The organism is Nonomuraea monospora (genome assembly GCF_039531895.1).
Taxonomy (GTDB): Bacteria; Actinomycetota; Actinomycetes; order Streptosporangiales; family Streptosporangiaceae; genus Nonomuraea; species Nonomuraea monospora.
On the sequence record NZ_BAAAQX010000009.1, the window covers coordinates 277111 to 334781 of the forward strand.

Annotated in this window: 45 protein-coding genes (2 of these 45 only partly in view); 25 read left to right on the forward strand and 20 right to left on the reverse strand. The window is 73.0% G+C overall.

The annotated features are described in order from the left end of the window. From lysS to xylA, 6 genes are all read right to left on the reverse strand, one after another. A protein-coding gene (lysS, locus tag ABD331_RS20525; protein WP_344477031.1) for a lysine--tRNA ligase crosses the window boundary here: on the reverse strand, positions 1–405 show its 5' end (the start). The gene continues 1218 nt to the left of window position 1, outside the view; only the first 405 of its 1623 coding nucleotides appear in the window; the start codon lies at positions 403–405; the stop codon falls past the left edge of the window. Positions 406–478: 73 nt separating this feature from the next. Then, on the reverse strand, positions 479–733 hold the full coding sequence (locus tag ABD331_RS20530; protein ID WP_344477033.1) for a hypothetical protein: 255 nt from the start codon (positions 731–733) through the stop codon (positions 479–481). Between the two features lie 22 nt (positions 734–755). Then, positions 756–2105, reverse strand: a complete 1350-nt coding sequence (locus tag ABD331_RS20535; RefSeq protein WP_344477035.1) for a S8 family serine peptidase — start codon at positions 2103–2105, stop codon at positions 756–758. Positions 2106–2292: 187 nt separating this feature from the next. Then, the gene (locus ABD331_RS20540) at positions 2293–3396 is read right to left on the reverse strand and encodes a Gfo/Idh/MocA family protein (protein ID WP_344477037.1); all 1104 of its coding nucleotides are present in this window, start codon (positions 3394–3396) and stop codon (positions 2293–2295) included. After that, the gene (locus ABD331_RS20545) at positions 3393–4136 is read right to left on the reverse strand and encodes a sugar phosphate isomerase/epimerase family protein (RefSeq protein WP_344477039.1); all 744 of its coding nucleotides are present in this window, start codon (positions 4134–4136) and stop codon (positions 3393–3395) included. The genes ABD331_RS20540 and ABD331_RS20545 overlap by 4 nt, the downstream gene beginning before the upstream one ends. Further along, positions 4133–5284 carry a xylose isomerase gene (gene xylA, locus ABD331_RS20550; protein ID WP_344477041.1) on the reverse strand — a complete coding sequence of 384 codons (1152 nt, stop codon included), beginning with the start codon at positions 5282–5284 and terminating at the stop codon, positions 4133–4135. Before xylA ends, ABD331_RS20545 begins: the two co-directional genes overlap by 4 nt. Positions 5285–5372: 88 nt before the next feature. On the opposite strand from xylA, the gene ABD331_RS20555 reads away from it, so the two are divergent. Beyond that, positions 5373–6485: an ROK family protein gene (locus ABD331_RS20555; RefSeq protein WP_344477042.1), complete on the forward strand. Its 1113-nt coding sequence runs from the start codon at positions 5373–5375 to the stop codon at positions 6483–6485. A 21-nt stretch (positions 6486–6506) separates the two neighbouring features. Continuing rightward, entirely contained in the window at positions 6507–6944 is a 438-nt protein-coding gene (locus ABD331_RS20560) for a GNAT family N-acetyltransferase (protein WP_344477045.1), read from the forward strand. 68 nt (positions 6945–7012) lie between these two features. Here the strand turns inward: ABD331_RS20560 and ABD331_RS20565 are convergent, their stop codons facing one another. The 3 genes from ABD331_RS20565 to ABD331_RS20575 all read right to left on the reverse strand — a co-directional run bounded on the left by ABD331_RS20565 (position 7013) and on the right by ABD331_RS20575 (position 11772). Then, entirely contained in the window at positions 7013–10003 is a 2991-nt protein-coding gene (locus tag ABD331_RS20565; RefSeq protein ID WP_344477047.1) for a GH92 family glycosyl hydrolase, read from the reverse strand. A gap of 92 nt (positions 10004–10095) precedes the next feature. Continuing rightward, positions 10096–10692, reverse strand: a complete 597-nt coding sequence (locus ABD331_RS20570; RefSeq protein ID WP_344477049.1) for a hypothetical protein — start codon at positions 10690–10692, stop codon at positions 10096–10098. A 171-nt stretch (positions 10693–10863) separates the two neighbouring features. Then, a complete protein-coding gene (locus tag ABD331_RS20575) occupies positions 10864–11772 on the reverse strand; it encodes an MBL fold metallo-hydrolase (protein WP_344477050.1) in 909 nt (302 codons plus the stop codon). A gap of 170 nt (positions 11773–11942) precedes the next feature. Here ABD331_RS20575 and ABD331_RS20580 point away from each other — a divergent pair, with 170 nt between their 5' ends. The 5 genes from ABD331_RS20580 to ABD331_RS20600 all read left to right on the forward strand — a co-directional run bounded on the left by ABD331_RS20580 (position 11943) and on the right by ABD331_RS20600 (position 21177). Then, complete coding sequence (locus tag ABD331_RS20580; RefSeq protein WP_344477052.1) at positions 11943–16187, forward strand: ATP-binding protein; 4245 nt, start codon at positions 11943–11945, stop codon at positions 16185–16187. Between the two features lie 10 nt (positions 16188–16197). Further along, positions 16198–16554: a hypothetical protein gene (locus ABD331_RS20585; protein ID WP_344477054.1), complete on the forward strand. Its 357-nt coding sequence runs from the start codon at positions 16198–16200 to the stop codon at positions 16552–16554. 49 nt (positions 16555–16603) lie between these two features. Next, positions 16604–17077 carry a SigE family RNA polymerase sigma factor gene (locus tag ABD331_RS20590; protein ID WP_344477056.1) on the forward strand — a complete coding sequence of 158 codons (474 nt, stop codon included), beginning with the start codon at positions 16604–16606 and terminating at the stop codon, positions 17075–17077. A gap of 115 nt (positions 17078–17192) precedes the next feature. Then, complete coding sequence (locus tag ABD331_RS20595; protein WP_344477058.1) at positions 17193–18230, forward strand: hypothetical protein; 1038 nt, start codon at positions 17193–17195, stop codon at positions 18228–18230. Positions 18231–18303: 73 nt separating this feature from the next. Beyond that, a complete protein-coding gene (locus ABD331_RS20600) occupies positions 18304–21177 on the forward strand; it encodes a DUF7507 domain-containing protein (protein WP_344477060.1) in 2874 nt (957 codons plus the stop codon). A 93-nt stretch (positions 21178–21270) separates the two neighbouring features. Here the strand turns inward: ABD331_RS20600 and ABD331_RS20605 are convergent, their stop codons facing one another. After that, complete coding sequence (locus tag ABD331_RS20605; protein ID WP_344477062.1) at positions 21271–21888, reverse strand: GntR family transcriptional regulator; 618 nt, start codon at positions 21886–21888, stop codon at positions 21271–21273. Between the two features lie 54 nt (positions 21889–21942). Between ABD331_RS20605 and aceE the strand changes: the two genes are divergently transcribed. Then, the gene (gene aceE / locus ABD331_RS20610) at positions 21943–24402 is read left to right on the forward strand and encodes a pyruvate dehydrogenase (acetyl-transferring), homodimeric type (protein WP_344477064.1); all 2460 of its coding nucleotides are present in this window, start codon (positions 21943–21945) and stop codon (positions 24400–24402) included. Here aceE and ABD331_RS20615 read toward each other — a convergent pair whose 3' ends face one another. Continuing rightward, the gene (locus tag ABD331_RS20615; protein ID WP_344477066.1) at positions 24403–24840 is read right to left on the reverse strand and encodes a VOC family protein; all 438 of its coding nucleotides are present in this window, start codon (positions 24838–24840) and stop codon (positions 24403–24405) included. A gap of 1 nt (position 24841) precedes the next feature. After that, a complete protein-coding gene (locus tag ABD331_RS20620; protein WP_344477068.1) occupies positions 24842–25405 on the reverse strand; it encodes a DinB family protein in 564 nt (187 codons plus the stop codon). A gap of 62 nt (positions 25406–25467) precedes the next feature. Here ABD331_RS20620 and ABD331_RS20625 point away from each other — a divergent pair, with 62 nt between their 5' ends. Continuing rightward, the gene (locus ABD331_RS20625; protein WP_344477070.1) at positions 25468–26475 is read left to right on the forward strand and encodes a helix-turn-helix transcriptional regulator; all 1008 of its coding nucleotides are present in this window, start codon (positions 25468–25470) and stop codon (positions 26473–26475) included. Positions 26476–26551: 76 nt separating this feature from the next. Continuing rightward, the gene (locus ABD331_RS20630; RefSeq protein ID WP_344477072.1) at positions 26552–28201 is read left to right on the forward strand and encodes a RecQ family ATP-dependent DNA helicase; all 1650 of its coding nucleotides are present in this window, start codon (positions 26552–26554) and stop codon (positions 28199–28201) included. A 7-nt stretch (positions 28202–28208) separates the two neighbouring features. Here ABD331_RS20630 and ABD331_RS20635 read toward each other — a convergent pair whose 3' ends face one another. The 3 genes from ABD331_RS20635 to ABD331_RS20645 form a co-directional block, all read right to left on the reverse strand. After that, positions 28209–28655, reverse strand: a complete 447-nt coding sequence (locus ABD331_RS20635) for an iron chaperone (protein ID WP_344477074.1) — start codon at positions 28653–28655, stop codon at positions 28209–28211. Positions 28656–28744: 89 nt separating this feature from the next. Next, positions 28745–29485, reverse strand: coding sequence for a hypothetical protein (locus tag ABD331_RS20640; RefSeq protein ID WP_344477076.1), 741 nt, complete (start codon positions 29483–29485; stop codon positions 28745–28747). Continuing rightward, positions 29472–29984, reverse strand: coding sequence for a SigE family RNA polymerase sigma factor (locus tag ABD331_RS20645; protein WP_344477078.1), 513 nt, complete (start codon positions 29982–29984; stop codon positions 29472–29474). The genes ABD331_RS20640 and ABD331_RS20645 overlap by 14 nt, the downstream gene beginning before the upstream one ends. Before the next feature lie 130 nt (positions 29985–30114). Between ABD331_RS20645 and ABD331_RS20650 the strand changes: the two genes are divergently transcribed. The 3 genes from ABD331_RS20650 (at position 30115) to ABD331_RS20660 (ending at position 34424) form a co-directional block, all read left to right on the forward strand. Continuing rightward, on the forward strand, positions 30115–30990 hold the full coding sequence (locus ABD331_RS20650) for a hypothetical protein (protein ID WP_344477080.1): 876 nt from the start codon (positions 30115–30117) through the stop codon (positions 30988–30990). Between the two features lie 70 nt (positions 30991–31060). Further along, positions 31061–32116, forward strand: a complete 1056-nt coding sequence (locus tag ABD331_RS20655; RefSeq protein ID WP_344477082.1) for a serine hydrolase domain-containing protein — start codon at positions 31061–31063, stop codon at positions 32114–32116. A gap of 166 nt (positions 32117–32282) precedes the next feature. Next, positions 32283–34424: a protein kinase domain-containing protein gene (locus tag ABD331_RS20660; protein WP_344477084.1), complete on the forward strand. Its 2142-nt coding sequence runs from the start codon at positions 32283–32285 to the stop codon at positions 34422–34424. 101 nt (positions 34425–34525) lie between these two features. Here ABD331_RS20660 and ABD331_RS20665 read toward each other — a convergent pair whose 3' ends face one another. Next, positions 34526–36895 carry a DUF6242 domain-containing protein gene (locus ABD331_RS20665; RefSeq protein ID WP_344477086.1) on the reverse strand — a complete coding sequence of 790 codons (2370 nt, stop codon included), beginning with the start codon at positions 36893–36895 and terminating at the stop codon, positions 34526–34528. 553 nt (positions 36896–37448) lie between these two features. Here ABD331_RS20665 and ABD331_RS20670 point away from each other — a divergent pair. The 8 genes from ABD331_RS20670 to ABD331_RS20705 all read left to right on the forward strand — a co-directional run bounded on the left by ABD331_RS20670 (position 37449) and on the right by ABD331_RS20705 (position 47896). Continuing rightward, entirely contained in the window at positions 37449–38348 is a 900-nt protein-coding gene (locus tag ABD331_RS20670; protein WP_344477088.1) for a glycoside hydrolase family 16 protein, read from the forward strand. Between the two features lie 157 nt (positions 38349–38505). Then, a complete protein-coding gene (locus tag ABD331_RS20675) occupies positions 38506–38970 on the forward strand; it encodes a hypothetical protein (protein WP_344477090.1) in 465 nt (154 codons plus the stop codon). Between the two features lie 4 nt (positions 38971–38974). Further along, the gene (locus ABD331_RS20680; RefSeq protein WP_344477092.1) at positions 38975–40177 is read left to right on the forward strand and encodes a glycosyltransferase; all 1203 of its coding nucleotides are present in this window, start codon (positions 38975–38977) and stop codon (positions 40175–40177) included. Next, positions 40174–41295 carry a glycosyltransferase family 4 protein gene (locus ABD331_RS20685; protein ID WP_344477094.1) on the forward strand — a complete coding sequence of 374 codons (1122 nt, stop codon included), beginning with the start codon at positions 40174–40176 and terminating at the stop codon, positions 41293–41295. Before ABD331_RS20680 ends, ABD331_RS20685 begins: the two co-directional genes overlap by 4 nt. Further along, positions 41285–42328, forward strand: coding sequence for a glycosyltransferase (locus ABD331_RS20690; RefSeq protein WP_344477096.1), 1044 nt, complete (start codon positions 41285–41287; stop codon positions 42326–42328). The genes ABD331_RS20685 and ABD331_RS20690 overlap by 11 nt, the downstream gene beginning before the upstream one ends. After that, a complete protein-coding gene (locus ABD331_RS20695; protein ID WP_344477098.1) occupies positions 42325–44601 on the forward strand; it encodes a hypothetical protein in 2277 nt (758 codons plus the stop codon). Before ABD331_RS20690 ends, ABD331_RS20695 begins: the two co-directional genes overlap by 4 nt. Continuing rightward, positions 44598–45494 (forward strand): glycosyltransferase family 2 protein, encoded by an 897-nt coding sequence (locus ABD331_RS20700; RefSeq protein WP_344477100.1) that lies wholly within the window; start codon positions 44598–44600, stop codon positions 45492–45494. The genes ABD331_RS20695 and ABD331_RS20700 overlap by 4 nt, the downstream gene beginning before the upstream one ends. Further along, positions 45491–47896, forward strand: coding sequence for a glycosyltransferase (locus ABD331_RS20705; protein ID WP_344477102.1), 2406 nt, complete (start codon positions 45491–45493; stop codon positions 47894–47896). The genes ABD331_RS20700 and ABD331_RS20705 overlap by 4 nt, the downstream gene beginning before the upstream one ends. Here the strand turns inward: ABD331_RS20705 and ABD331_RS20710 are convergent. Further along, positions 47823–48749, reverse strand: coding sequence for a glycoside hydrolase family 16 protein (locus ABD331_RS20710; RefSeq protein WP_344477104.1), 927 nt, complete (start codon positions 48747–48749; stop codon positions 47823–47825). The two genes, ABD331_RS20705 and ABD331_RS20710, sit on opposite strands and share 74 nt — an antisense overlap. A 169-nt stretch (positions 48750–48918) precedes the next feature. On the opposite strand from ABD331_RS20710, the gene ABD331_RS20715 reads away from it, so the two are divergent. Continuing rightward, complete coding sequence (locus ABD331_RS20715) at positions 48919–50364, forward strand: MFS transporter (RefSeq protein WP_344477106.1); 1446 nt, start codon at positions 48919–48921, stop codon at positions 50362–50364. A gap of 271 nt (positions 50365–50635) precedes the next feature. Then, positions 50636–53659: an AfsR/SARP family transcriptional regulator gene (locus ABD331_RS20720; RefSeq protein WP_344477108.1), complete on the forward strand. Its 3024-nt coding sequence runs from the start codon at positions 50636–50638 to the stop codon at positions 53657–53659. Positions 53660–53677: 18 nt separating this feature from the next. Here the strand turns inward: ABD331_RS20720 and ABD331_RS20725 are convergent, their stop codons facing one another. Then, positions 53678–54298 (reverse strand): DedA family protein, encoded by a 621-nt coding sequence (locus ABD331_RS20725; protein ID WP_344477110.1) that lies wholly within the window; start codon positions 54296–54298, stop codon positions 53678–53680. A 206-nt stretch (positions 54299–54504) separates the two neighbouring features. Here ABD331_RS20725 and ABD331_RS20730 point away from each other — a divergent pair, with 206 nt between their 5' ends. Continuing rightward, entirely contained in the window at positions 54505–55746 is a 1242-nt protein-coding gene (locus tag ABD331_RS20730; RefSeq protein ID WP_344477112.1) for a glycosyltransferase, read from the forward strand. A gap of 9 nt (positions 55747–55755) precedes the next feature. Here ABD331_RS20730 and ABD331_RS20735 read toward each other — a convergent pair whose 3' ends face one another. After that, positions 55756–56784, reverse strand: coding sequence for a class I SAM-dependent methyltransferase (locus tag ABD331_RS20735; RefSeq protein ID WP_344477114.1), 1029 nt, complete (start codon positions 56782–56784; stop codon positions 55756–55758). A gap of 62 nt (positions 56785–56846) precedes the next feature. Next, positions 56847–57197, reverse strand: a complete 351-nt coding sequence (locus ABD331_RS20740; RefSeq protein WP_344477116.1) for a TcmI family type II polyketide cyclase — start codon at positions 57195–57197, stop codon at positions 56847–56849. A gap of 199 nt (positions 57198–57396) precedes the next feature. Between ABD331_RS20740 and ABD331_RS20745 the strand changes: the two genes are divergently transcribed. Continuing rightward, a protein-coding gene (locus tag ABD331_RS20745) for a peptide MFS transporter (protein WP_344477118.1) crosses the window boundary here: on the forward strand, positions 57397–57671 show its 5' end (the start). 1225 nt of this gene lie beyond the right edge of the window; 275 of the gene's 1500 nt are visible here — the first part of the coding sequence; it begins with the start codon at positions 57397–57399; the stop codon falls past the right edge of the window.

The following is a 57671-nucleotide window of genomic DNA, read 5'->3' on the forward strand; positions in this document are numbered from 1 at the left end:
GCTGATGGCGTGGTACTCCACGCCCAGCTCCGCCAGCGCGGTGGTCAGGGGGGCCTTGAAGTGCTCGGCCCAGTTGGCGTACGGGCTGCCGGGCGGGGCGGGCACCGAGGTCAGTGGCTTGCCGATGTGCTCGGCCCACGACGGGTCGATGCCCGCGGGAACCCTGCGGAAGCGGTCGTAGTCGTCCCACGACAGCAGGTGCACGCAGTCCAGGCCGCGGCGCCTGATCTCGTCGGCCACCAGGTGAGGTGTCATCACCTCGCGCAGGTTGCCGAGGTGGATCGGGCCCGACGGGCTCAGCCCGGAGGCGCAGACGATCGTTTTGCCCGAGGCACGTCGCTCCGCCTCGGAGATCACCTCGTCCGCGAACCTGGAGACCCAGTCGGTCTCGGCACTGTCAGCCATCGCGCCATTCTTGCGGGTCCGCACGATTCAAGCCAACGCGTCACCGATCCTGCCCGTGTGGCGAGCGGGCGCGTCACCGATCCTCGGGCCGGTGCGGCTCGACGCGGGGGTCGGAGAAGACGTCCGCGACGCCGACGGGGAGCCGCCCGGCGGCGAGGTCGCGGATCAGCCGCTGGGCCGCCTCCTCGGTGACGCGCAGGATCCGCAGCCCCGGCACGACCGCCACCAGGCCGTAGCCCGCGTCCGCGTCCTCCTCGGACAGGCCGAGCAGCCGCAACGCGTCGGCGAGGGTGGCTTCTGGCGGCAGTCGCACCTGGACCATGGCCATGTCAGTCGGCGTCAGTCGGGCGTCAGGCGGCGCGGTTGCGGTTCTGCCTGCCGAGCGCGGCCAGGATGGCGGGCGGGTCGATGACGCCGAAGCCGTAGTCGTGGTCGAAGCCGACGGTGCTGCGGTCGTCGGCGGTGCGGTGCAGCAGCGTACGGAGCTGGGCGGGCGACAGCTCGGCCGCTGAGCGGTGCGTGCGCACGGCGGCCACCACCCCGGCGGCCACGGGGCAGGCCGCGGACGTGCCCGTGTCGGCGGCGCCGACCGCCTCGGACCCGGCGAAGTGGGTGTACGCGCACAGGTCGGGCTTGCGCTCCGACAACCGCCCAGGCCCCTGCGAGGAGTAGCCGACGCGCTCGCCGCGCGTGTCGACGCCGCCGACGGACAGCACCTGCGGGTGCGAGTTGGCGCCCGCGATCGACCGCTCGGAGAAGCCGCAGCGGCCGTCGGGGCACTCGCGCCCGCAGTTGCCCGCGGAGAACAGGATGTCGGCGCCCGCCTCCTCCAGGCTGCCGACGATCACGTTGAACGGGTGCGCCGGGTTGTCGGAGTAGTTGCCGGGGTGGCCGGGCGGGAAGTCCATGTCGGGCGAGAACAGGCCCCAGCTGTTGCTGATCACCAGCGACCTGGAGTCGGCGGGCATGGCCCGCAGCACGCCGCCCAGGTGGGAGTAGGCGGCCACCGCGTCCGACAGCAGGCCGTCGGCGGTCGGGCCCGGCTGGCGGCTGAGCAGGACCGGGATGTCGAGCAGGGTCGCCTTGGGCGCGGCGATCAGGGTGTCGAAGGCGCACATCGAGCCGTGGCTCACCGGGTAGCGGCCCGGGGCCTTGTCGACCCCGGGCGGGCTCCAGCTCCGGTCGGCGTCGATGGTCACGTCGTGACCGATGCGGGCGGCGACGTGGTCGGCGTTGATGCCGGTGTCGACGACGGCGATGGTCACGCCCTCGCCGTCGTGGCCGGCTGACCACAGGTCGTAGGTGTGCAGCAGCCGCCTGACCTCCTCCCAGTCGCCCACCGGCCCGCTGTCGCCGCAGGTGGGATGGGACTGGATCACCGGATCGGCGAACACGCCGGCGACCTCGCGCACCGAGGAGGACAGCAGCGAGGTGCGCGTGCTCAGCTCGGCGTCGGAGATCTCGCCGCGGACGAGCACGGAGGCGTCCTCCGGCGCCATCGAGAACTGCACCCGCTGGTGCAGGGAGAGCGGGCCGCCGGAGGCGGAGACGGGCCTGGGCACGGCCACGGGGGTGAACGCCCGGTCGAGGAGGACTCCGGGGAGCTCGGCGACGACGTCGGAGACCACGCTGCGGACACCGGGGTCGATCACGGACGCGACGACGTCAGGGGCCGGGCGGAGCTGGATCAGGACGCGCATGGGATCCCCTTCGGAGTGCTGTTACGAGACGATTACTCACCGTAACAGTGCCCAGTCCGAAAGGTGATGACTCCTTTGTGTAAGGATGAAGTAACTTTGCGTGGGCGGCGGGGGTCCCGCCGCCCACGGCGTCAGGACGGGGGCCCGCCGCCCTCGGCGTCAGGACAGGGGCCCGCCGCCCACGGCGTCAGGACAGGGTCGCCGCGTGCGGGTCCCAGCCCTTGGGCAGCGGCTCGGGCGCCGCCACGGTGGAGGCGACGGGCGCGAACCGCGCCCGCTCGCCCGACTCGGTGATCGCCGACATCAGTTCGAGCACGTGGTACGCGAGCGCGCCCGACGCGCGGTGCGGCGTGCCCGCGCGGATCGACCTGGCCATGTCCAGGACGCCGATGCCGCGCCCCGCCGTGGTGCCCGTCACCGGCAGCTCCCGCCAGTCGAGGTCACTCGGCCCGCGGACGAGCAGCGGCCCCTCGAACGTGTTGGGGTCCGGCAGCGACAGGGCGCCCTCGGTGCCGATGATCTCGATCAGGCGGCGGTTGACGGCCGAGTCGAAGCTGAAGGTGGCCGACGCCGTCGCCGAGCCGGGGAAGTCCAGCAGGGCGTTGACGTGGGTGGGCACCTCCACGGGGAACAGGGTGCCCGCCTTGGGCCCCGAGCCGATGACGCGCTGCTCGCGGGCCTTGCGCGTGCCGGCCGCCACCCGGCTGACGGGGCCGAGCATGGACACCAGCGCGGTCAGGTAGTAGGGGCCCAGGTCGAACAGCGGGCCGCCGCCCCGCGCGTACAGGAACTCCGGGCTGGGATGCCAGGACTCCGGGCCGAGGCTCTGTGTGGCGGCCGTGACGGCGATCGGCTCGCCGATGGCGCCCGAGCGCAGGGCGTGCACGGCGGACTGCAGCCCGGCGCCGAGGAAGGTGTCGGGGGCGCCGCCCACCCGCAGCCCGCGCTGCTCGGCCTCGGCCATCACCTTGGCGGCCTCGTCCAGGTCCATGGCCAGGGGCTTCTCCCCGTACACGTGCTTGCCGGCGCGCAGCGACTCCAGCGCGACGGCCGCGTGCGCGGCCGGGATCGTCAGGTTGACGACGAGCTCCACCTCCGCCAGGGAGAGCACGGCGCCGAGGGTGCCGGACACCCGCACGTCGTGCTCCCTGGCCACGGCGGCGGCCCGGTCGGTGTCGAGGTCCGCGACGGCGACCACGCGCACGTCGGGGAAGGCGTTGAGGTTGCGGAGGTATTGGCCGCTGATGACTCCGGCGCCGACGATGGCGACGCCGACCGGGCCGTTGCTCAAGAGCCCTCCAAGGAGGTGAGGTAGGCGTGGCTGTCCGCGAGGGCGGCGAAGACGTCGGTGGCGCACTCGTCCAGCTCGACGATGCGCCACGCGCCGGGGGCGGCGGCGAGGATCTGCGGCACCGGCATCACGCCCGCGCCCACCGCGACGTGCGGCTCGCCCTTGACCCCCGGGCCGTCCTTGACGTGCAGCGCGTCGATCCGCTCCGACAGGCGGCCGAGCAGGGCGGGCACGTCGGCGCCGCCCACGGCCGCCCAGTAGGTGTCGATCTCCAGGAACACCTGCGGGGCGAGCAGGTCGGCCAGCACCTCGATGGCGTGCCGGCCGTCCACCTTGGGCTCGATCTCCCACCAGTGGTTGTGGTAGCCGATCCGCATGCCGTACGGGGCGGCCTGCTCGCCCAGGGTGTTGAGCAGGTCGGCCGTGCGCGCGAGGCCGTCGCGGGTGGTGAACTCCTCCTCGGCGATGCCGCCCGGGATGATCACCTTGTCGGTGCCGACCGTGGCGATCGCGTCGAAGACCCGCGCGGGCTCCTGGCTGAGCAGCGCGTACGCGTGCGTGCCCGACACGGTCAGCCCGAGGTCGTCGGCCACCCGGCGGAAGCCCTCCGGGTCGGCCGTGGGGTCGTAGGGCTCGACGGCCCGGTATCCGATCTGCGCGATCCTGGTCAGCACGGCGTCGCGGTCGGCGGCCAGTTCGTCCCTGACGGTGTAGAGCTGGACACTGATCGGTCGGGTCATCCGCGTACCCCCATGAGGTGCTCGAGCGCGAGCTGGTTGAGCCGGGTGAAGTGGAAGCCGCGGGCGGCGGCGGCCTCGACGTCGAAGTCGTCCTTGGCCAGGTCCTGCCAGGTCTCGCCGGCGGCGAGCGTGGGCTGGGCCAGCTCGTCCACGCGGGAGGCGCGCAGGGCCTCCTGCACCTCGGGGTCGGCGCGGAAGACGCGCGACTTCTCCTTGAGAATCAGGTACGTGCGCATGTTCGCCGCGGCGGAGTCCCACACGTCCTGGGGGTCGTCGGTGCGCAGCGGCTTGTAGTCGAAGACGAGCGGGCCGTCGTAGCCGTGCGTCTCCAGCAGGTCCACCAGGAAGAACGCGCTCTTCAGGTCGCCGTGGCCGAAGATCAGGTCCTGGTCGTACTTCGGGCCGTGCTGGCCGTTGAGGTCGATGTGGTAGAGCTTGCCGTGCCACAGGGCCTGGGCGATGCCGTGTACGAAGTTGAGCCCGGCCATCTGCTCGTGGCCGACCTCGGGGTTGACGCCCACCATCTCGGGGTGCTCCAGCTCGTTGATCAGGGCCAGGGCGTGGCCGATCGTGGGCAGGAGGATGTCGCCGCGGGGCTCGTTCGGCTTGGGCTCGATGGCGAAGCGGATGTCGTAGCCCTTGTCGATGACGTACTGGCAGATCAGGTCGAGGCCCTCCTTGTAGCGGCCCATCGCTGCCTTGACGTCCTTGGCGGCGTCGGACTCGGAGCCCTCGCGCCCGCCCCAGCACACGTACGTCGTGGCGCCCAGCGAGGCGGCCAGGTCGAGGTTGCGCATGACCTTGCGCAGCGCGTAGCGGCGCACGTCGCGGTCGTTGCTGGTGAAGGCGCCGTCCTTGAACACCGGGTGGGTGAACAGGTTCGTGGTGGCGGCGGGGACCTTCATGCCGGTCTCGTCCAGGGCCTTCTTGAAGGCGGCGATGGCCTTGTCGCGGTCGGGCTCGACGGCGAGCAGGTCGTCGTCGTGGAAGCTGACGCCGTGGGCGCCCAGCTCGGCCAGGCGGTGGACGGTCTCGACCGGGTCGAGCGCGGGGCGGGAGGCGTCGCCGAACGGGTCGCGGGCCTGCCAGCCCACGGTCCACAGGCCGAAGGTGAAGCGGTCATCAGGAGTCGGGGTGAAAGCGGTCATTTCCATCCTTCGCGGGCTTTAGTCCATAATCTGTATTAATCCTGAGGAGGTGGGCATGGTGTCGTCAAGAGGGGTCCGGCATGATTCCATGCGCGCCCGTAACCTGGCCGTAGTCCTGGCGACCATTCACCGGTCAGGACCTCACACCCGCGCGGCGCTGGCTGAGAGCACCGGGCTCACCAAGACCACCGTATCCAGCCTGGTCGCGGACCTGCTGGAGGCGGGCGTGGTGACCGAGAGCGGCGCGGTGCGGGGCGGCGAACGGGGGCGGCCCGGCGTGGCGGTCAGCCTGAGCGGCCACCGGGTGGCCGCGCTCGGGCTGGAGATCAACATCGACTACCTGGCGGCGTGCGTGGTCGACGTCACCAGGGACGTGCGGCTGCGGCGCGTCAGGCCCGCCGACAACCGCAACTCCGATCCCGCGCGCATCCTGGCCGAGCTGCGCGACCTGGTCAAGGAGGTCACCGCCGAGGCCGAGGCCGGCGGGCTGCGGGTGATCGGCGCGGCGCTGGCCGTGCCCGGCACGGTCGAGGGCGGGGTGCTGCGCAGCGCGCCGCACCTGGGCTGGCGGGACGTCCGGGTCGAGGACCTGGTGGACCTGCCGTTCGTCGTCGACAACGAGGCCAACCTGGCGGCGCTCGGCGAGCTGTGGTTCGGCTCGCGGGAGCCCGACTTCCTCTACGTCTCCGGCGAGATCGGCATCGGCGCCGGTCTGGTGGTCGGGGGCATGGTGTTCAGGGGCACGTTCGGGCTGGCCGGCGAGCTGGGGCACGTGGTCGTGGTGCCGGACGGGCCCACCTGCCGGTGCGGCGGGCGGGGCTGCCTGGAGGTCTACGCGGGCCAGGACGCGCTGCTCGGCGACGCGGCCTCCGTCGGCGAACTGGTCGTACGGCTGGAAGCGGGCGACGTCCGGGCGCGGGAGGCGTGCGAGCGGGCCGGGCACGCGCTCGGCGTGGCGCTCACCTCCGCCGTGCACCTGCTCGACCCCGGGCGGATCGTGCTCGGCGGGGTCTACGCGCCGCTGTTCCGCTGGCTGGAGGGGCCGGTGTCGGAGGGGATGCGGGCCAGGCTGGGGCAGATGCGGGGGACGCCGCCCGCACTGGTGGTCTCGGGGACGGGGGGCGACGCGGCCGTGCTCGGGGCGGCTGGGTCGATCATTCAGAAGATCCTGGCGGAGCCCGCCCAGATGCTCGGGCTGTAGGGCTTTTCGTACCATGTCGGGGTGAAGATCGAGGAGCGGGCCGTCGCGGACCGCGAGCTGGCCGCCCTGCTCGACGCGGCCTTCGCGGAGCTGGTCGCCCGGTACGGGGCCGAGGGGCGCTCCCAGGTGAAGGAGGGGGCCAGGTACCTGGTGGCCTCCGTGGACGGGCGGGCCGTCGGGTGCGGGGCCGTGCAGCCGGTGGACGACGTCACCGGGGAGCTCAAGCGCATGTACGTGGTGCCGGAGCAGCGTGGGCGGGGGATCGCCACCTCGCTGCTCTCCGCCCTTGAGGAGCTGGCCAGGAGCCTCGGGTACGAGCGGCTGCGGCTGGCCACCGGGTTGCGGCAGCCCGAGGCCATCGCGTTGTACGAGCGGTGCGCGTACACGCTCACCGAGCCGTACGGGCGGTACGTGGACGCGCCCCTGACCCGCTGCTACGCCAAGGCGCTGGCACGCTAGGCGTCTCGCGATGGGCGCCGAGGCCCGCCCATTGACGCGGGTGGGCCTCGGCGCCTTCGGGTGCCGGTTTACGTCCTGGTGCTGAGGGCGAGGATCTTGATGTTGGCGGCGGCCGGGCTGGTGAACGAGACCGCCTCGCGGGCCGCGTCCACCGGCACCGACACGCGCCAGATGCTCACCTTGCGCCCGTCGGCGGTGCCGTTGACGTTGTAGCGGGTGTCCGCCGTGACGGCCGCCTCCTCGCCGAAGCGCGGGGCAGCCGCCGCCCAGTCGGTCACCTTGAGCGGCGCCGTGGACGTCGTCCCGTCCGCGTAGGCGATCGTCAGCTCGGTCTGCTGGTCGCCGTTGACGGCCGTGACCAGCAGGTCGAGCGCCTGGTAGCGGCCCGGCGTGAGGTAGGTGCGCTGGCCGCGCAGGCTGTGGAAGTTGCCCGCCGTGCCCTTGGTGTCGGGGATCAGGTAGCCCTCGTACGGGCCGGGGGCGGGGAGCTGCTCGGCGGGGAAGCTCCAGCCCTTGCCGTCCAGGTTGCCCTGCGCCTTGGCGTCGGCGGTGGCCACGCCGTCCACGTCGTACTGGAGCCGCTGCGCGCAGGCCGCGCCGACCGGCTCGCACGCGGCGGGCAGGTTCGGGATCGGGGTCTGCGCGGCCGGCACGTGGTCCACGGGCAGGTCGGCGGCGGCGGTGGCCCACTGCTGGTTCGCGGTGGCGCCGACGTTGACGGCGACCTCGCCGCCCTGGTTGAGCAGCGACTCGGGCAGCCAGGACTTCGTGTACGCGCGGCCGTTGACCTTCACGTCCTGGACGTAGATCGCGTCGGGCGCGGCCTGCGGGGCCGTCACCGTGATCGTGCGGCCGTTGCCGCGTTTGATCCACGCCTTCTGGAACATGGGGCTGGACAGCAGCATCTCGGCGCGGCTGGGCGTCTGCGGGTACATGCCGAGCGCGGCGAAGACGTACCAGGCGGACATGGTGCCGAGGTCGTCGTTGCCCGGCAGGCCGCTGGGGCCGGTCCTGTAGACCAGCGACGCCATCGCGCGCACCGTCTCCTGGGTCTTCCACGGCTGGCCGAGCGCGTTGTAGAGCCACGGGACGTGGATGCCGGGCTCGTTCGTGGGGTCGTAGCGGAAGCCGTCGCCGCCGGTCGCCCACGAGCCGTCCGGACGGTGGAAGAACGTGTCGAGCCGCTTGGCCGCCTGCTCCTTGCCGCCCATGGCGGCGGCCAGGCCCGACACGTCGTGCTGGACCATCCAGGTGTAGGTGGCGCTGGTGCCCTGCGCGAAACCGGCGTCCGAGGTCGGCGAGAACGGCCACAGCCAGCTTCCGTCGGCCTTGCGCGCCTGCTGGTAGCCGCCCTCCGCGCCGGCGGACGGGTTGAACGTGTTGCGCCACCAGCTCGCGCGCGGCAGCAGCTCGTCGCGCTCCCGCTCGCGGCCGATGCGGCCGGCCCAGTCGGCCAGCGCGAAGTCCGCCGTGGCGTCCTCCAGGGTCTCGGCGGCGCCGCCCCAGCAGTGGCAGGTGTCCTGCGGGGCGTAGTGCAGGCGCAGGTACTCGGCCAGGTTCGGACGCTGGCCCTCGCACTGGCCTGGGCAGCCCTTGTCGGACAGCCCGGACTCGTGCGGCACGGTGGCCTGCTCGTAGAGCGAGTCGAACGCGCCCCGCACGTCGAAGTTGCGCACCCCGAGCGCGTGGAAGCCCGCCAGGGCAGGGGCCGACGGGTCGCCTGTCATGACGTGGGTGGGGCCGTTGACGTGCACCCAGCGGTCCCAGACGCCGCCGTTCTGCCGCGCCAGGTTGTACAGCGACTGGGCGTAGTCGCCGGCGACCTGCGGTTCGAGCAGGGCCAGGAGCTGGGTGTGGGCGCGGTACTGGTCCCAGCCGGAGAAGTTGCCGTACTGGACGCGCTGCCCCCTGGCCAGCCGGTGCACCTTCTGGTCGCTGCCCAGGTAGGTGCCCGCCACGTCGCTGGTGACGTTCGGCTGGAGGTAGGAGTGGTACATCGCGGTGTAGAACGTGGTGAGCTGGTCGGCCGGGCCGCCCGCCACCTCGATCGAGCGCAGGCTGTCGTTCCAGGCGCGGCGGGCCCTGTCCGCCACGGACGCCACGTCGTCGCGGCGGGAGATCTCCTTGGCGAGGTTCTGCCTGGCCGCGTCGAGGCTGGTGTAGGAGATGCCGACCTTCATGCGCACGTCGGCGTCGGAGGTGGTGTCGAAGCTGACGTACCCGCCTGAGCCCTTGCCCGCGCGGTCGGCGCCGGTGGCGTAACCCTCGCCGCCGGAGGCCGTGGTGGTGTCCTCGCGCAGCTCGCCGTTCACCCACGTGCCGGTGCCCGAGAAGGCGCGGTCGAAGGTGGCGGCGAAGTGCAGCCGGTAGTAGGTCTTGCGGTTGTTCACGCCGCCGTTGGCGCGCCGGCCGCAGAACGCGCCGGTCAGTACGGAGCCGGTGACCGTGCGGGTGGCGGGGTCGATGGTGATCTCGGCGTCCTCGCTGCCGTTCAGCGAGTTCGACACGCGGAAGAGCAGGTTGGCCTGCTTGTCCTGCGGGAAGGTGAACTCGCCGACGCCCGCGCGGGTGGTGACCGACAGGTCGGTCTTGACCCCGGAGTCGAGCGTGACCGTGTAGCGGCCGGGCTTCGCGCTCTCGTTGTCGTGGCTGAAGGTGCTCGCGTAGAGCGCGTCGGTGGTGTCCGTGGTGGGGGACGAGGTGACCTCGCCGGCGAACGGCATGATCGGGACGTCCCCGGCGGCGCCCGGATGGCAGCCCGCGCCGTTGACGTGCGTGAGCGCGAAGCCGCGTACGCGCGGGGTGTTGTAGGAGTAGCCGTTGGCGCCGGCGGCGTTGGTCTGGTCGCCGGCCGTGTTGGTGGGGCTCCAGGAGATCATCCCGAACGGGACGACGGCCCCCGGATAGGTGTTGCCGCCTCCGGCCGAGCCGATCAGCGGATCGACGTGGGCGGCGGGGTCAGGGGTGCGAACGGGTGCGGCTGATGCCGGGACGGCGACGACGGTGCCGACTAATGCGCCGGTGATCGCCGCGGCAAGCCACGAACGTGGAGAGAACACCTCAGGATCACACTGCTTTCCCTTAACCGGACAATGAACGCATCAGTACGCAGAGAAAAATCTCCGGCGGGATGTCGGGAATGTCGTCCTGATCAGGGCCAGAAGTCGGTGGAGCGGCGGCCGGCCGCGACGATGGCGGCGCCGTCGAGCTCGACGATGGTCAGCCCGATGCCGCCCATGGGCCACTCGACGGCCAGCTCGAACGGCTCGGGCGGCGGCAGCGGCCACAACCACAGCCGGGTCCCGCCCAGCATGGAGCCCGTCTCGCCGCCGCCCTGGTGCATCGCCTGGAGCAGCGGCGCGGACGGCTCGCCGCTCCTGTCGTCGATGCTGGTCAGCTTCCTGCCGTCACTGAACCGCACGCCCCACCGCAGCAGCCGGTCGGGCAGCGGCTCGCCGGCGCGCAGCGTGAACCGGGGCGTGGCGTACATCGCCATCATGTGCAGCTCCAGGAAGTCGCCGCCGTGGAGGTCGCCCTGCCTGAAGGCGATCTCCACCTGGAACGAGCAGCCAGCCCGGTAGGCGCGTACGAACGCCAGGTTGAGCACCACGTTGTCGCTGCGGGCCAGCAGCCGCTCCATGGGCAGCAGCGTGCCCATCTCGTTGACGGGCGGGCCGAGCCAGGCGGGGAGCTCGATGTCGGCTAATCGGGGGTTGATCTCTTCAGTCCGTACTGACTCGAAGAACATGCCCTCATGCTAGGTCCGGCGTTCGACGGCGGCACGGAGCGCGGTGAGGCCGGCGTCGGTCAGGCCGTGCGGGTCGAGCCCGCTGACGGTGCGCGAGGGGCTGAGCGTGGCGTTCTCTCAGACCGTGGCCCTTTCTCAGACCGTGGCCTTTTCTCAGACCGTGGCCTTTTCTCAGATCGTGGTTCGCAGCGGGCCCCCGTTGTAGGCGATCGCGTCCGCTGCGGCTGCCACCATGTCCACCTCGCCCTCCGTCGCGGCCCTGTGCAAATTCAGCACCAGCCGCTCCGGATCACCCCACTCGGCGAACTCACCCAGGTCGGCCTGCCGCGCCGCCGCCAGCGGGCTGAGCCCCCTCGCCGCCTGCTTCTGCACGAACCGGAAGTACCGCTCCTGCTCGGCCAGCACGTACGGCAGCGCGCGAGCGTCCACCAGCGGCCCGTGACCCGGCACGACCAGCTCGGGCGCGAACGCCGCCAGCCAGTCCAGCGCCCGCAGCGACCCCTCCAGGGAGCCGCTGACCGCCAGCGGCGTGACGCCGTTGAAGAGCAGGTCCCCCGCGAACAGCACCCGCTCCTCCGGCAGCCACGCCACGACGTCCCCCGCCGAGTGCGCCACGAAGCCGGGATGGCGCAGCTCCACGCGGCGATCACCCGTGTGCACCGCCACCTCCGACCTGAACACCACCGAAGGCGGCCGGCGCGACACGTTCCCCCAGTCGGGCACCGGCTCCCAGAACGGCGGAGCCCCGTCGATGATGATGTCCGCGAGGATGCCCTCGCGGGTGTTCTCGTGCCCGACGACCACCGTGTCCGCCGGCAGCAGGCTGTTGCCGTGCGTGTGGTCGCCGTGCTCGTGCGTGTTCACGGCCACCCGGATGGGCGCGCCGTGCGTACGGGTGGCGAGCTGCATCAGGAAGCGGCGGGTACGCCGCTCGCTGGCACAGGTGTCGATCACCACCGTGCCGCCGGAGCCGGTGACCGCGCCCGCGTTGTTGACCCACCAGGTCCAGTCCGGCTGGATCCAGGCGTGGACCCCCGGGGCGATCTCCTGCAGCACCGCGTCGTCGATCCCACTCATCATGCGTCCGGTCCTTTCTGGAGGGTGCCTCCCGATCATGCGGAGGCGGGGTTCAGTTCCGGTCGAGCCCCGGTAGATCGGCTCTGTGCGGAAATGCCTGGAAGTCGCGGAGCGGTGGAGGCACTATGCCTACGGGGGCCGTGGCTCGTTCGCTCGCGCGAGGGGAGACACGCATGGAGCTCCGCATACTCGGCCCGCTCGAGGCGCTGGCGGACGGCACGACGCTCGACCTCGGCGCCGCCAAGCAACAGGTCATCCTCGGCGTGCTGCTGCTGCACCCCAACCAGGTGGTGTCTGCCGGGCGGCTCGTGGACGAGGTGTGGGGCGAGTCGCCGCCGTCCAGCGCGCCGAAGATCGTCCAGGGGTACGTGTCCGGGCTGCGGCGCATCCTGGGCGTGGACGCCATCGCCACCCGAGGAGGCGGCTACCTGGCCGTGGTGCCCCCGGGCACGCTCGACGCCGACCGCTTCGAACGGCTCGCCCGCGAAGGCAGGGCCGCCGATCCCGGGCGGGCGGCCGGGCTCTTCCGGCAGGCGCTGTCGCTGTGGCGGGGGGAGGCGCTGGCGGGGCTGGCGTTCCGGTCGTCGGCGGCCGGAGAGGTCGAGCGGCTGACCGAGCAGCGGATCGGGGTCGTCGAGGAGCTGATGGAGGCCGAGCTGGCGCTGGGGGGCGGGGCCGCGCTCGTGCCCGGGTTGCGGGAGCTCGTGGTCGCCCAGCCGTATCGGGAGCGGCCCCGGGCGCAGCTCATGCTCGCCCTCTACCGGTCGGGACGGCAGGCCGAGGCGCTGGCCGTCTACCGGGACACCCGGCGGTTGCTGGCGGAGGAGCTGGGGGTGGAGCCGGGGCCCGAACTGCGGAGGATGGAGCGGCTGGTGCTGGCCCAGGCCGAAGAACTCACCCCCGGCCACCCAACCGGCCCACCGGGGGCGACGGGACGGTCGGCGGCCGGGCGGGCAGGCGCCCCTGGGCGTGCGGGCGCCTCGGACGCGGCTGCCGGACGGCCGGGCGCCCTCCCGGATGCCGCTGCCGGATGGCCGGGCGTGCTGCCGGATGCCGCTGCGGGGCGGTTGGTGGCTGGGGCGGAGGGCGCCGCTGGGCGCGCGGGCGCTTCGGACGCCGCTCCCGGATGGTCGGACGCTCTGTCGGAGGGCGCTGCGGGGCGGCCAGTGACCGGAGTGGGGGTCGGGTACGAGCGTGCGGTCGGGCCTGGGGTTGTTTCACGGGAAACCAGTGCGCCGGACGCCACCAGGCGGCTCGTCACCGTCCTGGCCGCCACCCCCGCCAGCACCGCCGCCCTGGACCCCGAGCTGCTCCACCACGTGCTCGACACACACGCCCGCACCTGCGCCGACGTCGTCACCAGGCACGGCGGCAGCGTGCAGAGACCGCCGGGCCGGCCGATGGCGGGCGTGTTCGGGCTGCGCGAGGTGCGCGAGGACGACGCGCCGCGCGCCGTACGGGCCGCCGTCGAGCTGCGTGACGCGTTGCGCGCCTGGCAGGCGGAGGTGCTGCGCGACCACGGCGTCACCTTGCCCGTGCGGCTCGGCGTCGAGTCCGGCGAGGCGTACGTGCCGGACGGCGCCCCGGCCACCGGGCACGTGTTCGACGCCGCCAGCCTGCTCCAGCAAGCCGCCCCCGACGGCGGCATCCTGCTGGGCGAGCGCACCCGCAGCCTGGTTCGGACGATGGCCACGACGGAGCCGCACGACGCGGTAGCCGGGACGCCAGCGTGGCTGCTGTGCGGGCTGCGGGGAGATCCGCCGTCGTTGCGGGAGTCGCCGGTGCCGTTCGTGGGGCGGCATCAGGAGTTGCACCAGCTCAGGCAGGCGTTGCACGAGGTGGTGGCGGGGCGGGTCTGCCGGCTGGTGACGGTGCTCGGGCCGCCCGGCATCGGCAAGTCGCGGCTGACGGCTCGCCTGCTGGAGGAGGACACGGTTCCGGTGTCGGTGGCGATCGTGCGGTGCGCCTCGGACGGGACCGGGTCGGAACTGCCGCAACTCGTCCGGCAGGTGCTGGCCAGCGGCCGGGACGAACGGGCGAGCGGCCAGGAGGAGCGGGCGCCTGCGGAAGGCGATGGCAATCGCGCGCCTGCCACGGACGGCGAGGGCCATCGCGTACCTGCCATGCAAGGCGAGGACGAACGCGCGCCCGCCGCGGGCGGCGAGACGGAGCGGACGGAGAGGGACGACGAGGGCGATCGCGCGCCTACCTCGGAGGGCGAGGACAAGCGCGCGGGTGGCGAGACGGAGCGGGCGGAGGGGGAGCGGGCGTCGGGAGGTGGGGAGGAGGAGCGGGTTCGGCGGATTCTGAGCTCGGCCGGGCAGCCCTCGCAGGCCGACGAGACGTTCTGGGCCGTGCGCAGGCTGCTGGAGCGCGCCGCCGCCGAAAACCCGCTGATCGTCGTGATCGACGACGCCCAGAACGCGTCCCCCGAGCTGCTGGACCTGCTCGACTACCTGGTCGCCTGCTCCACGGGCGTGCCCATGCTGCTGCTGTGCCTGTCCCGCGAACGGCGTACCGCGTGGCCGGATTGTGTGGTGCTGGGGCCGCTGGCGGAGCCGGAGGCGTACAAGCTGGCGGAGAACGCGGCGGCGGGCGCGCTGGATCAGCACGCGCTCGGCGCGGTCGTGCGGGTGGCGGAGGGCAACCCGTTCTTCCTGGAGCAGCTCGTCGCGGCCAGGGAGGAGACGGGCACGGCCGCGCTGCCGATGACCGTGCAGGCGGTGCTCGCCGCCCGCATCGACCACCTCGACCCGGCCGAGCGGACCGTGCTCCAGTACGCCTCCGTGGAGGGCGCCACCTTCCACTGGGGCGCGGTCACGGCACTGGTGCGGAACCGGGCCGCAGGGGACGGGGCCGTGATGGACAGGACCGCGGGGGACAGGACCGCAAGGGACAGGGGTGCAGGGGACGGTGGGGCGGCGCTCGTGTCGCTGGTGCGCAAGAACCTGGTCAGGGCCGACACCCCCGAGTTCGCCGACGAGGACGCCTTCCGCTTCTCGCACGCCCTCATCGGCGAGGTCGCCTACGACAGCCTGCCCAAACGAACCCGCGCCGACCTGCACGAACGGGTGGCGGGCTGGCTGGCGGGCAAGCCCGGGGCGCAGCCGGCCGCGATCGGGCACCACCTGGAGGCGTGCGTGCGCCTGCGCCAAGAGCTGGGCCTGTCCGGCGAGCGGGAGCGGGTGCTGGCCCGCGAGGCCGCCGCGCACCTGGCCGCCGCCGCGCCGGCCGCGTTGCTGCGCGGGGACGTGACGGCGGGCGCCCGGCTGTGGCGGCGGGCGGTCGCGCTCGTGCCGCGCGACGATCCAGGACGTGCCGCGCTGCTGCCCAGGCTGGGGGCGGCGTTGTACGAGGCGGGCCGGTTCGAGGAGGCGCACGAGGTGCTGGCCGAGGCGATCTCGCTCGGTGAGCCCCGGGTGGCGGCGCTGGCCGAGGTGGAGCGGGAGCGGGTGCGCCTCCAGGCGGGCACCGGCTGGTCGCTGGCCGACGCGCGGCGGGTGTCCGACCGGGCGCTGGCCGCCTTGCGCGGCGACGACCGCGGCCTGTGCAGGGCGTGGTGCCTGCGGGCGTCCATCGACTGGACGGAGGGGCGGGCCGCGGCGGCGGACGAGTCGTGGCGGCACGCGGAACGGCACGCCGCGCGCGCGGGCGACGACCGTGAGCTGTACGAGATCCTCGGCTGGCGGGCGTCGGCGGCGGCGTTCGGCCCCATGCCGGTGGCCACGGCGCTGGACCTGTGCGAGCGCAGCCGGGCCAGGGTCGCGGCCAGCCCGGCGGCGATGGCCGTGATCCTGCATCCGGTCGGCCTGCTGCTGGCCATGCGGGGCGAGTTCGGCCGGGCCCGCGAGAGCCTGCGCGAGGCCGACGAGATCCTGGGCGAGCTGGGCCGGCTGCAGTCGGCCGTCTCGCACCACGAGGCCATGATCGAGCTGCTGGCGGGCCGCCCGGCGGAGGCCGAGTCGCTGCTGCGGGCCGGCTACGAGCGCCTGTCGGAGATGGGTGAGCGGACGCTGCTCGCGACCACGGCGGCGATGCTGGCCCGCGCGCTGCACCAGCGCGGCAAGGACGCGGAGGCCGAGCAGGCCTGCCAGGTCAGCGCCCGCAACGCCGGCGAAGAGGACCTGCCGACGCAGGTCATGTGGCGCGGCGTCCAGGCCCGTGTCCTGGCCGCCAGGGGCGCCGCCGGGGCGGTGGAGATGGCCCGCGAGTCCGTACGGCTGGCCCAGCGCACCGACCTGTCGCCGATCATCGCGGACGCCCTGTTCGATCTCGCAGTGGTCCTGTACGCCTCGGGCGCGCACGAGCAGGCTTGTACCGAGGCCCGCAGAAGCAGGGCACTGCACGAGCGCAAGGGGAACGCCGTGTCGGCGGAGCACGTGCGTGCCTGGCTCGCGGCACGATCACCAAGCGAATGAGAGCCATCACATGTCTCTGTCCCAGATAGTCAAGGTCCTGGTCTCGGAGGACGAGGTGACGGTCGTCGGCAAGCACACGCCGTCGCCGGAGCACGAGGGCAGCCCGGTGCACTACTACTACGTGGTCAGCAAGGACGGCGCGGCGCTGACCCGCGGCGACGTCGACGCGGTCTTCCCACGCAGTACGCCCCCCGACCCGGCCCCCGAGACCTCCTGGATCGCGCCGGCCAAGCCCCGCCCGCAGGAGCTCAAGGAGGGCATGACCGTGCTCGCCACCGCCCTCGGCGTTATCGAGACCGACAACCCGCCCGGCTTCCACACCCTCCTGTGGAGCCAGGAGCTGCCGGTCACCGCCATGGAGGACTGACGGGCGAGATTTTTTGCAACGGAGGCGGGCGTCCGCACGTCCCTGGGGAGTGGAGTTCGAGGATTTCGTCCGGGCCAGGGGGCAGGCGTTGCTGCGGTACGGGCTGGTGCTGACCGGCAACGCCGACGACGCCGCCGACCTGGTGCAGGAGGCGCTGCTCAGGTTGAGCTCCTCCTGGCGGCGGGTCCGTAACAAGGACGATCCCGAAGGCTACGTGCGGACGATCATGGCCAGGCAGCACGTGAGCTGGTGGCGCGGGCGGCGGCGGGAGCACCTCACCGACGAGGTCGTGGCGCCGCCGGTGCGGGAGGACGAGCACGATCTCAGGGAGGTGTGGCAGCGGCTGCGCGCCCTGCCGCCCAAGCAGCGGGCCGTGCTGGTGCTGCGCTATCACGAGGGGCTGGGGGACGACGAGATCGCCGCGATGCTGGGCATCTCGCGGGCGACCGTCCGCAGCCAGGCATCGCGCGCGCTCGCCACGCTCCGCGTCCGCGCCCAGGCGTTGAGCGGGAGGCGGGAGTGAGCACCGGACAGACAGGTGGCAGGGCGGCGCTGACGGGCGCTTGCCCGCGTGTGCGGTGGGAGGCGGCAGGAAGGGCCGGACGGGTGCTTGCCCGCGCGTGTGGCGGGAGGCGGCGATGAAGAGTGAGGAGGAGCTGGCCCGGGCGTTGCGGACGATCGGGGAGCGGGCCGAGGTGCTGGACCTGCTGCCCCGCGTGGCCGAGCGGCGTCGGCGCAGGAGGGCGCGGCGGGCGCGGGCCGCGCTGGCGGCGGTGTGCGCCGTGGTGCTCGGGTGGAGCGTGGTGGCCCTGTGGCCTGCCAGGCAGGCCCCGGTCATCGGTACGCCGGAGCCGGTCACGGCCGTCGAGCGGATGTGGCCGCGGGCGGTGTTCACGATGCCGGGCCGCTACCGCCCGCTGGCGGCGATCGACGCCACGCGGGTGCTGGTGACGGCGGAGCCGGGCACGATCGAGGTCTACGACTCCGCCACGGGCCGTTCGAGGACGGTGGTCACGCTCCCGGACCTGCGCCACCGGGTGGCGGCCAGTGGCGCGTGGGTCGTCTGGATGGACGACGAGGAGGTTGGCTTCGCGCCGACGGACGGCACCGGGGAAGCGGGGCGGCAGAGGTTGCCCGACGGGGACGACGTGGACCGGATGGAGATCGCGGGCGATGAGGTCGTGTGGTCGGCGCCGCTGGACGGCGTGTGGCGGATGAGCCTGCCCGGCGGGACGATCGAGCGGGTGCCCGGGTCCGACGGGCTGCAACTGGCGGCCTGGCCGTGGGCGACCGACGAGCCGCTCGACATCCGGACCAACCCCACCAGGCTCGTCAACCTGGAGACGGGCGAGACCGTGCGCATCAGGCCGGCGCGCGGCGTCGAGGGCCTGCGTTGCGGGCCCACCTGGTGCCTGGGCGTCCGGGACGGCGACGCCGTGGTGCAGCGGATCGACGGGAGCCAGGCTCGCGTGCAGCCGGAGCTGGGCGGGCAGGTGGGCTCGTACCCGTACGCGGATCGGTTTTTCGACGGTTCGGCGGTCTACGATGCCGCGGCCGGTGTGCTCGTCCCGATCGAAAGCGACGAGTGGTCCTCCGGGCCGGGCGTCGTGGCGTGGGAGGCGCGGGGCGGTGGGGTGCGGGTGCTGAACCTGGCGGCGATTCCGCCCGCGAGGTGAGTAATGCTCTACTCATGTGCCCGTGAGGGGAGGCAGGCGAGTCTGGTCGCTCGATCCGACGAGGGGAGCGGATGTGCGAACGCGGCTGGCTCGGCTGCTGACCGTCGTGTTACTGGCGGTGGCGGGCATGGCGTACGGAGGCGCGGTCCCGGCGCAGGCGGATGCGGTGGAGGTCACCGTCACCCTGTACCGGGTGCAGGAGCTGTCGTGCGACGAGGGTGACTTCGAGGCGTGCGGCAACGACTACTACCCGAAATTCAAGATCGGCTCCAACGAGCTGTACGACGGCAAGGACGACTTCTGCTGCGCCCACGGCGGGGACTTCACGACGAACTGGGTGCACAAGGCGACGGTCGACACCAGTGAGAACCCCGTGGACGTCCACCTGGAGTTATGGGACCAGGACGACTGGAGCGGCGACGACGTCATCCACTGGGCGACCACCGGCGACTACCTGGATCTCAAGTTCGACCTGTTCACCTGCGTGTTCACCGGCGGCGGCCTGAGCGTCCAGCAGGGCGCGAACCTGCCGACGCTGGCGGGGCAGAGCGAGACGACCGGCGCGGACACGGCCAGGGGCTACTTCACGATCAGCACGCCCGACTGCGTGCGGAAGGTCAACGAGACCGACAGCGACGGCGACGGCATCATGAACGGCTGGGAGACGCCGAACGGCGGCCTCGACGTCAACAACGACCAGAAGATCGACCTGGCGCTGGGGCAGCCGCCGTACAACGCGTTGCCGTACAGGAAGGATCTGTTCGTCGAGGTGGACCACATGGAGGGCTTCAAGCCTGTGGACGGCGCGCTGCAGGAGGTGGTCGACGCGTTCGCCGCCGCGCCCGTTGACCCGTCGCCCGGCGGCTTCCGCGGTGTGAACCTGCACGCCGCGGTGGACGAGCAGGTCCCGCACATCGGGGCCGTCAACTTCAGGAGCGAGCCCGACGGGGACGGCAACGACTTCTACGACGTCAAGCGCGGCAACCCGCGCGGCCCCTGCACGGGCTTCTTCGGCACCCGCGCCGACCGCGCGGACGCCAACTGCGAGCACATACTGAACGCCAGGCGCCAGGTGTTCCGGTACGCGCTGTTCGCCGACACGTTCACGGAGAACACCAGCTCGTCGGGCAGCGCCGAGTGGGCGGAGGCCGGGCCGCAGGGCGGCAACGACTTCATCGTCACGATGGGGGCGCTGAGCGACACGACGTTCGAGCGGGCGGGCGGCAGGAAGAAGGCCGAGTCCGCGACGTTCATGCACGAGCTGGGGCACACGCTCAGCCTGGGTCACGGCGGCGACGACGCCACCAACTGCAAGCCCAACTACCTCAGCGTGATGAACTACAACTTCCAGCTCCCGATCAGGGACTCCGCGCGCCCGCTCGACTTCTCCAGCGCGCACGAGGGCACCGCGCTCACCACGCCGCTGGACGAGGCGCACCTCAACGAGAACAGGGGCGTCTACGGCAACCCGCGCCCTGAGCGCAACATCGTGTTCGGCCGCAACGGCAAGCTGGAGCTGGCGCCCGCCAGCGACGGCCGCATCGACTGGAACGGCGCGAACGGCGACAAGGAGTCCGACGTCGCCGCCGACATCAACGACATCGACTCCATCAAGGCCTGCCAGGACCCCAGCCCCGGCGAGGTGCTCGACGGCTTCGACGACTGGGCCAACATCCAGTACAACCCCCGGCTGTTCAGCGGCTCCTTCGCCGACGGCGCCGGCAGGGAGGTCGTGGAGGAGATGACGGCCCAGACGATCCTGGACATGTCCCAGAAGGCAGACCTGAAGGTCGCCAAGTCGGCCGACAAGGAGGAGGCCGCGGGCGGCGACACCGTGAGCTACACGGTGCCCGTGACCAACCTCGGCCCCGGCCCGGCCAAGGAGATCGCGCTCACCGACACGCTGCCCGACGGGACCAAGGTGCGGCGCCCGCTGCCCGGCCTGGCGAGCGGCGCGACGGACACGCAGACGTTCGCGTACGAGGTGCCGTGCGACACGGCGGACGGCACGGTGCTCACCAACACCGTCACCGTCGAGGGCAAGGACGCCGACGGCGTGGCGGACCCGTACACGAGCGACAACACCGCCACGGCCGCCACCACGGTGCGCGCGCCCGTGCTGACGGCCGGGCTGACGGCCACGGCGGCGGTGAACGCGGGCGAGGCGATCACGTACACGATCAAGTACGCCAACACCGGCGGCGGCCCCGCCTCCGCCGTCACGATCACCGCCGTCCTGCCCGCGGGCGTCTACTACAGCCAGGCGCTCGACCAGGGCGCGGGCCCCAGGCCCGGCGCGGTGACGCTGAACGCCGACGGCACCAGGACGCTGACCTGGAACGCCGGCGACCTGCCCGCCAAGTCGGGGGAGAAGAGCATCGTGCTGACCGCGCGGCCGACGTTGCTGGCCACGGCGGGCACGACGTACACGGCGAGCTTGTCGGCCGGGTTCAAGAACGCCGGGCAGGCGTGCGCGTTCGACCCGGTCACCGCGACGGCGCGCACCTCGGTCACGGAGGTCAGGCCGACCAAGAACCCGGTGCTGCCCGCGGTGTGGGCGCTGCGGCCCGATCTGCGGACCGCCGAGGTGCTGGCTCGGGTGCAGGCGACCGACACGCGGTTCGACGGGGCCGACGGCTCGGCCGCCGACGGGGCGCTGTCGCAGCGGGAGGCTTCGGCCACGCTGACCCTGCCGGTGGTGCAGCCGCGTACGTTGCGGGCGGAGCTGCTGGCGGCGGCGCTCAACCTGGGCACGCGGCGGATCAACGCCAGCACTGCCATTGACACGCTCACCACCCGGGCGCTGGGGCTGGGCACGGTGGGTGACGCGGTCCGGTACGCGCAGGCGACCTTGGCCGAGCCGCCGACGGCGGCGAACCTGCTGCGGTACACGAAGACCACGCTGGTCCTCACCGAGATCAACTCGGGGCTGGCGGAGCGCTACTGAGGAAGGTGCCCGAGCGCCGCCGGAACGCCCGGCGGCGCTCAGGCGCGCAGGCGGGAGTGCAGGCGCGTGCGGGTGGGAGCGCTGGCGGTCGTTTCAGGGGCGGGCGGCGGGTTCGGCGTAGGCGAGGACGTGGTCGCGGAGCATCACGCCCGCCCGGGGGTCGTCGCGCTCGAACGCCGCCAGGAGCGGCTCGTGATCGGCGGCGTTGTCCAGGGCATCCGTACGCAGCAGGCGGAGCGACAGGTGCGTCCACACCTCGACGCCGAGCGACTCCCACACCGACAGCAGCACCTCGTTCCCCGCCGCCCTGACGATCTCGCGGTGAAAGGCGACGCCGTGACGCACCTGGTCGGACACGGAGCCCCCGGCCGCCTCGTGCAGGCGCTCCAGGTGGGCGCGCAGGGCCGCGACGGACGGGCGGCGCAGTCGTACGGCGGTCTCCTCCAGCCCGGCCCGCACCACGTAGACCTCGCGCACGTCGGCGTGGGTGAGGCGGCGCACGCGGGCGCCCTTGTTGGGGGAGAACTCGATCAGGCGCAGCGCCGCCAGCTCGCGCAGCGCCTCGCGCACCGGGGCCTGGCTGACGCCCGCCTCGGCCGCGACCTGCCGCTCGACGATGCGGTCGCCCGGCCCCCACCGGCCGTCGATGAGGCCGTCGAGGAGGGTCTGGCGGATCTGTTCGCGAAGCGGCGTACGGACGACGGGTTGCACAGGTCACAGACTACAGAACATCGGATGATCGATCATAGGGTGTTTAATGGAGTCATGGAGAAAGACCTGGACCCGCAGGAGACCGCCGAGTGGCTGGAGTCACTTGAGGCGGTGCGGCGGTCGGCCGGCTCCGAACGGGCCGACTACCTGTTGAGAAGGCTCGCCACCAGCAGCCGTCCGATCAACACGGTCCCCACGGCCGAGGAGCCGCCCTACCCGGGTGACCTGGCTCTGGAGGAGCGCATCTCGGCGTACGACCGCTGGAACGCGGCCGTCATGATCACCCGGGGCAGCAAGCACGGCCTCGGCGGTCATCTGGCCACCTACGCCTCGGCCGCCTGGCTGTACGAGGTCGGCTTCAACCACTTCTTCAACGGCGAGCACGACCAGATCTACTTCCAGGGCCACGCCTCGCCGGGCATCTACGCGCGCGCCTTCCTGGAGGGCAGGTTGAGCGAGGCGCAGCTCGACCTGTTCAGGCGGGAGCCGGAGGGCGGCCTGCCCTCGTACCCGCATCCGCGCAGCATGCCGGACTTTTGGCAGTTCCCCACGGTGTCCATGGGGCTGGGCCCGCTCAACGCCGTCTACCAGGCGAGGTTCAACCGCTACCTGCACGACCGCGGCATCAAGGACACCTCGCGCAGCCACGTGTGGGCCTTCCTCGGCGACGGCGAGATGGACGAGCCCGAGTCCACGGCCGCACTCACCTTGGCCGCCCGCGAGGGGCTCGACAACCTCACCTTCGTCATCAACTGCAACCTTCAGCGGCTCGACGGGCCGGTGCGCGGCAACACCAGCATCGTGCAGGAGCTGGAGAGCGTCTTCAGGGGCGCGGGCTGGCACGTCGTCAAGGCGCTGTGGGGCCACGAGTGGGACGGGCTGCTCGGCTCCGACGAGCTGGTCTCGCGGCTGGCGCAGGTGCCCGACGGGCAGTTCCAGACGTTCGCCGCCTCCACGGGCGGCTACATCAGGGAGCACCTGTTCCAGGGGCTGGACGTGCCGTACTCGGACGAGGAGCTGCGGCGCGTCGTGGGCGGGTCGCGTGCGGGCCACGAGCCGCGCAAGGTGTACGCCGCCTACCGCAGGGCGCTCGGTAACAAGGGCGCGCCCACGGTCGTCCTGGTGCAGACCGTCAAGGGCTGGATGCTCGGGTCGGGCATCGAGGCGCGCAACGCCAACCACCAGATGAAGAAGCTCACCCAGGACGAGTTCCGCGTGCTGCGCGACCGGCTGGGCCTGCCGGTGCCGGACGAGGCGCTGGAGGGCGAGCTGCCGCCGTACGCGCACCCCGGCCCCGACTCCCCCGAGGCCCGTTACGCGGCCGGGCGGCGCGCGGCCCTGGGCGGTGCGGTGCCTCGCCGCACGGTCGTCGCCAAGCCGCTGCCCGAGCCGGGCGAGCGCGCGTTCCGCGCGCTGGAGAAGGGCTCGACGCAGCCGGTGGCCACCACCATGGCGCTGGTCCGGCTGGTCAAGGACCTGATGAAGGACCCGGAGACCGGCCGCAGGTGGGTGCCGATCGTGCCCGACGAGGCCAGGACGTTCGGCATGGAGTCGCTGTTCCCCACCGCCAAGATCTACTCCCCGCTGGGGCAGCGTTACGAGTCGGTGGACAGGGAGCTGCTGCTGGCCTACAAGGAGGCCACCGACGGGCAGCTCCTCATCGAGGGCATCACCGAGGCGGGCTCGATGGCCTCCTTCGCCGCCACCGCGTCCAGCTACGCCACGCACGGCGAGCCGATGATCCCGTTCTACATCTTCTACGCGATGTTCGGCTTCCAGCGGACCGGCGACCAGATGTGGGCGCTGGCCGACCAGCTCGGCCGCGGCTTCCTCGTCGGGGCCACCGCCGGCCGCACCACGATGACCGGCGAGGGCCTCCAGCACGCCGACGGCCACTCCCAGCTACTGGCCTCCGCCAACCCGGCCTGCGTCGCCTACGACCCCGCCTTCGCGTACGAGGTGGGCGCGATCGTCCGCGACGGCCTGCGGCGCATGTACGGCACGACCCCCGAGGACGTGTTCTACTACCTGACCGTCTACAACGAGCCGCTCCCGCAGCCCGCCATGCCGGAAGGCGTGGAGGAGGGCATCCTGCGCGGCATCTACCGCTACAAGGAGGGCGGCGGCCAGGCCCACCTGCTGGCCAGCGGCACCGCCATCCACTGGGCGCTGGAGGCGCAGCGGATGCTCCAGGAGGACTACGGGCTGGGCGTGGACGTGTGGTCCGTCACCTCGTGGAGCGAGCTGCGCCGCGACGCCATGACCTCCTCCGGCGTGCCGTACCTCCGGCAGGCGCTGGCCGGGGCCGAGGGGCCGGTGATCGCGGTCAGCGACTGGATGCGCGCCGTCCCCGACCAGATCCGCCCGTGGATCGACCAGCCGTGGACGTCGCTCGGCACCGACGGGTTCGGGCTGTCCGGCACGCGCGAGTCCGTGCGCAGGCACTTCGGCGTGGACCCCCGCTCGATCGCCGACGCCGTCTTCAAGGCCGTCGAGGAGCAGGCGAGGCACTGATCAGTCCAGGCAGAACTCGTTGCCCTCCGGGTCGGCCATGATGATGTGGCCGAGGTGCAGCGGAGCGGCGGGGTCCTGCCGGTGCAGGCGGGTGGCGCCGTGGGAGACGAGCCGGTCGGCCTCCGACTCCAGGGCCGCCATCCGCGCCTCGCCCGACAGGCCGGGGGCGGCCCGCAGGTCGAGGTGCACGCGGTTCTTGGCCTGCTTGCCCTCGGGCACCCGCTGGAAGAACAGCCGGGGCCCCGAGCCGTCGGGGTCGACCACCGCCGAGGCGTCGTTGCGGCGCTCCGGCGGCACGTCCCAGGCGTCCAGGGCCTGCTCCCACGACTCGAAGCCCGGCGGCGGGCCGTCCAGCCGGTAGTGCAGGGCCTCGGCCCAGAACGCGGCCAGCTTCGCCGGGTCGCCGCAGTCGAAGGTGATCTGTACCTCGCGGGCCATGTCAGCTCGCCTCCCGTCGGGTGTGCAGGTAGAGGTCGCGCAGCAGGCAGACCTCGGCCAGGTGGTGGATCAGCTCGCGGTTGATGTGCAGCACCAGCGCCGCCATCGGGTGCTCGTCGTACGGCTCCTCGGCCTTGCCGCACGGGCGGGCCAGGCCGTCCTCGCCGAGCGACTCGACCCCGGCCAGCCAGGCGGCGTACTCCGTGTCGAGCTGGGCGAGCGCCTCGGCCGCCGTCGCGGCGTAGGGGAAGGAGTGGTAGTCGGTGGCCTCGCGGCCGAAGTGCGAGGCGTTGCGCATGGCCAGCACGCCGACGATGACGTGCCCGAGCCGCCAGGAGATCGTCGTGAGCGGCGCGGGGTCGGGCGGCGGGAAGGCGAAGTCGATGGTCATCGCGCCGGATCCGCCCTGTATCGGCGCGCTGCCCGTGCCGCGCGGGCGCACGTTCCAGGAGCCGGGCGCGGGCTCCCAGAAGTACTCGTCGTCGGTGAGGCCGTCGAGGCGGGAGCGCAACTGGTTGGTCCAGTGCCAGTCGATCTGGTCGCGGAGCAGTGCGTTCGTGGTCATGCTCGAAGCCTGCCCTCAATAGCGGACAGGATCGGTCCGTGATCTGTGGAAGCATGAGCCGCATGACCGCAGAAGGGACGACCGAGCGGGTGTTGCGGCTGCTCTCGCTGTTGCAGCGCCGGTTGTCGTGGACCGCCACCGAGCTGGCCGACGAGCTGGGCGTCACCGATCGTTCGGTGCGCCGCGACGTGGAGCGGTTGCGGGCGCTCGGGTACCCCGTGCACGCGACGGCGGGCGTCGGCGGCGGTTACCAGCTCGGCGCGGGCACCCGGCTGCCGCCGCTGCTCCTCGACGACGAGGAGGCGATCGCGACGGCGGTGTCCCTGCGGCTGGCGTCCGGTGGGACGGTCGCGGGGGCGGGTGAGGCGGCGTTGCGCGCGCTCGCCAAGCTCGACCAGGTGATGCCGCCCCGGCTGCGGGGCGAGGTGCGGGCGGTGCACGGGGCCACCGAGACGCTGCTCGGGCCCGGTGTCGAGATCGACGCCGAGCTGCTGGTGACGCTCGCGCGGGCCTGCCGCGACGCCGTGCGGGTGCGGTTCCTCTACACGTCGGCGCGCGCCGGTGCGGGGCGCGGGGGCGCGGAGCGTGGCGGTGCGGGGGACGGTGGTGCGGAGCGTGAGCGTACGGTCGAGCCGGTGCGGATGGTGGCCACGAGCCGCCGCTGGTACCTCATGGCGTACGACGTGGACCGCGACGACTGGCGCACCTTCCGGCTCGACCGCATGCGTGACGTGACCGCCACGACCTGGCGTTTCCAGCCGAGGGAGCATCCCGACCCGGTCGCCTTCGTGCAGCGGGGGGTGACCGAGGCGCCGTACCGGCATCTGGCCCGCGTGCGGTTGCGCGCCCGGCCCGAGCAGGTGCGGGAGCTGGTGCCGCCGCAGGTGGGGCGGGTGGAGGAGGATCGCGACGGGTGGTGCGTGCTGGTGTCCGGCGGTGACAACCTGGACGCGATCGCCGTGCACGTGGCCTGGCTGGGGTTCGAGGCGGAGGTGCTGGAGCCGCCGGAGCTGCGGGAGAGCGCCGCCCGGCTGGCCCGCCGCCTCGCCGCGATGGCCCAGGTCGAGTGACAGGGCTTGGACGACGGGCGCATGCCCTCCGCGAACGTGGGTACTGGCGGCCCACCGGGAGTGAAGGATGGGCGGCATGGGTTTATGGACGGGGTTGCGGGGACGGTTCGGCCGGCGCGGACGGCGGCTGCGGGCCACGGCCAGGCAGCGCTTCGGCTGGCAGAGCCTGCGGCCGGGCCAGCAGGAGGCGATGGAGCACCTGCTGCGCGGCAGGGACGTGCTGCTCGTCATGCCGACCGGCGGCGGCAAGTCGGCGGTCTACCAGGTGCCCGCCCTGCTGCTCGACGGGCCCGCGATCGTCGTCTCGCCGCTCATCGCGCTCCAGCGTGACCAGGTGACGAGCCTGCTCAAGGCGGACGCGGGCGGCGCGGTGGCGGTCAACTCGACCTCCTCGGTGGAGGCCGGGCTGGAGAAGGTGACGGCGGGGCACGCGGCGTTCGTGTTCCTGTCGCCGGAGCAGCTCGCCAAGCCCGACGTCGTGGAGCGGCTCGCGCAGGCGAGGCCGTCCCTGATCGCGATCGACGAGGCCCACTGCGTCTCGTCGTGGGGCCACGACTTCCGGCCGGACTACCTGCGGCTCGGGAAGGTCATCGAGCGTCTGGGCCATCCGCCGGTGGTGGCGCTGACCGCGACCGCCGCGCCGAACGTCCGCGAGGAGATCGTCCGCTCGCTCGGGCTGAACAGGCCCGTGGAGATCGTCAGGGGCTTCGACCGGCCGAACCTCTCCCTGGAGGTGCGGCGTTTCGCCCGCGCGGAGGACAAGAGCCAGGCCCTGGTCGAGCACGCCGCCACCCGCGACGGGCTCGGCCTCGTCTACGTCGCCACCCGCAAGGAGACCGAGGAGTACGCGGCGGCGCTGGCCGGCAGGGGACGCCGCGCGGAGCCGTACCACGGGGGCATGCGCGCGGCTGAGCGCACCCGTGTGCACGAGCTGTTCACCGCGGGAGAGGTGGACACCGTGGTGGCGACGTCGGCGTTCGGCATGGGCATCGACCGGCCTGACGTGCGGTACGTGCTGCACGCCGCGCCGCCCGAGTCGCCCGACGCGTACTACCAGGAGATCGGCAGGGCGGGCCGGGACGGCGAGCCGGCCTCGGCCGTGCTGTTCTACCGGCAGGAGGACCTGGGTCTGCGCCGCTTCTTCACCGGCGGGAGGGCCGACGGGGAGGCGCTGCTGCGCGTGGCGACGCTGGTGCGCGAGCACGCGGGCACGGTGCCCGCCGGCGAGCTGGCCGCGCTGCTCAAGATCAAGCCCTCACACCTGGCCAGGCTGGTCAACCTGCTGGAACAGGCGGGCGCGCTCGCCGTGACCGACGCCGGCGACCTGCGCTACGCCGACGCCGGGCTGACGGCGGAGCGGGCCGCCGCGCGGGCGGCCGAGCTGGACGAGACGCGGCGCCGCGTCGACGACTCGCGCATCGACATGATGCGCGGCTACGCGGAGACCAGCGGCTGCCGCCGCCGGTTCCTGCTCGCCTACTTCGGCGAGCCGTACGCCCCCGCCACCTGCGGCGCGTGCGACGCCTGCGAGAGCGGCCGGGCCCCTGAGCCGGTGCCCGAGCCCGGCCGCGGGGAGTTCCCCGTGCGGGCGAAGGTGACGCACAAGTTGTGGGGGCCCGGGACGGTGATGAGCCGGGAGCACGACAGGATCACCGTGCTGTTCGACTCGGTGGGTTACAAGACGCTGTCGCTGGCCGTGGTGGAGGACGTCCTGCGCCACGGGTAGCCGCGCCTCAGCTCGCCGCCTGCTTCACCAGCGAGGCGATCCGCGCCTCGGCGTCGGGGGTCAGGTCCGTCAGCGCGTACGCGGTCGCCCACATGGCGCCCTCGTCCAGGTTCGCGGCGTCGTTGAAGCCGAGCGTCGCGTACCTGGTCTTGAACTTGGCGGCGGGCTGGAAGAAGCAGACCAGCTTGCCGTTCTTCGAGTAGGCGGGCTGGCCGTACCAGAGCCTCGGGGTCAGCTCCGGGGCGTTCTCCTTGACGATGGCGTGGATGCGCTCGGCCATGATCCGGTCCGGCTCGGCGAACTCGGCGATCTTGGCGAGCACGTCCTGCTCCCCGTCGGCCTTGGTGGCCTTCGAGCCGCGGCGCGCGGCCTTCTTCAGCTCCTGAGCGTGCTCCTTCATCGCGGCCCGCTCGTCGTCGGAGAAACCGTCGAAAGTGCCCTTGGTGTCAGTCATTGGGGTGTTCCTCCCGTGCATGTCCTCTTGGGTGAATCTCATGTTAGGAGGGCGCCCCTGGCACGGGCTTCTTGAAACCTGATCGGTTGTCAGAGGGTCGAGCTGAGGCCCTCCCCGATCTTCTTCAGCTCCGCCGTGACGGCGTCGGCGCCGGAGAACTCCTTGGCGTACACGGGGCTGAACATGATCTCGGCCCACTGCCTGTCGTTCAGCTTGAGGAAGAGGGTCGGGGTGCCCGCCATGCCGTCCTCGCCGACGTTCGCGACGACCAGATAGCCGCTGCGCCCGGCGACGGTCACGTCCTGGCCCTCCTCGTCCTCGCGGTGGAGGCGGATCCGGTCGTCGATGTCCTGCATGGTCTGGTCCTCGTACATGAAGATCTGGACGCGGTAGCTGCCCTTCTCGTCGCCCTTGTAGAAGTACGAGGTCGTGTAGCTGTCGCCGTTGTCCATCGACCACTCGCCCCACACCAGCCGCTTGGGCAGGTAACCCACCCTGACGTGGCCGAACTCCCTGCCGTCGCCGAGGTCCCCGAGGGTTTCCGGCTCGGTCCGCGCGGGCGGGATGTCGTCGATGGCGGGCGGCTCCGGCACCGCGGAGGTGGTGGCCTGCTCGCTGGCCGGGCCCGCCGAGCCGCCACTCAGGTAGGCCACGGGCGCGCCGATGATGATCACGGAGGCGGCCACGCAGGCGGTCACCGCCGCCGCCTTGGCCCTGCGCCTCCTGGCCCTGTCGGCGCGGACCACCCGCTGCAGCAGGTCGGGCGCGGCGCGCAGCCGGGCGGTCTCGTGCGTCATGAGCCGCCGGATCTCGTCCTCAAGCGTGGGCATTCCTGATTGCTCCTTCCACTGTGTCCCGGCCGAGCGCCGTGCGGAGCTTGGCCGTCGCCTTCGACGCCTGGCTCTTGACCGTGCCGACCGAGCAGCCGAGCACCTCGGCCGTCTGCGTCTCGCTGAGGTCCTCCCAGTACCGCAGCACGACCACCGCGCGCTGCCTGGGCGGCAGCGCGCGCAGCGCCTCCATGAGCACGTGCTGCAGGTCGGGGTCGCCCGCGGGGGCAGGCGTCTCCGGCGGGCTGTGCGTGGGGACGATCTTGAGGATGGCCCGGCGGCGGGCCCGGCTGATGGCCGCGTTCACGATGACGCGGCGCACGTAGGGCTCCGGGTTGTCGTGGCTGACCCGGTCCCACTTCCTGTAGGTGCGTTCGAGCGCCGTCTGCAGCAGGTCCTCGGCCTCCACCGTGTCGCCACAGGCGAGGTAGGCGACCCGCAGCAGGCTCGTGGCACGCGCGGCCACGAAGGCGCCGAAGTCGTGCTCCACGCCGCTCACGGCTTTCTGTCCGATTTCACGCCTCCTAATACGCCCTGCCGCGGCCGACCGTTGCCCGCCCGCGCGAAACAATGTCAGGGCAACCTTCCGGGTGGTCCCAGGCGTATGGATGGTCGTGAGTCGACAACCCATGAGCAAGCTGATCTCTCTCGGCGCCGGCCTGGCCCTGGGCGCCACCGTCCTGGCCGCGCCGCCCGCCGCCGCGGCGGCTCCCCCCGAGGGCGCCTACTGGCACACCAGGTCGCTGACCGTCCAGCCCCACCAGTGGCGGTTCGGCACCAAGGCGGACTCCTACGCGCTGATGGAGCACAGCGTGTCGGAGAGGTGGACCGCACCCGGCGGCAAGTCCTGGTTCGGCTACCGCGAGCTGGGGGCGGTGCCCGCGACCGCCGCCGACAAGCAGGCGTGGCAGCGTGACGGCTCGCCCGCCAAGTGGAGCAAGTCGATCGACGGCAAGGTCGTGAAGCTGTCCACCCAACCGGCCAAGGGCCACGTGGGCCCCGTGCGCCAGCGATACGACCAGTTCTCTTTCGCGGGGCAGTGGCTGACCTACGACGAGGTGCAGCGCCTGCCGGCCGACCCCGACCGGCTCAAGGACTGGGTCACGCGGGCGGGCCAGGTCTTCCAGATCTCCGACGGGTCCATGGCGGGCTGGCTCACCGCGAACTTCGCGGAGCTCCTGCACGCCGTCCCCGCGCCGAAGGAGGTCCGCGCGGCGGCGTACCAGGGGCTGCTGAGCCGGCCGGGCGCCCGCCCCGGCGGCACCGCGAAGGACTCCCTGGGCAGGACCGGCGCCGTCCTGGTGCTGGAGAGCTCGAACGGGACGGGGAAGAAGGCGAGCACGTCCAGGCAGTCGCTGATCGTCGACACGGGCAGGATGGTGCTGCTGTCGCGAAGCCACGCGCTCGCAGTCGGCGGCGAGCCCTTCCCGGCCAAGTCGCCCGTCGAGACCCTGGTCGAGGTCGGCTGGACCGACTCACCGCCCGTCGTCCCCACCCTGCCCTGAGGTTTTCCACAGCAGGAGTGGGCGGAGCACCGCATTCTGCCGCGCGGCCGATCTCCCTAACGTTGATCACATGATGCAGACGATGATGAACGTGCTGGTGGCGGCGGCTGTGACGACGGGCGGCGCCGCCGTGGACGTGCGAGCCGACCTGGCGAAGATCGTGGCGGGCGACGGGGCCACGGCCGCCCTGGCGCGCGTCTCCGACGGCCACCGCACCTGGTCGGGCGCCGTGGGGGTGCGCGACGTCGAGCGCGGCGGACGACCGTCGCCGAACGGGTACTTCCGGATCGGCAGCGTCACCAAGACCTTCGTCGCCACGGTGGTGCTCCAGCTCGTGGACGAGGGCGAGCTGGCGCTCGACGACCCCATCGAGCGGCACCTGCCCGGCCTGGTGCCCGGCGGCTCCGGCATCACGGTCCGCGAGCTGCTCAACCACCGCAGCCACCTCCACGACTACATGAGCGAGCCCGGCTACTCCACCAACCGCTGGCGCGGCGACGCGCGGTTCCGCTCGTACCAGCCGGAGGAGCTGCTCAAGGTGGCCTTCGCCAAGAAGCTCCCCGACGACGGGAAGTGGCACTACTCCAACACCAACTACGTGGTGCTCGGGCTGCTGGTGGAGAAGCTGACCGGCAGGCCGTACGGCGAGGAGGTGCGGCGCCGCGTCCTGCGGCCGCTCGGGCTGCGGCACACCGTGGTGCCGGGCGACCGGGCCGGGCTGCCGTCGCCGCACGCCAAGGGGTACGAGCCGCTGCCCGAGCTGGTGGACGCCACCAGGATGAACCCGTCGCTGGACTGGGCGGCGGGCGAGATGATCTCCACCGCGGCCGACCTGGAGAGGTTCATGACGGCGCTGATCGGCGGCAAGCTGATCAGCGAGAAGTCGCTGCGCGAGATGCGCACGACGGTCGCCACGGGGGCCGGCTTCGACTACGGGCTCGGCCTCCAGGCCTACCGGCTGCCGTGCGGCACGGCGTGGGGGCACAGCGGGGAGCTGATCGGGTACCAGACGTACGCGTTCCGTACGGACTCCGGCAAGTCGCTGACCCTGTCGATCAACCCCTCGACCCGCAACCCGACCACGCCGGAGGTCATGGGGATCGCCGTCAAGGCGCTCTGCGGTTAGGCGGTTCGATCCCTCAGATCGGCCCCACCGTGTCGCCCACAGCCTCTCCCAGCAAGAAGGGGTAGCTCGCGAAGAGCGGCAGGAGAGTAGGCTTTTAACGCTGTATGTCGTGCATAGCGTCCGTAAGCCATCGTTCTGCTGAGCATCCTTCTCAGGGAAGGTACGTGTGCCCAGTTTCAGTCCTCTGCGGCCGGCCGACCCGAGCCAAGTAGGTCCCTACCGGCTGACGGGCTACCTGGGCGCGGGCGGTCAGGGCACCGTGTACGTCGGCGAGTCCCCCGAGGGCCAGACCGTCGCGATCAAGGTGCTGCACGCCCGGCTGTCGGAGGAGCCGCAGGCCCGCGAGCGGTTCCTCCAGGAGATCGCCGCGACCCGGCAGGTGCGGCAGTTCTGCACCGCCCGCGTCCTGGACGCCGACACCAGCGGCGACCAGCCGTACGTGGTCAGCCAGTACGTCGAGGGCATCTCGCTGAGCAGGCTCATCGCCACGCAGGGTGTGCGCGACCCCGACGCGCTGGAGCGGCTGGCGGTCGCCACCGTCACCGCGCTGGTCGCCATCCACCAGGCCGGCATCGTGCACCGCGACTTCAAGCCCAGCAACGTCGTCTGCGGCCCCGACGGGCCCAGGGTGATCGACTTCGGGCTGGCGCGCGCTCTCGACTCCACGGTCGCCGAGAGCAGCGAGATCCTCGGCACGCCCGCCTACATGGCGCCGGAGCAGTTCAGCGCGGGCGTGGTGACGTCGGCGTCCGACATGTTCAGCTGGGCCGCCACGATGGCGTACGCGGCGAGCGGGCGCCCGCCGTTCGGCAACGACAGCATCCCGGCGCTCTTCCAGCGCATACTCAACGAGGAGCCGGACCTCAGCGGGCTGACCGAGCCGGTGCGGTCGCTGGTGGTGGCCTGCCTGGACAAGAACCCCGCGGCCCGGCCGTCGGCGACCGACGTGCTGTTCACCCTGCTCGGCCACGGCGTGCCCGCCGCCGCGCGGGAGACGCCTGGGCAGGAGGCGCTGTTCTCGGCCCCGCGGCAGGAGGGCTGGCCCGCGCCGATGACGGGGGCGCCGTCCTCGGCGGGCTCCGCGTTCTCGGCGGGCTTCCCGTCCCCGGCGGGCTTCCCGTCCCGGCCCGTCGTGTCGCCGCAGCCGGGCCCGCCGCCGTTGTCCGGCCCCGCCGCGCTCTCCGGCCCGCCGTCCATCTCGGGCGGGGTGCCGCGCCCCGGCGAGGGGCCGGTCTCTGCGACGGAGTCGCTGGTGGGCGCGCCCGCCCGCACCGGTCTGAAGTCGCGCCGCACGCTGGTCGTCGCGTCGCTCGGGCTGGTGGCCGCCGGGGTCGTCGCCACGGGCGCCTGGTTCGCGCTGTCCACCCCGGCGACGCCCAAGCTGGTGACCCGGCAGGCCGTCGTCACCGGGCCGACGACGCCCGTGGTCCAGCCCGAGGTGACCAGGACCCTCGCCCCGAACCCCGCCTACGCCGTCGCCTACAGCCCCGACGGCAAGACGTTCGTCACCGGCGGCGCCGAGGGCAAGGTGCAGATCTGGGACGCCGCCACTCGCCGCGCCACCACCACGCTCGAAGGCCACACCAAGGGCGTGCACGCGGTGGCGTTCAGCCCGGACGGCAAGACGCTCGCCACGGGCAGCGACGACGGGACCATCCGGCTGTGGAGCCTGCCGTCGGGTGAGGGCAAGGGCACGCTCACCGGCCACACCGGAGGCGTCGGGTCCGTGGCGTTCAGCCCCGACGGCAAGACCCTGGCCAGCGCCAGCCGCGACAGGACCGTGCGCCTGTGGAACGCCGAGACCGGCGACGGTACCGCGCTGCTCAACGGCCACACCGACTGGGTGGACTCGGTGGCGTTCAGCCCCGACGGCGAGACGCTCGCCACCGGCAGCCACGACCGCACCGTGCGGCTGTGGCACCCGGCGACCGGCGAGGCCGTCGCCGTGCTCACCGGGCACCGCTACTGGGTCTTCTCGGTGGCCTTCAGCCCCGACGGCAGGACGCTGGCCAGCGCGAGCGCCGACCGTACCGTCCGGCTGTGGGACGTCGCCGCCCGCAAGGAGCGCACCGTGCTCGCCGGGCACCGCGGGTGGGCCACCGCGCTCGCCTTCAGCCCGGACGGCCGGATGCTCGCCAGCGGCGGCTACGACCGCAAGGTGCGGCTGTGGGAGGTGGCGAGCGGGCGCGGCACCGGCGAGCTGGACGGGCCGGGCGACTGGATCTACTCGGTGGCGTTCAGCCGCGACGGCGCGACCGTCACCGGGGTCGCCGGTGACGCCACGCTGCGGGTGTGGGGCACGCGCTAGGAAGCGCCCGTCTCGTCCGGGGTGAGCCGGGCACGCGTTTGGGAGCGTCCGGGGTGAGCCGGGCACGCGTTAGGAAGCGTCCGGGGTCAGCCGGGCACGCGTCAAGGAGTGCTCGTCTCGTCCGGGGAGAGCGGGCGCCGCCACACGGTCGGCTCGTCGCCGTGGCCGGTGGCCGTCGAGCCCACCCCGACGAGCTCCTCGCCCACCGTCGTGAACGCGGTCAGCCGCTGGTCGCCCGGCCCCGACATGCCGGTGCCGCGCGGCTGCTCGGACTTCCACGAGCGGCCGTCGGCCGAGGTCCAGACGACCACGTCGCCCGGCCTGCCCACGGTGCCCGCCAGCACGAAGCCCTCCGGGGTCACCGCCATGGCGGTGACGCTGGACTGCTCGCCCGCCATCACCGGCAGCGAGATCGGCTGCCAGCTCCGGCCGCCGTCCAGCGAGGCGTAACCGAACGCGGCCGTGCCCGTGCCGTTGCCGGTGACGGCCGTGCCCGCGGTGACCAGGACGTCGTCGTTGGACGCGATGTGGGACAGCCAGCCCTCGTTGACCCCCGACGGGATCGGCAGCCGCACCAGCGACCACTTGCGGCCGTCCGGCGAGATCCACACGGTGGGGCGGCGCACGAACACGCCGCCGTACGCGTTGGGGTCGGTCACCCCGCCGGCCGCGACGAAGCCGAACAGGCCGCCGGTCACCGACTCCATCCACCGCCTGGTCGCCGGCGTGCCGACGAGGTTGTCCTCGCCCGCCGGATTGCCGCGCTCCCACGTCTTGAGGTCAGGCGACCACCAGGTGCCCGCGCCGTAGCCGTCCTCGCCGACGATCACGTAGCCGTCGGGGCCTGCCGTGACGCCCCGGGCGACCAGCGGGTTCTTGCCCTCGGGCTGGAACGCCGGAGCGCCGTCGGCCCGCCGCCAGCTCTCGCCGTCGGCCGAGGTGACGACCAGCGGATGTCCTGGCGTCCGGCCGCTCGACCCGACCGCCAGCCAGCCGGCGAAGCCGGGCACCACACCGGTCAGCCGCTGACGGCCCTGGCCGGTCAGCGCCTTCTCCTTGTCCTGGACGTGCTGCCAGGCGGATCCGTCGGCGGACGTCCAGACGGCGGCCTCCCCGTTGGCGCCGCCGACCGCCACCACCCGGCCGTCGGCCGTGCCGAGCGCGTCCACGACCTTGCCGCTGCCGCCGGTGTCAGGCAGCTTCGCGGGGACGTCCTTGCCCGCCTTGTCGCGCACCGCGAGCAGGGCGCCCGTGGTGCCGTGGGCCGCGTCGGCGCCCACCACGACCGTGTTGTCACCGGCCGCGACGGCGTCGCGCACCTCGGCCCCGTCCGCCGTCGCGCCGGCGGGCTGCCAGGAGCGGCCGTCCGTGCTGCGGACCAGCCGGACGCCGCTGCCGGTCTCGATCGCGGCCACCGCCGCCCCGGCCGTGGCGGTCAGCCGCAGCACGCGGCGGAAGCCCGGCACGTCGATCTTCGCCGCGGTGGACCAGCGCACGCCGTCGGGCGAGGTGTAGGTGGTGGCGTGCGAGCCGTCCTGGCGCACCGCCAGCATGGTCGTCGCGGTCGCGGCGAAGGTCAGCTCCGGCTCGCCCGACTCGCCGGGGACGGCGAACGCCTGCCAGGTCTCGCCGGCGTCGGTCGAGCGCCAGGTGATGTCGTACGGCTCCGCCGAGCTCTCGCCGCGCACCACGATCGCGTCCTTGACGCTCGCCACATCGGTCAGGGCCAGCGTGCCGCCGGTCGGCGGGTGCAGCCGCCAGCCCGCCCTGCGCTCCCAGCTCCGGCCGTCGGCGGACAGCCACACCACCGGGGAGGCGTCAGTGAAGTCGCCCTTGTCGGAGGTCTGCCCGACGGCGGTGAAGCCCTTGCCGGTCCACGCCACGTCGGCGACCCGGTCGCGCGGGCCGAAGGCGAGGCTGGCGGTGGCGTCGGGCTGGCGGGTCCAGGCCGCGCCGTCGGGGCTCGTCCACACGACGGAGCCGCCGACGCGGTCGCCCAGCGCCACCCAGCCGCCGGGGCCCGCTGCCACGTAGCGGGGCACCTCGCCGGCGACCGGTGGCTCGCCCTTCGCGGTGCGCACCTGGGCGCGGGCGAAGGTGCGGCCCGCGTCCTTGGACAGGAAGAACTCGGTGCGGTAGCCGGAGTCGGCGTCCTCGCCGCCCGCGACCACCACGGTGGCGCCCGTGGCGGCGACGCCGTTCAGCTCCAGTTGCTGGCCGTCGCCGGCGGCGGCCGTGCCGGTCGTGAACAGGGCGCCGGCCAGTTGGGCGGACGCCTGCTCGTCGCCCTGGCGGGAGGCCACCAGCACGCCGCCCGCCACCGCTACGGCCAGCGCCACGGAGGTGCCGCCGATCAGGAGGGAGCGGAAGCGCTTCTGGCGGCCGTGCGGCATCGGGTCGGTGGCGGGGTAGCCGACGTCGGGGTCGGTCAGGTGGGTGGTCGGCGGCACCGACGGCGCTGACAGCGGCATCGACGGGTGCGGGGGGCCGGAGAGCGGCTGAGATGGGTGCGCTGGCCCGGAAAGCGGCACTGATGGGTGCGCTGGCCCGGAAAGTGGCTGAGACGGGTGCGCGGGGCCGGAAAGTGGCTGGGATGGGTGCGCGGGCCCCGACAGCGGCTGCGAGAAGCGCTCGGCCGGTGGTAACGAGGGCTGGGACAGGGGTGATGACGGCCCGGACAGTGGTGAGGCCGGTCCTGAGGGCGGTGAGGCCGGTCCTGAGGGCGGTGAGGCCGGTCCTGAGGGCGGTGAGGCCGGTCCTGAGGGCGGTGACGCAGGGCCGGACGGCGGTGACGCCGGTCCCGAGGTCGATGACGTCGGCCCGGAGGTCGGTGATGCCGGCCCGGACAGCCGCTCGTTCGCCTGCTCGGGCGAACCGTCCGGATCGCCCGTCTCGCTCCTCCAACCACCTCCGGTCACCGCAGCCTCTCCCTTTGGTATATTCCCGGCCAGGACGGAGCCCCTCGCCGGAAGTCATTATTTATGGGATGCGCGACGAAACGAAGTCCGTGCGCGAGCCGGCCCGATGACGAAGGCTGACGGCCCGCCCCGTTCCCGCACCTGGATTCTCGCATCGGCGATCTGTGCCGCCGTGGTCGCGGCCAGCGCGGCGGGGGTGCGGACGGTCGGCGAGACGCCCTCGGGCGCGGCCAGGAACGCGGCGGCGACGCCGCCACCGGCGCAGTCGATCGAGCCGCCGCCGCTGGCGCTGCCCAAGGCGTCCTGGAAGCTGACCTGGTCGGATGAGTTCAACGGGCGCGGCACGCCCGCCAAGTGGACCGCCCTGTCCGGCACGAGCTGGTCGAACAGGAAGGCGCTGCACTACTACAGCCCGGCGAACGCGCGTCAGGACGGCTCGGGCCGCCTGGTCATCTCCGCGCAGCGGACGGGCGCGGCCGACCGTACGACCTGCTGGTACGGCGCCTGCGACTACAGCTCGGCCCGGCTGGAGACCAGCCACTCCTTCGACCAGGCGTACGGCCGGTTCGCCGCGCGCATCAAGCTGCCGCTCGGCAAGGGGCTGTGGCCGGCGTTCTGGCTCAAGCGCACCGACGCGGGCCGTTCGGGCTCGGCGACGTACGGCGAGATCGACATCATGGAGAACCGGGGCCACGAGACGCACCTCGTACGGGCCTACACCCACTCCAAGGGCCGCAAGGGCGGCGGCCAGATCGCCCTGCCGGAGCGGCTGGACGCCGGTTTCCACGTCTACGGCGTGGACTGGACGCCGCAGAGCATCACCTGGTGGGTGGACGGCAAGCCGTACGCGCAGTATCCGCGCTATCCGGGCTGGCCGTTCGACAAGCCCTTCCACGTGATTCTCAACTTGCAGGTGGGCGGCACCTGGGTGGGAAACCCGAACAGCAAGACACGTTTTCCCGCGCGGATGGTCGTCGACTGGGTGCGCGTTTACCGCCAGCGCTGAACGCGTCTCAGATGTCCTCCGAAACAGCGAGATGTCGTATCGGAGCGCTCCAAAGGTAACGGTTGGACCCGTGCGGCGGTCACTTTTGGAGCGGGAGCCGCTTCAGGGACATTAGTATCAACCGTCCCATCAGTATCGAGGTGAAGTCACGCCGTAAATGACGCGATTAGTCCCCCGTTTCACCTCTGCAGCGACTGCCGCCCTGCTCGGCGCGGTGGTCGTGGCCGCGCTCGGCCTACAGAGCGAGCAGGGGCGCAGGCTTCTCCTCTCCGCCGGACTGGCGGGCGCGCCCGCCGGGTACACCGAGCTGGCCTTCGTCGATCCCCAGGACCTGCCGGATCGGCTGCCCGCCACGTCGTACCTGGTCCCGCCCTCCTTCACGATCCGCAACGTCACCGGGCGCGAGCACGAGTACGGCTGGTCGGTCCGCCTGACCGAGTCCGGCAACACCCGCACCGTCGCCAGCGGCCGGGTGCGGCTGGCCGACGGGCAGCCGGTGACGATCACGCCGCCCACCAAGGCGCTGTGCGAGCCCGGCCCGATCACGCTCGGGGTCCTGCTGGAGGGCGGCGAGTCCATCGCGTTCCGCGCCTCCTGCTCCGCGAACATCGACGAGGGGTAGGCGCGTGCCGAGACGGCCTGTGGTGGCGCTGGTCACCGATGCCATCCACCCGTACAGCTTCGGTGGCAGGGAGATCCGCTACCACGAGCTGTACGCGCACCTGACCGCGCACGCCGACGTGCACGTGTTCACCATGCGCTGGTGGCACGGACCCAAGGTGCGCGCCGAGGGCGGCGTCACGTTCCACGCCATCGCGCCGCTGCTGCCGATGTACCGGCACGGGGTCCGCTCGACGTGGCAGGCGCTGGTGTTCGCGGTGGCCTGCTTACGGCTGCTGCGCCACCGGTTCGACGTGCTGAACGTCGACCAGATCCCGTTCCTGCACCTGTTACCGCTGCGCCTGGTCGCCACGCTGCGCCGGGTGCCGCTCATCGCGACCTGGCACGAGGTCTGGGGCCCCGAGTACTGGCGCTACAGCATGCCCACGGGCTGGCGGCCCGCCTGGTGGATCGAGCGGCTGGCCATGCGGGCGCCCGACCGCATCATCGCCGTCTCGCCGGAGACGGCCAGGCGGCTGCGGGCCGAGCTGGGCGAGCGCACCCCGATCACCATCGCGCCCAACGGCGTGGACCTCGACGGCGTCGGCCAGGCCGCGCCGCACGAGCAGCACACCGACCTGGTCGTGGTGAGCAGGCTGATGCGGCACAAGGGCCTGGACCTGCTGCTCGCCGCCGTCGCCCGGCTGCGCGAGCACGGCCGCGCGGTCACCTGCCGGATCATCGGGGACGGGCCGGAACGCGACGCGCTGCGCGAGGAGGCCGAGCGGCTCGGCATCGCGCACGTTGTGGAGTTCCGGCACGACGTCAGCGAGCAGAAGGACGTGTACTCGCTGGTCAAGGCCGGGCGGGTGTTCGCCTTCCCGTCCACCAGGGAGGGGTTCGGCATCGCGGTGCTGGAGGCGATCGCCTGCGGCGTGCCGGTGGTGACCACCTCGGCCCGGGACAACCTGGCCCAGCACCTGGTGCGGCGCAGCCGGCGCGGCATCGTCTGCGACCACACGCTGGACGCCTTCGCCGCCGCCCTGGCGCTCGCTCTCGACCGTCCGACTGACGACGACACACCCACCGGTCCCGCCGACCTCACCCTCGACCGTCCTGGAGGCCTCGCGCTCGGCAGGTCCGCACTCGGCGCGCCCGCCGAGCCCTGGGTCGGCGAGTACGCCCTGGACACGATCGCCGCCCACGTGGTCAAGGCGATGCTCCCGTGAGGATCCTCTACGTCAGCCCCTACCCGCCCGCCCGCGACGGCATCGGCGCCTACACCCACGTGCTCGCCCACGCCGTACGCGAGCGCGGCCACGACATCGCGGTGGTCGCCGCCCGCCCCCACCCCGACGCCCCCGGCGAGGTCATCGGCACCCTGGGCAGCACGGTGCAGCCGCTGCGCGAGGCGGTGGACCGGTTCCGCCCGGACGTGGTGCACGCCCAGTTCGCGGTCCCCGCGTTCGGCGCCCGAGCCCCGGCCGTGGCGCGCTGGCTGGCCGCGCCCGGCGTCCCGGCGGTGGCCACGCTGCACGAGGTCACCCGCGACACGGCGCTGCTGCGCGGGCCGGGCAGGGCGCTGTACCGGCACCTGGCGCGCGGCTGCGACCGGCTCGTCGTGCACACGCGCGCGGCCGGGGACACCCTGCGAGCCCTCGGCCTGGACGGCAAGGCCACGGTGATCCCGCACTTCTCCACACCCCCGCCGCCCGCGACCGGCACCCCCGCCGAACTGCGGAAGCGCTTCGGCCTCGGCGACGACCGCGTGTTGCTGGCCTTCGGGCACGTCCACGTCAGCAAGGGGCTCGACGACCTGGTGCGGGCCATGACCATGCTGCCGCCCGGCACGCTGGGCGAGGTGCGGGTGGTGGTCGCGGGCGCGGTGCGGCGGCGGCACGGGCCGTTCCGGGTGTTCGAGGCGCGCGACCACCTGCACGAGGCGGCGGTCCGCCGCCTGGCACGCCGGTACGGGCTGCGGGACCGGCTGGTGTTCACCGGCTATGTGCCGGACGGCGACGTCGCGGCCTGGTTCGGCGCGGCGGAGGCCGTCGTGCTGCCCTACCGCGACGCCGAGCAGAGCGGGGTGGCGAACCTGGCCCGCGCCTTCGGGGTGCCGGTGATCGCGACCACCGCGGGCGGGCTGGCGGAGCTGTTCGAGGGCTCACCGTGGGCGGTCCCGCCCGGCGCCCCTGACCGGCTGGCGTCGGCGATCGCCGACCTCCTCGAGACGGGCCCGCAGGCGCTTCCGTGTGCCGAGGACACCAGCCTGAACGTGATCACCCAACGCACCATCGCCCTGTACGAGTCCGCCCACACCCCCGGAAACCGTCCCGATGCCCCCTAGCCTGTCGGTGGTCGTCTGCTCCTACGACGGCGCAGCCCGCCTCGGACGGACCCTCGACGCGCTGGCCGCCCAGACCGTCCAGGCCGACCTGGAGATCATCGTCGTGGACGACGCCTCCACGGACGCCACAGGCCACGTCGCACGAGGACACGGCGCCACGGTCATCCGCCACGACACGAACCGTGGCGCGGCGGCGGCCCGCGACACGGGCCTGCGCGCCGCGAAGGGCCGCATCGTCGCCTTCCTGGACGACGACTGCGAGCCGGGCCCCCGCTGGGCGGAGCTGCTGATCGGCGGCTACGCGGAGGACGGCGTGGCCGGGGTGGGCGGCCCGGTCGTGCCGGAGACGGGCGATGGCTTCCTGCCGCGCTTCCTCGAACGCAACAACCGGCACGAGCCCCTGGAGCTGGACCTCACGGTGAGCGCGGCGCTGCCGTACCGGTTCTGGCTGTACCTGAAGCGGCAGTGGCGGGCGGCCCCGCCGTCGCGGGGCAGGCGGGACGTGCACGCCTTCAGCGGCGGCAACATGTCGTACGAGCGGGAGGCGCTGCTGGCCGCCGGCGGTTTCGATCCGAGGTTCCGGTACGCGGCCGAGGAGGAGGACCTGTCGCGCAGGCTCCGCCGGGGCCGGTTGCTGTTCGTGCCGGAGGCGCCGGTCGCCCACCGGTACGCGCCCACGGTGCGCGGCCTGCTGCGCCGCAGCCTCGCGTACGGCAGGGGCGCGGCGATGCAGTGCCGCAAGTGGCCGGGCGTGCGGCCGACGCTGTTCCCGTGGCCGGCGCTGGTGGCGGGCCTGGCCGTGGCGGCCGTCCGCTGGCCGGCGGTCGCGCCCGTCCCGGTGCTGCTGCCCCTGCTGCTCTACCCGGTGGGGCTGCGGCATGCGCTGCGGGGCAGGGTGGAGGCGCTCGCCGACCCGTACCTCCGCCTGGCGCAGGAGACGTGCGAAAATATCGGCTTCCTGCACGGTCTGTGGGCCTTCCGCCGCATGTTCGCCGGGGACAGGGCCGGCCGGGGCGGGGGGCAGAGCACGTGACCATGCGCGAGCAGGACAGGCGCATGCTGCTGTACGGCGCGGCCCTCGTCCTGATCGTCGGGCTGACCCAGGTGCGTCACCTGTGGGCGGCCCAGCTCCTGCTCGTGCCGTTGCTGCTGGTCGTGCCCGGCTGCCTGCTGCTGCGGGCGCTGCGGGTGCCCGGCCGCCTGGTGGCGGGCTTCCCGCTGTACGTCCCGGCCGCGTCGCTGATCGTGCTGATGGCGTCGGGCCTGGCGGTGACGCTGCTGGTGCCGCTGGTGGACGGCGCCGCCCTGCGAGCGGTGTTCGGTCCCGAGGCGGATCCCGGTGCGCCGTTGCGGGCCGGGCCGCTGCTCGCCGGGCTCATGCTGACCTGCCTGGGGCTGTTCCTGGCGGGGGTGAAGGCGCCGCCGGAGACGGGCGTGCCGTGGCGGTCGCTGCCGTCCGCCGGATGGTTGTCGCTGCCGATGCTGGTGCCGCTGCTCGCGGCGGCGGGCGCGCTGCGGCTCAACCACGGGTACGGCTCCGAGGTGGCGGTCGCGGCCGTCGTCGGCTGCGTGCTGGTGCTGGCCTTCGGCATCGTCAGGGCCGGGCGGCTGGGCGACGGGCGGACCGCTGTCCTGCTGTACGCCGTCTCGCTGGCCATGATGTGGTCGTACGCGCTGCGCGGCGAGCTGGTCTACGGCTTCGACATCGCCTCGGAGTACGCCGTCGCCCAGGAGACGGTCACCTCGGGGATCTGGGTGACCGGGCCGCACCCGGACGCGTACGGGGCGATGCTGAGCATCACCGTCCTGCCGGCCGAGCTGCACGCGCTGACCGGGCTGCCGGTCCTGCTGGTGTTCAAGGTCGTCTACCCGGCCGTCTTCGCCCTGTTCCCCGTCGGGATCTACCACCTGGCCAGGCGCTTCCTGCCAGGCCAGTGGGCGTTCGCCGCCGCCGCGTTCGTGACGGCGCAGGGCGCGCTGTCGCAGCAGTTCCCCGCGCTGGCCCGGCAGGAGATCGCCATGCTGCTGTTCGCGGCGCTGTGCGGGGCGCTGCTGGACGCCCGGCTGCGGCACGTGCCCAAGGCGGCGCTGATGGGCCTGTTCGGGGCGGGCATCGTGGTCTCGCACTACACGACCGCGTACTTCACGGCCGTGATGCTCGGCGGCGCGCTTGCACTCCAGGCGGTGCTGTGGGCCTTGCGGCGGCCCAGGATCGCGCCGCGCGCGGTCGCGGCGGCGCTGGTGCCGGGGCTGGTGGCCGGGGTGCTCTGGTACGTTCCGATCACCCGCTCGACGGCCAACATCGGCGAGTTCCGCACCGCGCTGAGCGCCGAGGGCCTGCGGCTGCTGCCCGGCGCCGAGTCGGCGGGCACGCTGCTGTCCGCCTACCTGCGCGGCACCGACGTGACCCGCATCCCGACGTACCTGTACGCCAAGCGGGTGGTGCCCAAGTACCGCCCGCCCAAGGCCACGGTGCGCCCGGCCGCCGACGCGGACGCGCCCCGCTGGGAGCTGGGGGACGCGGGCGTGCCCGTCCCGCCGAAGGCCGCCCCGGCGGTGAGCGCGTCGCTCGACCTCGGCGTGCTGCTGATCCAGCAACTGGCGAACCTGCTCGGCCTGATCGGCGCGATCGTCATGGCCGTGCGCCGCCACTCGTCGTGGCTGGTCAGGCGGATCGGCGTGCTGGCCGTGCCGATGCTGGGCGTCCTGGTGCTGCTGCGCCTGTCGGGCACCCTCGCCGCCGCCTACAACCAGAGCCGCGCCCAGTTGCAGGCGCTGACGCTGCTGTCCATCGCGATGTTCTGGCTGCTGCACCGCGTCTCGTCGGCCAAGTTCCCCGCCGGGCTGCGCAGGACCCTGTACGGGCTGGCGGGCGCGGCGGTCGTGGTCACGTTCACGACCGGCAGCGGCCTGGACAACGTGGTGCTCGGCGGCGAGCGGGCCACCAACCTGTCCACGCGCGGCGAGGACTGCGAGCGCTACTGCATGTACGAGGCCGAGCTGGCGGGCGCCCGCTGGCTCAAGGAGGAGGCCCGCGGCTCGCCCGCCCGCCTCTACGCCGACCGGTACGCGCAGCTCCGCCTGTTCGCCGAGCTGGGCCCCGGGCGGCGCATCCAGACCGACATCACGCCGCAGACCCTGGACCGGCAGGCCTGGGTGTACGCGAGCTGGGCCAACACCGCCGTCGGCCGCGCCAGGTCGCTGTTCGACAACCAGCTCGCGCTGTACGCGTTCCCGGCCGAGTTCATCGAGGCGCACTACGATCTCGTCTACACGAGCGGAGTCACGAAGGTGTTCCATCGATGATCTCTATCGTCATCATCAGCAAGGACGAGCCCGCGCTGGACGGCACGCTCGACGCCGTCGCCCGTGCCGCCGAGGCCGCCGGTCCGCCGTACGAGATCATCGTCGTGGACGCCTCGGCAGGCAGGCTCGACGCCGTCGCCGCCGCCCACCCGCACGTGCGGTGGGCGGACTTCACCCCGCCGCCGGGCGCGGGCGTGACCATCCCGCACCAGCGCAACGCGGGCGTGCACGCGGCCAAGGGCGAGATCGTGGTGTTCACCGACGCGGGCTGCCTGCCCCAGGACGGCTGGCTGCGCCGCCTCCTCGCGCCGATCACGGACGAGGGCGAGAGCGTCGTGTCAGGCCTGGTCACCGGCCCTGAGGGGCACGGCAGCCTCTACGACGCCGACGCCAGACGCCGGGCCGCCGCCGCCCGCTACCTGCCCGAGTGCGGCACCGGCAACCTGGCCGTGCGGCGGGAGGTCTTCGACCGGGTGGGCGGCTTCGACGAGACGTTCGGCTACGGCTCCGACGTCGACTTCAGCTGGCGGGTGCAGGACGCCGGGCACCGCATCCGCAGCGCCGGGGACGCGGTCGTCACCCACGACTGGGGCGACCACCGCAGGCAGCTCCGCCGCTCCTTCGTCTACGGCAAGGCCCGCGCCCGCCTCTACCTCAAGCACCGCTCCCGCCGCGCGTCCCTGCTGCGCAGGGAGCCGATGGTCGTGGTGTACCCGCTGTTCCTGCTCGGCCTGCCGCTGACCCTGTGGTTCCCGTTCTACCCGGCGCTGCTGCTGGTCCCGGCCTGGCGCAACCGGCACAACGGCCCGGTGCGGGTCCTGGCCGACCACCTCATGTACGGCGCGGGCGTGCTCGCCGAACTCGTGGATCCCCGGGGTCGCGCCTGCCGATGAAGGTGCTGGTCTTCCCCCGCGACAGCAACCCGTACCAGGAGTTGCTGCACTCCGGGTTACCCGGCGTCAGCGTCCGCTACCTGGGCGAGCTGACCCCCTCGCACACGCTCAACCTCCTGCTGCTGCCCGCGGAGCTGGCCGTGCGGCGGCTGACCGGAGCCAGGATCGTGCACCTGCACTGGGTGTGGAAGTTCGCGCTGCCCGGCGGCGACCGGACCCGGCGGCTCGCCCAGTGGTGGTTCGCCGCCGTCCTCGGCGTCATCCGGCTGCTCGGCCTGCGGCTGGTGTGGACGGCGCACAACGTGCTGCCGCACCGGCCCGTCTTCGCCGACGACACCGCCGCCCGGCGCACCCTGGTACGGCACTGCGACCTCGTGATCGCCCACCACTCGACGGCGCTGGACCGGCTGGCGGCCCTGGGCGCCGAACCGTCCAGGGCGGTCGTCATCCCGCACGGCCCCTTTCCCGCGCCGCCGATCCCGCCGCCGGGGCGGTCGGGCGGGGTGCGCACGTTCCTGTTCTTCGGGCGGATCGAGCCGTACAAGGGGGTCGAGGACCTGCTCGCGGCCTTCGCCGCGCTGCCCGCCGAGCTGGACGTGCGCCTCGTCGTCGCCGGGGCCTGCCCGAACGCGGCGCTCGCGGCCAGGCTGGAGGCGTCGGCCCTCGGCGACGACCGGGTCGAACTGCGGATCGGGCGGGTGCCCGACGCGGATGTCGCCGGGCTGTTCGCCGGGAGCGACGTGGTCGTGCTGCCGTTCCGCGAGATCACCACCAGCGGCAGCGCGCTGCTCGCGCTCGCCCACGGCAGGCCGCTCATCGTGCCAGGCTTGCCCGCGATGGCGGGGCTGCCCGCCGCCGCCCTCGCCTCCTACCGGGACGGCGCCGGCGGGCTCACGGCGGCGCTGCGGGAGGCGGCGGGGTGGGACGCGGCGCGGCTGGCGCGGATGTCGGGGGCGGCGCTGGAGCACGCCGCCGGCGGCGGGTGGACGGAGATCGGCCGCGCCACCCGCAACGGCTACGCGACCGCGCTACGCGATCCAGGCGCGCGTCCGGGCGGGCGCGTCCGACGCCTGAGCCATGGCGGTGATCGGGTCCGGTCGTTCTTCCGTGACGTCCTCGTGCGCGGCACCTTCCTCCTCCTGCTCAACACGGTGCTGCTCGCGGCGGGCGGCTTCGCGTTCTTCACCCTGGCGGCCCGCAACTACCCGGTCGCCGCCGTCGGCTGGCTGACCGCCGTGACCGCGACCGTCAACCTGCTGTCCACCATCGCCTCCCTCGGCCTGCCCACCACGCTGCTGCGCCACCTCGTCAAGTCCGACGACCCGCGCCGCCTGGCCGCGATCGCCGTGACGGCCGTGGGCGCGATCGGCGGCGTGCTCGCCCTGGTGTCCCTGCTGGTCCTGGCGCCGCTGCTGCCCGGCGGCCCCGAGCTGATCCGGCAGCCGGGCACGATGGCGCTGATCACCGCCATGGTGATGGTCACCGCCGTGGGCGGCACGCTGGACGCGGGCCTGGTGGCGGTGCGGGGCACGGCGGCGCTGCTGGCCAAGAACGTGGCGGGCACCGTGCTGAAGGTCGGCGCGCTGCTGCCGCTGGTCCCGCTCGGCTTCACCGGCCTGATCCTGGCCTACGGCGGCGGCACGCTGCTCGCCTGCCTGCTCGGCGGGGCCGCGCTGTGGCCGAGGCTGCGCCGCGTCGCCGTCCGCGCGCGGCCGGGTGAGCTGCTGCGGCGCTACCTGCCGTTCTCCGCCGCGGGCTACCTGGCGACGGCGCTCGGCATGCTGCCCAGCACCGTGGTGCCGCTGGAGGTGCTGGCCATCCAGGGGCCGCGGGCGGCGGCGTACTTCGCGATCGCCTTCCAGGTGGCGGCGTTCCTCAGCTTCATCCCCTCGACGAGCGCGCAGGTGCTGTTCGCGGAGGCGCAGCGGATCTCGCTGCGCCGGTACCTGCGCAAGGCCGTGGCCGGGATCTACGGCCTGCTCGTGCCGGCCGTCGCGGTGATCGTGGCCGGGGCGCCGTACCTCCTGCGGGTGTTCGGGGAGGGCTACGCGGCGCAGGCGGCGCAGCCGCTGCGGGTGCTGGCGCTGGCGTCGCTGGTCGGCGCGGGGAACTACCTGGTGGACACGATCCTGATCAGCCGGGACCGGACCGGCGCGTACGTGTTCATGAACGGCGCCAACGCGGTGCTGGTGCTGGCGCTGGTGGCGGCGCTGCTGCCGTACGGGCTGACCGCCGCGGCCCTCGGCTGGACGCTCGCGCAGGGCCTGTCGCTGCTGCTCGGAGTGGGCGTGCTGGCCGCCAGCTTCGCCACAGGACGGGGTGCGCGGGTCAGCGTGGCGGATCGGTGGCGGCGTACACGCGGACGTGATCCACGATCAGATGCTGCGGGAAACGCGTCGTAGCGTCGGGCGACCCCGGCCAGTCGCCGCCGACGGCCAGGTTGAGCAGCAGGTAGTAGGGGACGTCGAAGTCCCATCCGCCCGGCGGGGCGTCCGCCTTGTGCTCGGTGGCGTAGACCTGACCGTCGACCAGGAAGGAGATGCGGTCGGGGTACCAGTCGGCGGCGAAGACGTGGAAGTCGTCGGCGAAGCTGCCGCCGCCGGGCAGCCGGTAGGTGTTCTGCCGGTCGTAGCCCTGCTCCCCGTGCAGGCTCCCGTGCACGGTGTCCGGCTCGTGCCCGAGGTGCTCCATGATGTCGATCTCGCCGCGCCCGCTGCCCTGCGGGGAGCGCCGCGCCCAGAAGGCCGGCCACATGCCCCGGCCCATGGGTAACTTGACGCGGGCCTCGATCCGCCCGTACCGGTGGGCGAACTTCCCGGCCGTGAACAGGCGGGCGGAGGTGGCCGCGCACACCCGGGGGCTGCAGTCGTAGGAGCCCGCGTCGTCGGACCTGGCGGTGATGACCAGCCGGCCGTGCCCGTCCACCGCCGCGTTGCGCGGCGTGTAGTACTCCAGCTCGTTGTTGTAGCCGAGGTGGTCGTCGACCAGGTTCCACTTGGCCGGGTCGGGCGGCCCGGCGGGGCCGTCGAACTCGTCCGACCAGACCAGCCGCCAGCCCCGCGGCTCCCGCTCCTCGGCGGTGTCGCGGTCTCCCACCACGTAGAGGGTGGCGGCGACCGCGAGCGTGAAGGTCAGGACCAGCGCTCCGGCGACCCACCAGCCGGTTCGATCGCGGCGGGACGCCGCTCTGGCGGTGTGGGGTGAACGGCTCGCACCGTGGCGGGGATCACGGTGCCACGCGCGGTCATCGGACACGGACCTCTAACCTCCCGACGGCATGCCTGACATCGTACGGCCACCTGGCCCGCGTGTACCGCCATGCGGGTCGTCCCAGTAGTGCTTGAGCCGCGCTCTAGTCCGGCACGCGACCATGAACGGGAGTTGATCAGCGCCATGACACGACACGCGACCAGGAGAGGGTCAGATGGCCACCGAAAGCTCTCGGCGCAGCGAATATCCCCGCAGGTGGTTCGCGCTGTTCATCGTGCTCACGGCCATGTTCATGAACCAGCTCGACGTGACGATCGTCAACGTCGCCCTGCCCTACATCCAGCGGGACCTGGGCGCGGGCATCTCCCTGCAGCAGTGGATCCTGGCCGGTTTCGCGCTCGCGTTCGCGCTGCTCCTGGTCACCGGCGGCCGGCTCGGGGACATCACCGGCCGCAAGAGGGTCTTCCTGATCGGCGTCGCGGGGTTCACCGCCGCCTCGGCCGCGGCCGGTCTCGCGCAGAGCGGCGAGATGATGGCGGCGGCGAGGGTGACGCAGGGCGTGTTCGCGGCGCTGATGGTGCCGCAGGTGCTGTCCGTGATCCAGGTGATGTTCCAGCCGCCGGAGCGGATCAAGGCCATGGGGCTGCTCGGCGTGGTCGTGCCGTTCGCCTCGATCACCGGCCCCGTCGCCGGCGCCCTGCTCACCGCCGGGCCGGGATGGCGGTGGATCTTCTGGGTGAACGTGCCGATCGGGGTGCTCGCCTTCGTGGGCGCGGCGCGGCTGGTGCCGGAGTCGAAGTCCGACCGGCCGCTGCGGCTGGACCTGACCGGCGTGCTGCTGCTCGGGCTGGCCTCGATCATGCTGATGTACCCCCTGGTGCAGGGGCACGAGCTGGGCTGGCCGGCCTGGACGCTGGTGTCGATGGTGGTCTCGCTGCCGGTGTTCGCCGCGTTCGGGCTCCACCAGCTCCGCCGGGAGGGCTCGCCGCTGGTGCCGCCGGCGTTGTTCCGCAACCGCTCGTTCGTCGCCGGCTCCGTCCTGATGGCGCTCGTCTTCTCCGGGATCATGTCCTACCTCATCGTGCTGGTGTGGGACTTCCAGGTCGCGCACGGCTGGAGCCCGCTGCGGATGGCGCTGACGGGGCTGGGCTGGACGATCGGGCTCGGCCTCACCGCGAGCATCGCCGTCAGGTACGGCGCGGTCGCCGGCCGCAGGCTCATCGGCGCGGGCCTGGTCGTCATGGCGGCGGGCATGGTGGCCCTGATCGTGGTGCTGCGCCACTACGGCGGCGCCACGGACTCCTGGCAGGTCTTCGCCTGCCTCCTGGGCGCCGGAATGGGCTCCGGCCTGGTCGTGCCCATCCTGGTGGACCTGGTGCTGGCCGGGGTCCCCGCCAGGGACGCGGGCGCCGGGTCCGGCGTCGCCAACGCCACCATCCAGCTCGGCACCGCCGTGGGCGTGGCGATGGTCGGCGCGATCTTCTTCTCGCTGGTCGGCACAGGGCCGCGCGACCCGATGGTGTGGGCGAGCGCCACCTGGCGGACCCTGCTCTACAACGCCGGGGTCTTCCTCCTCGCGGTGCTGCTGGTCCCGCTGCTGCCCCGGCGGACCAGGACGCACGACGCTCCGGCCGAGGCCCGGCCCGCGGGCGCGTCCTGAATCCTGCTCGCCGCCGCGCGATTATGTGCGCGGCGGAAAAAACAAGCGCAGTTGTGGACCTGTGCCCGTGACATGGATCGGTACATAGTTGCCATAGGCCTTGTCAATAAGGCGTGAGTTCGTAAGATCGGTGAGGCGGGGGTGCGCGCTCAAGGCGCGATCGTGCCTTTCGGCGTTGGAGCCGCCCCCGGTGCAACAGGCATGGCCCGCAGGAATTTCGCTTGCCGTTGAATAAATTGCCGCACGGGGGTTGCTGCACATGGAAAAGGCAATGCGGTTCGCCATTCTCGGTCCTTTGGACGTGCGGCGCGGGAACCGCACGATCATGGTCAACGCCGAGAAACAACGGGTGATCCTCGCGACCCTGTTGCTTTCCGCGAACCGCGTCGTGCTCGCCGACGACCTCATGGAACGACTGTGGGAGCAGCGGTTACCGCGTTACGCGCGGGCCTCGTTGCAGACGCATCTGGCCCGGCTGCGCCGCACGCTCGAAGACGGTGACGACGACGTCGAGGTGATCCGCACCAGCCCCGGTGGCTACCTCATCGAGGTCGCCCCAGAACAGCTCGACCTGCTGCGCTTCCGCGGGCTCACCGAGCAGGCGACGCACGCGGAGCGGGCGGGCGACGCGGCGGGCGAGCTGGGGCTGCTGCGCGAGGCGCTGTCGTTGTGGCGGGGCACGGCGCTGGCCGGCATCCGCTCCGACGTCATCCTGCGCGACGAGGTGCCGCAGCTCACCGAGGAGTGGTTCCGGTGCCTGCACCGGCGCTTCGACCTGGAGCTGCTGCTGGGCAACCACGACGAGATCGTGGCGGAGCTGCGCAGCCTCGTCCGCAGGTATCCGCTGCGCGAGCGGCTGTGCGGCCAGTTGATGATCGCGCTGTTCCGCTGCGGGCAGCAGGTGGAGGCGTTGAAGGCGTACGCGTCCGTCTCCGCGGTGCTGCGCCACGACTACGGGCTCGACGTCGGCGACGAGCTCGAACGCCTCCAGCACGCCGTGCTGACCGGAGATCCCGAGCTGGTATCAGTAAACGGTTACAGGAAGGGCAACAGGGAGGCCGGCGGCGCGGCCTCGCCGTGGACGACCCCGCGCCAGCTCCCCGTGAGCGCCGGCGACTTCGTCGGCCGCACCGAGCTGCTCAAGCGCGCCGACGCGGCCCTCGACCCCGGCCAGTCCGACACGATGGCGATCGTCACCATGACGGGGCCCGCCGGCGTCGGCAAGACCGCCACGGCCATCCAGGTCGCCCATCAGGTCCAGGACCGTTTCCCTGACGGCCAGCTCTACGTCAAGCTGCAGGGCGTCGGCGAGCACCCGCGCACTTCCACCGAGGTGCTGGGCGAGCTGCTGGAGGCGACCGGCCTGAGCCCGGGGGCGATCCCGGAGGGGCACGAGCAGCGCGCCGCCCTGTTCAGATCCAGGCTCGCCGACCGCCGCGTCCTGCTCATCCTGGACGACGCCGCCGACATCGAGCAGGTGCGGCCGCTCCTGCCGGGCACGCCCGGCTGCGCCGTGGTCATCACCAGCCGCCGCCTGCTGTCCGCCCTCCCGGGGGCCGTCCCGGTGCGGCTGGGCAACCTGTCGGAGCAGGAGTCGCTCGACCTGCTGGAGGCCCTGGTCGGCAGCAGGCGCATCCGCCAGGAGGCGCAGCCCGCCGCGCGCATCGCCGCCGCCTGCGGGCACCTGCCGCTGGCCCTGCGCATCGTGGGGGCCCGGCTGGCCGCGCAGCCGCTGGCGCGCGTCGCCACCTTCGCCCAGCGGCTGCAGGACGGCCACCGGCGCCTGGACGAGCTGCGGATCAGCGGCCTGGACCTCCGGCGCAGCCTGGAGCGCAGCTACGTCGCCCTCGACCCGCCCGCGCGCACCGCCTTCCGCCGGCTCGGCCTGCTGTCCGGCGCCGAGATCACGCCGTGGACCGTGGCGGCCCTGGCCGGCGCGGGCGACGAGCACCTGGCCGACCGGCTCATCGAGCACAACCTCCTGGAGCCCGTCGGCCTCAACACGATCCACGACCCGACCTACCGCCTGCACCCCCTGTCCGCCCTGTACGCGGCCGACCTCGCCAAGCAGGACGACCCGATCTCCACCGGAGCCGCCCTGCGCCGCTACACCGACTCCCTGCTGGCCTACGCGGAACGGGCGTCGCGGCAACTGCCCAGGGCGATCGGCCAGCTCCCGCCGGACGGCGCCGTCGTCGCGTCCGTCCCGCTCAACGACGTCGCGCGGGTCGACGTGCGGCCGTGGCGGTGGCTCGCCGCAGAACGCGACCACCTCAAGGACATGGCCCTGCACTGCTGCCGGCAAGGCTGGCACGAGCGGGCGGCGCGGATCACCGAGGTCATCTCGCAGCTCGCCAGCCACGAGGACGCGCTGGAGATGCTCGGTCTGTTGTGCGTCAGGGTGCGCGACTCCGCCTGGGCCAACGGCGACCAGCGGACCGGGTGGCGCGCCGAGCACCACCGGGCCATGCTGCTGCTGCGGCAGGGCCGGGTGGAGGCCGCCCGCAAGATCATCGCCAAGTGCGTGACCGCCTTCCAGCAACTCGACGCCGCCCGCGAGCTGCCGTACAGCACGGCGGTCCTGGCGGCCGTCAACGTGATGCAGCTCAGGGCCAAGGAGGGGCTGGCGCTCGCCGAGCACGCCTACCAGCTCGCCCGGTCGGCCTCCGACCCGTACGCCGAGGCCCTCGCGCTCGGGGCCGTCGGCGACGCGCTGCTCGGCCTGCGGCGCAAGTCCGAGGCGCGCAACACGCTCGTACGGGTGCTGCGGCTGGCCAGGGAGCTGGGGGAGACCCGGCTGGAGGCCGTGACGCTGAACCGGATGGGCTGGTCGTCCCTGCGCGTCGGCGATCTGCGCGCCGCGCCCCGGATGGCCGAGGAGGCCAGAGGGCTCACCGGGATCGGCGACCGGTACGGCAAGGCGCGCCCGCTGGCGCTGCTCGGGGCCGTCGCCCTGGAGCAGGGGCGGCACGGGGAGGCGATCCAGCTCGCCGAGGAGAGCAGGCGCACCTTCGCCCGGCTCGGTGACGCCTGCGGGGAGGCGGAGGTCGCCTGCCTGCAAGGGGAGATCCACCTGTCGGCCGGGCGGCCTCGTGACGCCGTGGCCCTGCTGGTGCCGGGGATGAGCAGGCTCGACGAGCTGGGCGCCTACCGCGTCCGCGACCGGGCCACGCGTGTCCTGGCCGAGGCGGACACCGTCCTGGGGGAGCAGCGGCAGCGCAAGCGGGACGGCCGGTGGACGGAGGGGGCGACGGTGCGGTCACTCAACCGCGACGGACGCAGCGGCGCCGCCTGACCCGCGCCCGCCGGTCGCTCAGCCATGACGGGCCATGCGACGCCGCCTGACGTGTGACCGGACGACGCGGACGGCGATGACGGTGGCCACGATCGCCGGAGGGATCAGCGTGCCCCAGACGCCTAACTCGGAGCCGACCTCACGATAGGAGGCCGCGACGGCCGTCCCCGCGCCCACGTACAGACACGACCACGTCAGGGCGGCGGGCCCGGCCCAGCAGATGAACCGCCGGTACGGCATGCCCAGCGTGCCCGCCACGATGGGCACCAGCGAGTGGATCACGGTGACGAACCGGGACCCGAACACGGCGGGCCCGCCATGGCGGCGCAGGTGGGCCTCGGCCCTGGCCCACTTGCCCGCCCCGATCCGCCGCCCCGCCCAGCTCTGCCGGATCGACGGCCCGAAGCGGCGTCCCAGGGCGAACCCGAGCGTCTCTCCCGCCAGGCAGCCGAGCGTGGTGGCGGCGACGAGGAGCGCGTAGCGCGCCGGCGAGTCGACGGTCGTCCCGGCCAGCAGCACCACCGCGTCGCCCGGCACGAAGAGGCCCACGAGCAGCGAGGTCTCCACGCACATGAACCCGAGCGCGGCGGCGCAGAGCAGCAGGGGGTGGAGCTCGGCGAGCTGATCGAGCACCTCCATGTCCTTCCTCTCCGCAGGAGTCGCCGACCTTCCCATGATGGCGTTGACTGATCACCTCCACTCGTCCATCGTCGATTTGTCAGGGTCATCTCAGGGGCTCCCGGAGAAACGTCAGGGATGTTCCCCGATGGCACCGGCGGGAGGCCGTCAGGAGCATGGTGGTGCGCGGTCCGATGATCGGTGTTCGACATCGAAGGAGCCACTCCATGACCTTCCGCCTCCTCGCCTCCTCGCCTCGTGGGGAAGGCCCGTTCGACGGCGCTGAGGGTGAGGCACGGCCGCTGCGGCTGCTGATCGGCACCGACACCTACCCGCCCGACGCGAACGGCACGGCCTGCTCCGCCTACCGCCTGGCCGGCGCCCTCGTCAGGCGGGGGCACGACGTGCACGTCGTGTGCCCGTCGGAGCAGGGGTCGCCGCGGGTCGAGCGGGCGGAGGGCGTCACGGTGCACCGGCTCAGGTCGGTGGCCGTGCCGGAGCGGCGGATCATCGTGCCCGTCCTGCTCACGGGCACCCTCAGGGGGCTGCTCAGGCGGATCGCCCCGGACGTCGTCCACGTGCAGGACCACTTCGTCGTCGGGCGCGCGCTGATCGCCGTGGCCCGCCGGCTGTGCGTGCCGGTGGTGGCCACCACCCGCTTCCTGCCGCACCGGAGAAGGACCGCGTGCGAGCTGGTCAGGACGCTGGCCTGGCGCGACCTCACCCGGGTGTTCGGCCGGGCGGACCACGTCGCGGCGCCGAGCAGGGCCGCCGCCGAGCTGCTCGCGGACCAGGGCCTGACCCGCCCGGTCGAGCCGGTGCCGCACGGCGTGGACCTCAGCCGGTTCAGGCCCAGGGAGGAGCCGAAGACGTGGGCGCGCGGCAGGCTCGGCCTGCCCGACCGCGACACCGCGCTGTTCGTCGGCCGGCTCGACGCGGCCACCCGGCTGGACGAGCTGCTCCAGGCGCTGCGGCAGGTGTGCCGCCGCGCCGACGCGCAGGTGGTCCTGGTGGGCGACGGGCCGCGCCGCGCGCGGCTGGAGAGCCTGGCCGGCGCGCTCGGGATCGGCGGGCGCACCCACTTCCTCGGCTCCGTCCCCGAGGACGACCTGCACCTCGCCTACGCCGCCGCCGACGTCTTCGCCAGCCCGAAGGTCGCCGGGCTGGGCGCCGCCGCCACTCTGGAGGCGATGGCCAGCGGCCTGCCCGTGGTGGCGGCGGACGCGGGCGCGCGCACCTGCCTCGTCCAGCACGGCAGGACGGGCTACCTGTACCGCCCGGGTGAGGTGCCCGCGTTCGCGAGCTTCCTCACCCGGGTGCTGACCGACGGCGAGCTGGCGGCGACGATGGGCGCCATCGCCCGCACCGTCGCGGCCACGCACGACCACCTGCGCTCGCTCGCCCGCATCGAGGAGATCTACGCCGGCCTCGCCCAGACGTACGGCGGGCGCGTCCAGCGGCTGGCCTGACCCTGGGCTCTAGCCCTGGGCCTTGTCGGCGACCAGGACGCGGAAGGCCAGGCCCGGCACGTCGTACCGGCGGCCGTCGACGAACCCGGCCCTGTCCAGCATGTGCGTGTAGTCCTGGACCGTGTGCACCTCGCCCTCGAACGTCCACGTCAGCATCAGGATCGAGAACAGGTGCGGGGCGGGGTCCTCGGCGGGCGGCGCGTCCAGCGTGAAGCCCACCAGCACGATCTTCCCGTCGGGCTTGACCGCGGGGGCGAGCCTGGTCAGCAGCTCGCCCGCGCGCTCCGCCGAGAAGTGGTGCAGCACGTTCGTGACGAGGACGACGTCGTACGGGCCGCCGAGCGGCACCTCGAACATGTCGCCGGGCAGCCGGTGCACCCGCTCCCTGACGCCCATGCGCTCGGCGTGCTGCTCGGTCAGCGGCAGCACGTTGGGCCAGTCGAGCGCCCACACCTGGGCCTGCGGGTTGCGCTGGGCAAGGGTCAGCCCGTACATGCCGTGCCCGCAGGCCACGTCCAGCACGTCCAGGCTCTCCCGCCCTGCCGCCCACGGCTCCAGCGCGTCGGCCACGACGGCGGCCGTGGGGCGGGCCACCGCGACGGCGTAGGAGGCGAAGTCCTCCCAGTACTCGTAGCCGGGCGTCTCGGCGTGCACCTCCATGACGGTGCCGCCGTGCCGTACGGCGTCGTGCAGCTTCTTCAGCGCGTCCCACTCCCAGTCGCTGGCCATGACCCTGACCATGTCGCCCAGGTACTCGGGGCTCTTGCTCACCAGGAGCCGCTCGCCGTGCTCGGGCAGGGCGAACCGGCCGCCGTCCTCGACGGCCAGGCCCACCGCGGCCAGCGCGTTCAGCAGGATCCGCATGCCGCGGACGTCGCTGCCGAGCCGCCCCGCCACGGTCTCGGCGTCGATCGGCCCCTCCGCGAGGCAGTCGAACACCCCCATGGTGACGCCCGTCCTGAGCAGGCTGGTCGTCTTGTACGCCTGCATCATCCCGAGCAGCGACTCGCGGCTGATGCTCTTGTTGTTCGTGCTCATCGTCCCTCCCGCCGAAACGGTGACTGTGGTGGCCCGGCCGATCGCCGGCCGGTCGGCTGACGTCATCGAGGAAGCTGGGAGACCCTTCCGGGCTCGGCCTCCCATCGGTAGAACTCGTGCGCCATGGCGTCCCTGGGGGATCGCCAGGTGTCGGGGTCGTACGGCTCGATGAACTCCGTCAGCCGCTCGCTCAGGCGCCGGAACTCCGGGTGCTCGCGGATCTGGCTCATCGTGTGCTGGGCGTTGTCCCGCACCTCCATGAGCTGGAAGTACAGGCCCTGGAAGGAGAACAGGCTGCGGCTCACGGCGCCGCCGAGCCACGGCAGCTCCGTGCGGTCCGACTCGGCGAACAACTCGGCGACCTCCGCCTCGGAGGAGGGCCGCATGCGTGCCACGACCAGGATGCGTTCCATTGGGGTTCTCCTCGGTATCTGGCTGCCGCGAACGATCTCGGGCCAGTCTTTCCGCCGCGGCTCGCACGCGGCTTGAGGGAGCCTGGAGCGCCGGGGCCGCCCGGGGCGCTTCGACCGGCGTTCGACCTGCTCTCTAGCCGTGCCCAGCAGCATGAACGGGTGTACGGGAACCCGTTCGACGGCAAGCCCTGGAGGAGTGATGAACCCGCCGACCAGTACCTCGCGGACGCACGGCAGGCCGCGCTGGCTCACCACGCTGTTCCTGGCCGACATGTGGGAGAGGTTCAGCTTCTTCGGGATGCAGGCCATCATGATCCTGTTCGCGGTGGCCCCCGCCGAGGAGGGCGGGCTGAACCTGCCGCACTCGACCGCGGTCGCCCTGTACGGCGCCTACGTCGGCCTGATCTTCGTGCTCTCCATGCCGGGCGGCTGGCTCGGCGACCGGTTTCTCGGCGAGCACCGGGCGACGCTCTA

Coding starts and splice junctions, on each gene's coding strand:
- ABD331_RS20575 (WP_344477050.1), bottom strand. CDS start 11,772: ATGATGAGTGGGATCGACGACGCGGTGCTGCAGGAGATCGCCCCGGGG.
- ABD331_RS20635 (WP_344477074.1), bottom strand. CDS start 28,655: ATGACTGACACCAAGGGCACTTTCGACGGTTTCTCCGACGACGAGCGG.
- ABD331_RS20545 (WP_344477039.1), bottom strand. CDS start 4,136: ATGACCCGACCGATCAGTGTCCAGCTCTACACCGTCAGGGACGAACTG.
- ABD331_RS20580 (WP_344477052.1), top strand. CDS start 11,943: ATGGAGCTCCGCATACTCGGCCCGCTCGAGGCGCTGGCGGACGGCACG.
- ABD331_RS20670 (WP_344477088.1), top strand. CDS start 37,449: ATGACGAAGGCTGACGGCCCGCCCCGTTCCCGCACCTGGATTCTCGCA.
- ABD331_RS20705 (WP_344477102.1), top strand. CDS start 45,491: ATGAAGGTGCTGGTCTTCCCCCGCGACAGCAACCCGTACCAGGAGTTG.
- ABD331_RS20530 (WP_344477033.1), bottom strand. CDS start 733: ATGGCCATGGTCCAGGTGCGACTGCCGCCAGAAGCCACCCTCGCCGAC.
- aceE (WP_344477064.1), top strand. CDS start 21,943: ATGGAGAAAGACCTGGACCCGCAGGAGACCGCCGAGTGGCTGGAGTCA.
- ABD331_RS20700 (WP_344477100.1), top strand. CDS start 44,598: ATGATCTCTATCGTCATCATCAGCAAGGACGAGCCCGCGCTGGACGGC.
- ABD331_RS20690 (WP_344477096.1), top strand. CDS start 41,285: ATGCCCCCTAGCCTGTCGGTGGTCGTCTGCTCCTACGACGGCGCAGCC.
- ABD331_RS20725 (WP_344477110.1), bottom strand. CDS start 54,298: ATGGAGGTGCTCGATCAGCTCGCCGAGCTCCACCCCCTGCTGCTCTGC.
- ABD331_RS20655 (WP_344477082.1), top strand. CDS start 31,061: ATGATGCAGACGATGATGAACGTGCTGGTGGCGGCGGCTGTGACGACG.
- ABD331_RS20675 (WP_344477090.1), top strand. CDS start 38,506: ATGACGCGATTAGTCCCCCGTTTCACCTCTGCAGCGACTGCCGCCCTG.
- ABD331_RS20630 (WP_344477072.1), top strand. CDS start 26,552: ATGGGTTTATGGACGGGGTTGCGGGGACGGTTCGGCCGGCGCGGACGG.
- ABD331_RS20625 (WP_344477070.1), top strand. CDS start 25,468: ATGACCGCAGAAGGGACGACCGAGCGGGTGTTGCGGCTGCTCTCGCTG.
- ABD331_RS20730 (WP_344477112.1), top strand. CDS start 54,505: ATGACCTTCCGCCTCCTCGCCTCCTCGCCTCGTGGGGAAGGCCCGTTC.
- ABD331_RS20650 (WP_344477080.1), top strand. CDS start 30,115: ATGAGCAAGCTGATCTCTCTCGGCGCCGGCCTGGCCCTGGGCGCCACC.
- ABD331_RS20535 (WP_344477035.1), bottom strand. CDS start 2,105: ATGCGCGTCCTGATCCAGCTCCGCCCGGCCCCTGACGTCGTCGCGTCC.
- ABD331_RS20640 (WP_344477076.1), bottom strand. CDS start 29,485: ATGCCCACGCTTGAGGACGAGATCCGGCGGCTCATGACGCACGAGACC.
- ABD331_RS20720 (WP_344477108.1), top strand. CDS start 50,636: ATGCGGTTCGCCATTCTCGGTCCTTTGGACGTGCGGCGCGGGAACCGC.
- ABD331_RS20620 (WP_344477068.1), bottom strand. CDS start 25,405: ATGACCACGAACGCACTGCTCCGCGACCAGATCGACTGGCACTGGACC.
- ABD331_RS20570 (WP_344477049.1), bottom strand. CDS start 10,692: ATGTTCTTCGAGTCAGTACGGACTGAAGAGATCAACCCCCGATTAGCC.
- ABD331_RS20595 (WP_344477058.1), top strand. CDS start 17,193: ATGAAGAGTGAGGAGGAGCTGGCCCGGGCGTTGCGGACGATCGGGGAG.
- ABD331_RS20615 (WP_344477066.1), bottom strand. CDS start 24,840: ATGGCCCGCGAGGTACAGATCACCTTCGACTGCGGCGACCCGGCGAAG.
- ABD331_RS20735 (WP_344477114.1), bottom strand. CDS start 56,784: ATGAGCACGAACAACAAGAGCATCAGCCGCGAGTCGCTGCTCGGGATG.
- ABD331_RS20665 (WP_344477086.1), bottom strand. CDS start 36,895: ATGCCGCTGTCAGCGCCGTCGGTGCCGCCGACCACCCACCTGACCGAC.
- ABD331_RS20715 (WP_344477106.1), top strand. CDS start 48,919: ATGGCCACCGAAAGCTCTCGGCGCAGCGAATATCCCCGCAGGTGGTTC.
- ABD331_RS20585 (WP_344477054.1), top strand. CDS start 16,198: ATGTCTCTGTCCCAGATAGTCAAGGTCCTGGTCTCGGAGGACGAGGTG.
- xylA (WP_344477041.1), bottom strand. CDS start 5,284: ATGACCGCTTTCACCCCGACTCCTGATGACCGCTTCACCTTCGGCCTG.
- ABD331_RS20740 (WP_344477116.1), bottom strand. CDS start 57,197: ATGGAACGCATCCTGGTCGTGGCACGCATGCGGCCCTCCTCCGAGGCG.
- ABD331_RS20555 (WP_344477042.1), top strand. CDS start 5,373: ATGCGCGCCCGTAACCTGGCCGTAGTCCTGGCGACCATTCACCGGTCA.